Raw genomic sequence first — 42,777 nt, forward strand, 5'->3', positions numbered from 1 at the left:
AACGGTTTTGGTTACAGCTTGGCTAAAGTTAGCTAAAACTTGTTCAATAGCTAACTTTAGCAATATAAATCTCCGGTAAGCTTGCGTTGAAGCTTGCTTAATGTTGTGCCGCAGTTGGGCAAATAATCCTGGCGGCGGTAATGGTTGAGAAATCTTCGCCAAACGTTTTTGAATTATCGCTGCATTTGCTGGACGCGATCGCACATCCGCCTGTACCATCTCATCTAGCAAATCTGCTAATTGTGGGTTGACATTTACCGCAGTTCGCCAGCGCAATTTCCCAGTTTGCTGATCTTCCAACTCTAGCGGGTATTTGCCTGTTAGTAGTTCAATTATCGTTCGACCGAGAGCATAAAAATCGGCACTTGGCCCGACAATACCTCCAGTCACTTGTTCTGGTGGACTGTAGCCAGAAGAAAATAATCGGGTGGAACGAGACTGAGAACGCAGCTTAGAGACGCTAAATTGTTTTGCCCCGCCAAAATCAATTAGTACCACGCGATCGCCCTCTGTTTGCCCTTGAGGTGGGGTTAAAGTTGGCGAAGAAGTACCCAACATTAAATTAGAAGGTTTGATATCCCGGTGAATAATCTGACGTTTGTGTAATTCCTGTAAAATTTGTACAGCTTGGGCAAACCAGTTTAAAACCAAATCCTCTGGACACCCTTGGGGAAACTTTTTTAATATCTCCTCTAAAGTCCGCCCATTGATTTTTTCCATTACCAGACAGGGGAGTTGGTGCGGTTTGGGATTAAACAAGTTGACGTGAAAATACCCATCGGCCTCGACCGTCGGGACACCCGGATGCTGCAAGCCAGATAAAACCGCCGCTTCTTGGGTAAATAATTCCAGTGCCTTTGGTGAATCTTCTACCAACACTTTCAGCACTTTCTCTGTTTGAGTTTTTTCATCCCAAACCGTATATATTTGAGCAAATCCTCCCGACCCCAAGGGCTGAAGTGGAACATAGCGGTCTAACAACTCTAGCGGTGCGCCACAGCTGTTGCAAAATTTGTTTCCCCAAGGCTGAGGATAAGGACGTTGACAATCAGGATTTATGCAGTGAACCGCACTCTGAGTGATGTGGGACACAACCGCTACAATACAAAGGCTGACTTGATTTTAGCGTTTCTTGAGGTTTCCTGATTTTAAAATAGGCAAAAGGAAAACCCTCATAGATTGTATGAGGGCATTCGTTTATATCTATTGTCAGTCCTTAATTACGGAAACTTCTCTTACTCTGTCTGTGCTTGGCAACTTCTTTGCGCTTGCGTTTTTCTAGGGGCGTTTCAAAATGGCGATGCTTTCTCATGTCTGGAAAAATTCCAGCCTTGGAAACTTCTCGCTTAAATCGTCGTAAGGCTGACTCAATGTGTTCATTGTCACCTACAATTACTTGGGTCATTATCTCTCCTACTAAGTTGACTTAATCAATGAATATGCAGACGGTAAGAGTGCAAAAAAAAGACAGACTCCTTGTCTGACTTTAGACTCTAGGTAAATTTTTTTGGTTCCAAGGTTAGTAGCGGGAGCGTCCGCCGCCACCACCGCCGTATCCTCCTCGATTACCACCAAACGAACCTCTATCACCTCTGTCTTCTTTGGGTTTAGCCTTATTCACTTTCAGGTCACGACCCATCCACTCAGCACCGTCGAGGGCTTCAATGGCAGCTGTTTCTTCAGCTTCAGTTCCCATTTCCACAAAAGCAAAGCCTCGCGGACGACCTGTTTCCCGGTCGGTAGGTACTTGAACTCGCTTTACAGTTCCATATTCTGCAAAAATACCACTTAAATCCTCTTGTGTAACGTCATAAGAGAGGTTACCTACATAAATTGACATCGATTCTCTCCAAAATCATCACTGTGTAGAGATTTTAATTTCTCTCAGAAGTCTGTAAATACTAAAAGGAAAATGCCTTTCAATACTAAAATCAAAGACATCACTAAATTAACTCTCCTAATCTTAGGATGACATAGGAGCCAACTCTCTGCATCCAGTAGATAGTTGATAGATAGGTGAACTACTCAGACTTGCCTACGGCTGAAGTTGATCGCTCCCAATTCATCAGGAATAGCCTCAAAAACTCCGTAGTTTTTTTGGTCTGACATTCCCTCCAAGGGCAGAAGTCCTGGTTCCCAAGACCCAAATCTTTCTCTTGCGACATGTACCCGTTAGCTTGGTTTTCGCTTGTGGCATTGATGGTCAAGACAGTACCTATCCTACCAGAAAATCGTGGGGATTCGTCATACATCCAGAATTTGTTTTTGCTGTGCAAAAAATCAATTCCAGATGCAATCCTCAAAGCTTGGCTCCCTATCCCCACCTTATGAGTACATTGAAGGTGGGGACTTCCGCGATACGTTAACCAGTGATGCGATCGCACCTAAGCGATCCGCCCGCCCCCACCCTAAGTACAGCCCATCGTCAAAAAGGGTTGGAAATGGAAGAAGATAAATTTTGTAGGGTGATAAAGGAAATCAGACATGGAGGGGCGCATCTTTAATATCCGAATTGAACGTTGACTGCATTAACCATAAAGCATTACTCCAAAATTTTAATATGAAAGGCAAAGTCAGGCAACAATTCAAAATTCAAATGCTGTTCATCACCTTTGCAAGCCGTTTCTAATTCGGCTTTGACAACTTCGGCAGCCTGATCTTTGCCCTTTAGGGATTTGGGGATTCTCTTCACTAAAGTTCTCTAATTTCCAGTGGTGTTAATTCTGTTAATTCTTTGAGTACGGTAAACCGTATTTGCTCGTTAGTTCCCAAAGATTAATTTAATTGTTAAGTTTAGTTACATAAATAAAAAAAGGCTACAAAGATTGCCAAATGGAAGAAATTATGAGAAGCGGTAGTATTGTTGACGAGCAAGACAAACTGAACAACTTTGCGACGCCGAATAGCTCGTCGTAGACATCGCCTGCGGTAGGCGGATACCCCATCGCCCTATATGATGTCAGTCTAATTACCCATCAGCAAAGCACTCTACTCCCAATCCTTCCCTGCAAGCTCTTAGGGAAATAAAAAATCTTTAATCAGGTTTCTTGAGCGAAGTCAAAAATAAGACTTAATTAACATTGTTTAACATTGCTATGAAAGCTACAGATCAATTGGTGCATTTTTTAGAGGAAGAGTTAGGTATTTCTGGCGGAGCAATTTCTCTGGCCTTACGGCATTGTGAGCAGACCCCCAACTTCCTGGCCATGACCCTCTGGCAGTATGGGCTGGTAACGCTGGATCAGTTAGCCCAAATTTTTGATTGGCTGGAAACAGTATAAGTTGCTGCTTCAACTATTTGGATGGTAAATAGCGGACTTTCTCAGAAAGTCACATTCTCAACAGTTTTCATTTTAAGGATTGGTAACATCTATGGCAATTAAAGAACAGCCTAAATCACCTCGGTTTCGGATCATTGCTAATATATTGCTGGCACTATCAGGGCTATTCCTGCTCTTAAATTTATTTTTGCCTGGTTTATTTGCTTCTGGCCCTGCTGGTGTTCCCTATAGCCTATTTATTCATCAAGTACAAGAAGGGGAAGTCAGCCGCGTTTCCGTTGGTCAAAACCAGATCCTCTACCAACTAAAAACAGAAAATGCCGAGCCGGGACAGGTGTTTACAACTACACCAATCTTTGATTTAGAGTTACCCAAACTGCTAGAACAAAAGGGAGTTGAATTCGCTGCTACACCACCACCTAAGAATACTTGGATTACAACCCTCTTGAGTTGGGTGATTCCACCACTGATTTTTATTGGCATTTGGCAGTTCTTTCTCGCCCGTGGTGCTGGTGGCGGTGGCCCTCAAGGTGTTCTCTCCATTGGTAAAAGCAAAGCTAAGGTTTACGTTGAAGGCGAGTCAGCTAAAATCACCTTTGCAGATGTGGCTGGGGTCGAAGAAGCGAAAACTGAGTTAGTAGAAATTGTGGATTTCCTCAAGACTCCGGGACGGTTTACGCAAATTGGCGCTAGGATTCCCAAAGGTGTGTTGTTGGTTGGTCCTCCAGGTACTGGTAAGACACTTTTAGCAAAAGCTGTAGCCGGGGAAGCAGGAGTTCCATTCTTCAGTATCTCTGGTTCGGAGTTTGTAGAATTATTTGTCGGTGTGGGTTCTTCCAGAGTCCGGGATTTATTTGAGCAAGCCAAAAAACAGGCTCCCTGTATTGTATTTATTGATGAATTGGATGCGATCGGTAAGTCTCGTAGCAGTAACGGTTTCTACGGTGGTAATGATGAGCGAGAACAAACCCTCAACCAGTTATTAACAGAGATGGATGGGTTTGCGGCTGGGGATGCAACGGTGATTGTACTAGCTGCTACCAACCGCCCCGAAATACTAGACCCGGCATTGCTGCGTCCAGGCCGCTTTGACCGCCAAGTGTTGGTAGACCGTCCCGATTTATCTGATCGTGAAGCAATTCTCAAGATTCACGCTCAAAAGGTAAAATTAGGAGATGATGTCAATTTAAAAGCGATCGCAACTCGTACCCCTGGTTTTGCTGGCGCAGATTTGGCAAACTTGGTGAATGAAGCGGCATTATTAGCAGCTCGCAATCTCCGTCAAAGTGTTGCTCAAGAAGACTTTGCCGAAGCAATTGAGCGCGTAGTCGCTGGTTTAGAGAAGAAGAGTCGGGTGATGAACGAGACTGAGAAAAAGATTGTTGCATACCATGAAGTCGGTCACGCAATGGTCGGGGCGCTCACAACCGGAAACGGACGTGTAGAAAAGATTTCGATTATTCCCCGTGGGATGGCAGCTTTGGGCTACACTCTGCAATTACCAACTGAAGACCGCTTTTTGCTAAATGAAACAGAACTGCGGGGTCAGATTGCGACTCTGTTGGGTGGACGTTCCGCCGAAGAGATTGTGTTTAACAGTATTACAACAGGTGCTTCCAACGATTTGCAACGAGCAACTGACTTGGCAGAACGGATGGTAACAGCCTATGGTATGAGCAAAGTCTTAGGGCCATTGGCTTATCAACAAGGACAACAAGCAATGTTCCTGGGTAATGGTGCGACTAATCCCCGGCGGGCAGTGAGTGAAGACACATCGAAAGCCATTGATAGCGAAGTCAAGGAAATCGTGGAAACAGCCCACGAACAAGCCCTAGAGATTCTCAGACAGAATCGAGACTTGCTAGAAGCGATCGCTACTCAACTCTTAGAAACAGAGGTGATTGAAGGCGAGAAACTGCACAGTTTGCTGAGTCAAGTGAAACCTGTAGCTAATTCCTAATTCGTAATTCGTAATTCGTAATTAAGAAAGTCAGGTTTTAACCGCAGAGGTACGCAGAGAATAACTTTGCGTACCTCTACGCTTTCCTCTGCGTTCTTTTGCGTTTTTAATACTCTGGAACTGACGGATCGATTTCTCGACTCCAAGCGGTAATTCCGCCTTTGACATTCGTCCCGACAATCCCGGCTTCCTTGAGGATGGCGAGGGCTTTTGCCGATCGCCCACCCAGCTTACAATGAGCAATTAAACGATGACCGTTTAATATTTCCTTCACCTTAGCAACGCCATTGCCATTTTCAATGTCTGGTAAAGGCACCAACACTGAACCAGGAATCTTGGCAATCTCATACTCATGGGGGTTGCGGACATCCAGCAGTACGAAATCCTTCGCACCGCTATCCAGCAACTCCTTCAAATCCTTAACGGTCATTTCTTGACTTTCCATCTGCTGTTTTGCCTCCTCTGCCTTAGCTTGTGGAATCCCGCAGAATTCTTCATAGTCTATCAGCTTTTCAATCACTGGGGGAATCGGGTTAGGACGCAGTTTCAACTCCCGAAATTTCATATCTAAGGCGTTGTATAACAGCAATCGCCCACTTAGAGTGTTACCTTGTCCCAGAATGATTTTGACAGTTTCGGTTGCTTGGATTAAACCAATAATTCCTGGCAAAATCCCCAAGACACCACCTTCTGCACAAGAGGGAACCATTCCTGGTGGTGGTGGTTCTGGGAAAAGGTCACGATAATTCGGCCCACCTTCGTAGTTAAATACACTAGCTTGCCCTTCAAAGCGTAAAATTGAACCGTAGACGTTGGGCTTATTCAGCAATACGCAGGCGTCGTTAACTAGATATCTAGTGGGGAAGTTATCAGTACCATCTACCACGATATCGTAAGGTTGGAGAATTTGCAGGGCGTTTTCAGAACTCAGGCGGGTTTCGTATAAATCAACCTGACAATAGGGATTAATCTCCTGAATGCGGTTTTTTGCCGATTCAATCTTAGGTTTACCCACCCAGGATGTACCGTGGATTACTTGGCGTTGCAGATTGGAAGTATCGACAACATCGAAATCGACAATCCCGATGCGTCCAATACCCGCCGCCGCCAGATATAAAAGTAGTGGTGAACCTAGTCCACCTGTACCAATACATAATACACTGGCGGCTTTCAGGCGCTTCTGTCCTTCTAGTCCTACTTCTGGCAAAATCAGGTGTCGGGAGTAGCGTTCGTAATCATCTTTGGTCAACTGGATTTCGTCCAGATTGGGATTGAGCATAGCAGTTATAATGCGGGAGAGCGGAATATTAATCCTATCGAAAAACTGTATCTCTTATACAGATAGGGAGTAGGGAGTAGGGAGTACGGAAGACGAATTTTCATCCGTGTGGCGGCGAAAACCGCTATGAGTGACTATCTTAAAACTAAGCCGTTAAATTATATTTTCAATTGTCTCGGCTTGAAACTGATGATGATCATCAAGGCTCCAGCTTTGGAGTTCTCCAGCTTTGCCGTTTTGGACGGAAACTATTATATACGAGTATCCCTGCCAAGCGTATAGGCGATCGCATTCTGAAGGGATAGCAGGATGATCTGGGTGGGAGTGAAAAATGGCGATAATGTTCAGTGAGCGATTGCGTGCTTCCTTTTGTGTTTTTAACATAATTTCGGGTGCGATCGCATATTGGCGTCTTTTACTTTCTGTTGTGCGTTTTCCTGGAAATTCAGCAGCCGCTTCTGTATTCCAGGCATTTTCTGTTGGCATGACTTCTACCACAATTTTGCCCTCACTAGCAAGATAGCCTAAAATTATACCGCAGCACTCGTCTGGGTAAGTGCTTTCGGCATAGGTGCGGATGGTTTGCAAGTGTTCTTCGCTCAGTCGGATCATGTCTGCGTTTGTGACTCTGGCAACTTATAGCGATTCTTGCACAGATATAAGATATTGGCAGGCGATCGCATAATGTAGGTGTAGGTCAAAGAAGAGGCGTAGCCTGCCGCAGGCATCGCAGCGTTCAAAAAGGAAAATATGTATTTTTCCTTCAATACCTTTGCCTACTGCTTTCTTATTGCCTAGAAACTAGAAGAATATGAAGATTACACAAAGCCTAGTTTTTATACTATAAGTATATATCTCTCTGCACATAATGTGAAGAGTATGTAAAGATGCTTATTTTAGCATAGACATTTAAGTAAGATATTGACTATGTAGCCATTCCAGCTTAATTTCTTAATCATCCTTGTTCAGTGATTTCTGCTGAACAAGGATGATTAAAAAAGCCTGAAATGACTGATTATCCTGAATGTACACACTCATTAACTTGTACATTGCTTAAGGCTTAGATAGTCTGAGATAGTTAGATAAGTGTTATGTAAAAGCCTTTTCATCGCGTGAATCTTTGAGAAATATTACTGTTCCTCAAGGGTGACATAAAAGTATGCTGAAAACGTTAAATTTCGATGGGTTATTTGTGCCTTCAAACAGCACTAACAGGAGATTGAGAACTGAAGTTACTAAAAAAATCGATTTAGGTAGGTAAAAGTTATGGCAAATATCATTGGAACCAACGGGAATGATACCCTAGTGGGCAGCGACTTGGACGACACGATTAACGGTAAAACTGGTAACGATATCATCGGAAATTCCTATGGCAACGACACCTTGACTGGTGGAGGTGGCAACGATAAATTTGTTTACGACTTGCTCAATGGCAATGATATCATCACCGATTTTGATGGCATAGGTAAAGGCGTAAATCCCTCGGCAGGAGTCATTGCCGAAGTGGATACCCTAAGTTTCCAAGGTGCAGGCTTCACTGCCCAAAATTTGCTACTCACCCAGAATGGCAACAATCTGGGAATCGACTTTGAAGGGGCGATTAATTCTGGTTATGCAGCTGGGTTTGCTGGTCCCCTGGTCATCCTGCAAAACTTTGCCCTAGAAAACTTGGATAACCTCAGCAAATCTACAGGAGCCACTGTAAACTTGGGCAATATCTTGTTTAATGGGCAGACTAGCATCACAGACAGCTTTGATGTCTTCAATGCCAACTCCACTCAAAGCACAATCTTTAATAAGAATACAGTCACCTTCCTTAACGACCTGAACAATAAGGCGATAACCTGCTCTCTGGAGGCGATGGCAATGATTCTCTCTCTGCCTCTGGTCCCGTCTTCCACTACTACCCCCGCCAGGACTATCGCTCTTTAGTCAATAACACCCTTAACGGAGGTGCAGGTAACGATATCTTGAATGCTAGCGGTTCAACAGGCGATAACCTGCTCTCTGGAGGCGATGGCAATGATTTTCTTGACCTTTCTGGCGGCTACTACTCCTCCTCCTCCTCTTACTCTCGCTCTTTAGGCAATAACACCCTCAACGGAGGTGCAGGTAACGATACCTTGAGTGCTGGCGGTTCAACAGGTGATAACCTGCTATCTGGAGGCGATGGCAATGATTCTATTGACCTTTCTGGCTACGAGTACTCCTACCGTTACTCCTCCAGCAACTACGACTACCGCGACTCTCGCTCAGAGGGCAATAACACCCTCAACGGTGGCGCTGGTGACGATAGCTTGAGTGCTAGCGGTTCAACAGGCGATAATTTGCTCTCTGGAGGCGATGGCAATGATTATCTTGACATCTCTGGCTACAACAACGGCTTCGACTACCGCTCTTTAGGCAATAACACCCTCAACGGTGGCGCTGGTGACGATAGCTTAAGTGCTAGCGGTTCAACAGGCGATAACCTACTCTCTGGGGGTGATGGCAATGATTATATCTCCGCCTCTAGCGCCACTGGTAAGAACACCCTTTATGGTGGTAATGGCAATGATATCCTCACAGGTGGCAACGGTAATGATACCCTGTATGGAGGAACTGGTACTGATACCTTTGTTTTCAATAGTTACCATGAAGGCATTGATCGTCTTTATGATTTCAACGCCACTAATGAATTGATTCAAGTATCAGCTGCTGGTTTTGGTGGCGGGTTATCAATCGGTTCACTTCAGAAAAGTCAGTTTACCCAAGGAACATCTGCAACGACAAGCAATCAACGATTTATCTATGACTTTTCTACAGGTGGACTGTTCTTTGACCAAGATGGCAGTGCGGCTGGGTTTACTCAGGTAAAATTTGCACAACTATCTGCTGGATTGTCATTAACCAAAAACAACTTTATGGTTGTTTAATCATCATTAGCGTTCTTCTATGACTCTAAGCACGGATTGCGAGGTGCTTAAAATAGTACCTTGCATTGGATTTTTCAATACAACTACTGTTAATAGAGAGTAGATGTTAGGGGTTTTGTTCGTCAACTTTCGATATGGGTGCGGTTAGTTTACAAGTGTTGTTGGCTAAGTTACATCATGTATGCGTTCGTAATTTTGATTACCTATAGAGATTCTTATATAGATATTAAGATATTGGCAGGCGTAGGCGTAGCACGCCACAGCCATCGCAGCCTTCAAAAAGGAAAATATGTATTTTGTATCACTCCTTAACAAATTTGCCTGTCAAAGAGTAAATCTCCGATAAATATTACTGTTGCTCAAGGGTGATGTATAAAGGATGCCGAAAACGTAAAATTTCAGTGAATTCTCTGTGCCCTAAAACAGCGCAAACGGCAATTTGAGAACTCAAATTACTGAAAAAATCGATTTAGGTAGATAAAAGTTATGGCAAATATGATTGAAACCAACGGTAATGATATCCTAGTAGGCAGCAACTTACCTGACACAATTAACGGGAAATTCTTAGCTATAAACTCTAAAAATGTGAAGAACACACTAAGAGAATTACTTAGCACGTACATTTATCGGCATATAATGTAAAGACTATGCAAAGATAGTTGTTTAAGTATAGACATCTAAGTAAATATTCAGTATTTAGTTAATATCAGGTTATTCAGATGTTTCCTATTTTTAAGCCTAGTTTTGATATTTAACTAATAATTTTGCATAAGAGGTACTGAAGAACCTGATATCTAAATAGGTGCTACTTGCAAGCTGGTTGCAAGCTGGTTGCAAGCTGGTCAAAAGAGTGGATTTTCGAGAGAAATTACTGTCCCTCAATGGTGACGTAAAAGTATGCCGAAAGCGTCAACTCTTGGCGAGTTTTTATGCTCTAAAACAGCACTAACTCAAAGTTGAGAACTTAAAGTTACTGAAAAAATCAATTTAGAAGGTAAAAGTTATGGTAAATATCATTGGAACCAACGGTAATGACACTCTAGTAGGCAGTAACTTACCAGACAGTATTAACGGTAAAGCAGGTAACGATAGCATCACAGGGAACAAAGGTAACGACACCTTGGCTGGTGGTGGCGGCAAGGATACATTTGTTTACAACTTCGGCGACGGCACTGAGACTATCACCGATTTCGGTGGCATTGGTAAAGGGACAAACCCGACAGCAACAGTGATTACCGAAGTGGATACCATCAAATTCGTTGGTGCTGGTTTCACTGCCCGAAATCTGCTGCTTACGCAGAATAGCAGCAATCTGGAAATCACCTTTGAAGGGGTGGATGATGCCAAAGTTATCCTAAAAAACTTCAAACTAGAAAACTTGGATAACCTGAAAGCTTCTCCAACAATACCAGCGATCGGTAATATTCTGTTTGATGGGCAAAATAGCATCACGGGCAATTTTAATGTCTTTGATGCCAACTCCACTGATCATAATCTGGGCATCAAGAACACCGTGACTTTCCTCAATGACCTTGATAATAACATTACGGGTTTAGACAACTCCGATGATGTCGTTAATGGTCAGGGCGGTAATGACAAAATCGACGGCTTGAGTGGCAACGACTTGCTGCGGGGTGGTACGGGAAATGATACTCTCATTGGTGGTGTGGGTAATGACACCCTCGTTGGTGATACGGGCAATGACTCCCTCGACGGTGGTACTGGTAACGACTGGCTGCGGGGTGATGCGGGGAATAATATCCTCAACGGTGGCGCTGGTAACGATCGCTTGAATGTTGACTCTTCAGCAGGCAATAACCTCCTCTCTGGTGGCGATGGCAATGATTCACTCTCGGCTTTAACTGACTATAACGGTAATGTGGTGTCTGGTAATAACACCCTCAACGGTGGCGCTGGTAACGATAGCTTGAATGCTGACATTTCAATAGGCGATAACCTACTCTCTGGGGGCAATGGCAATGATTCTCTCTCCGTCTCTAATGACTACTACAACCCTGTGCCGTCTGGTAATAACACCCTCAACGGTGGTGCTGGTGACGATTATTTGACTACTTCACTTTCAAGAGGCGATAACTTACTGGATGGTGGCGATGGCAATGACACTCTCTCCGTCAATCTTGCCAATGGTAATAACACCCTCAACGGTGGCGCTGGTGACGATTACTTGAGTGCTAACATTTCAACAGGCAATAATCTCCTCTCTGGAGGCAATGGCAATGATTCTCTCTTTGCCTCTAACTTCGAGGGCTACAGGTTTGATAACTGCTCAGGCAATAACACCCTCGACGGTGGTGCTGGTAATGATTACTTGAATGTTGACTATTCACGAGGTGCTAATCTGCTTTCTGGTGGCGATGGCAATGATTCTCTCTCCGGCTCTAGCTACGGCTACGGCTACGGAGGATCTTTTTATAACACCAGTGGCAATAACACCCTTAACGGTGGCGCTGGTGAAGATAACTTGAATGTTGACTATTCATCAGGCGATAATCTGCTCTCTGGAGACAATGGCAATGATTATCTCTCTGCGTCTGGCTACAAGTACGACGTGTACGCCGACAACGGCCAAGGAGTTTATCGCAGAGACTCAGGCAATAACACCCTCAACGGTGGTGCTGGTGACGATAAGTTGATTGTTGATTATTCAACAGGGAAGAACCTACTCTCTGGGGGTGATGGCAATGATACTCTCTCTGCCTATGGCGCATTAGGCAATAATACCCTTTCTGGTGGCAATGGCAATGACATCCTCACAGGTGGCAACGGTAATGATAGCCTCTATGGAGGAGCTGGGACTGATACCTTTGCTTTCAATAGTTACAAGGAAGGTGTTGATCATCTTTATGACTTCAATGCCACTAATGAACTGATTCAGGTATCGGCTGCTGGTTTTAGTGGCGGGTTATCAACATCTTCACTTCAGAGAAGCCAGTTTACTATCGGAGCATCTGCAACGGCGATCGCTCAACGATTTATTTATGACAATATTACAGGTGGACTGTATTTTGACCAAGATGGCAGTGCAGGTGCATTTACTCAGGTAAAATTTGCACAACTATCTGCTGGATTGTCACTAACCGAAAACAATTTTGTGATTGTTTAATCTTACAGCAGTTTTCATTTAATATGCCTTATGTGAATTAAGCCACAGGATGCTGTTCAAAAGTAAGCAGATCAATACCAAAACGCTGACCCAGAAAAATACGCAGAGTATGACTGCGCCTGGTTTTGCGATCGCTGATGATTATCGAGAGTTTGAACAGCGTCTATAAGAGGTTTTCTGACTACAAAACTGAATATGAAGAGGATATTCTCAACGAACTTGTGACTCGTGACTACAATCGTTTTACTCTCGCTTTAGGCAAGCTCACTGTAAGACTTGCCGAAGTATTAATTTAAAATGGGTGGTTTATTTACGCCGTGTTCTACTAGTACAACACAGCGTAAATCCAGTGACCATCTCAATTAACCAGACAACGGTCTTAACAAGGGGCAAAATCCCCTTGTTAAAGGTATGCAAACTTCCGCCACTCTGTACTAGATAAAATTTAGGAAGATTTTTTCCCATCTGAAACCATTTGCGAGAGAATATAGGCTGCGAAATCTAGTAACTGATCTAGCAAAAAGCCAATGATACCGATGTAGAGGATTACCTGGATTATGTAATCGGTATTGCCAGCTTTATAAGCATCCCAGAGGGTAAAGCCAAGTCCTTTAGGTCCTGTTAACATTTCTGTAGCAATAACTATAAACCAGGCTACCCAAATGCTAACTTTCAAGGCATGAAATATATGAAATATAGCTACTCGAAAGTTATTGTTCTGTCTCTGAAAATGTTGCATACCTATTGCCGTATTAATAATCATTGTCCAGAGAGTTCCCAGAAAAACTACTATAATAGCAGCCGAATCACTCTCTTGAAACGTTATTAGGGCAATAGGTAGCAAAGCTATAGGAGGGATACTATGTGGTATCTGGAATATCAGCCTAAATAGCTGATAAATCATGCTATTAATACCGATTAAATATCCGATAAAACTACCCAATACAACGGCTGGAATGTAACCCACAAACAACCGTTGTAGGCTAGCTAAAATGTCTAAAAACATATTATTTTCTCTGCCTCAGTTCTCATGAAAAACATCTGGGAAATACTGCGGCAATAACACCAAAAAAGTGAATTTAATTCTACTTCTACTTTGATTACTACAAGATTTTTTATATCTTCTCCTCGTTGACGGTTAATCAAAAAAATTAGGTATGATTACGATGTGTTAGAAGTAGTACAAAGAAAAGGTAAAACTTGGCTTTACTAAACTTTATCAGAAAAATAAATCCTGATTAGCAAATTAAATACAATTTCCAGAATTTTTTAGTTGATTAATGATTGTATTAAGTATAAATATCTAAAACTTTTAATACTAAATAAATCGCCTAAATTGTGATTAGCAATACAGATAATAATTGAAGGACACAAGAGGTAGGAGGAGCAAGCAAACTCCAAGGGGATTCGACCCCTCCTGATTTAGAGCCACTGTACGAGAGTTCAGTGAGGGTTTTAAACCACAAATTCGCTAGCGCAGTTTACCGCACTTATGCAAGGCTACTTCGGGAGCATCTCAATTAGTGTAAAAAGCCTTGTAAAACCTCACCCCAACCCACTCCTTGCTAAGGAGAGGGAGCAAGAATCTTGTTTCTCATCTGGTATATTTGCAAAACTGAGATGCTCCCGGCTACTTCAACAAGGTGACACAGTGAGCCTGTCAAACTGCTCTGTCACCACGCGAACGGCAAGCTCAGTACAAGTCAGTTACCACCGTAGGCATCGCGGCAGCTCTTGAAATCTGATTCTTTCCTTGGTTTATTTACCCAGATTCCGCTTCATTTGTTCTAACTCATCTTGGGTTTCCCAGTGACTAAACTTTTCTTCTAAGTCATCAAACCCACCAGAATAACTGCTAGTTTGATTCGACCAGCCATTGGTTTCCAAACGCTGCTGAGTTTGGGTTTTAGCACGGGCTGTCTGTGCTTCGGCTGCTTTGGCTTGCACCTCTTGTCGGCGCTGCTGAATTTTTCGTAGTAGTTCCTGAGATTGGTTAATGCGTTCTTTCAGCCCTTGCATCTGTCCCCAGCGCTGATTTCCTTCGCGCAACAGGGCTGCTTCTCGCTCACCCGCAGCAGTCGCCAAATCCTCTCTGCCAGCGTTTTCGGCTTTTTGAACACGGATATGCCAACGCTGAATTTCTTGAGCGGTGGAGAGAATTTCTTCTTGCGATCGCTTCTCTTGTACTTGTAAATCTGCGATCAGCTTTAATGTGTCTTCCTCTTGCTCACGCAGCTGTTCTAGCAGCGCCTCTAACTCCAAATGGGGATTGTTCCGCAAGAATTCTTCTAAACGATTTTCTAGAAACCGACTCAAATCATCAAATAAGCCCACTGCTAGAACTCCAGAGATCGGGTACGTGACTATTTTATTGTAGTAGTCAGGGGAACTTCTGGGTGTTAGTTAGATTGTAAGTTGGGAAGAATGTATTTAGTGGAACTACGCAAGCAACACTGACTTACAAGATGAGGCTTTAAGAAAGCATGAGTTCTGATTTTAAACCGCCGTCTAAGAGCTTGTCCATACTAGCTTCTGTAGGAGGAGTAGTTACGGCTGCGATCGCGATCGCAATTTTAAATGTTTGGTCTAAGCAACTTTCCCAGGTTTCTATAAAAAAACCGGAAATATCAACATCCCAAACTGCTTCACGGCAGTTGCTACAACCAAAGAAACCCCAACGTCCGATCTCTGGTGCTAAAAAAGCTGAAATAGTTGCCAGCCTTGATGCGAAATCTGTAGTTTTGCCAGGTAAACCCATTCCTAAGAACCAACTAACAGTAGCGATAATTCCCTATATTGCTCCTGGAGTTGGAAAACTGACCCCAGAGGAAACCACAACTGCCCGTCAGGCTTGGTCATACTTCCAACGCAACTGGAACGATAAAACTGGCTTGGTCAATTCCGTTGATGGCTTTGCCTCTGTAAGTATGTGGGATCAGACAGCTGCGATCGCAGCTTTGGTCAGTGCCAGAGAACTCAATATCGTGCCTGCGGCTGAATTTGAAGCCAAAATGAGCAAAATGTTGAAAACGCTGGCATCTATGCCCTTATACAAAGGCGAACTACCTAATAAGGTCTACAATGCAAAAACCCTTGTACCTGTTAATTATGGTCAACTAGAAAAAGGGGAAGAAATTGGTTGGTCAGCCATCGATTTAGGAAGGATGGCAATCTGGCTGAAGATTGTCGGGGCAAAGTATCCACAGTTGCGACTAGAAACAGCAGGAGTTTGGAAACATTGGCAAGTCAAGCGTCTGACCAAAAATGGCCAAATGTACGGTACTGCCGTGATCAAAGGCAAAGAACAGTATAACCAAGAAGGTCGCTTAGGTTATGAGAATTATGCTGCCTATGGTCTGAAGCTTTGGGGGTTGGATGTTAAGCAAGCCTTAGATTATCAGTCTCATGCTGCCTTTGTTGATCTTTACGGACAGGGAATTCCTTACGATCGCCGCGACTATAAAAACTCTGGAGCTAATAACTACGTTCTTAGCGAACCTTATATTTTAGATGGCATCGAAACTGGGTTTCAAGCTTTGCCTAAAGCCTATGCTGATCGGATTTTAGCTGCTCAAGTAGCGCGTTATCAAGCCACAAAACAATTAACCGCCGTTACCGAAGATAACTTAGATCGCCCTCCATACTTTGTTTACAGCAGCTTGTTTGTCAACGGAGAACCTTGGGCAACGATCACAGATACCAGAGAACAGCACAACGATTTACGATTCCTCAGTGCCAAAGCTGCGATCGGCTGGCATGTGCTTTACAACACTGCTTATACCCGCCAGTTATTTGATTTTGTCCAAGGCAACCTCAAGTCAAAAGATGGCTGGTACAACGGCTTTTATGAATCCCTGCGTCAGCCGAATAAAACTCTCACCGCTAACAATAATGGCGTGATTTTAGAAAGCTTGCTGTATAAGCAAGTCGGACAGCCGCTCACCATTTGGGCAAGAGTTAAAAGTCAGAAGTAACCGAAAGGGCTATCACAATACCACAAGTTACAGCTAAGATTCTCAGGCATTGAAAAAACTGGCGTTGCATAATTACTAGAGTTTAGACTAAATGGAAGCAAACAGAAAATAACAGCAACAGATTTACGTAACTAAAAAAATACACCATAAACACATAGAGGAAGCGCCTCAAAAAGAAAAAGTGGTCAGTGATGTTGAACTAACCACTTTTTGGTCAATGCTGAAAAGAGGAAATATCTTGCAGCTTGACCATGATATTAGATAAGCTTAAGCAATTCCGTACAGGAACATACACTATCCTGGGCAAAGAAAACTCTTGATTTTACGTTGTTTCAATACCGGATTGAGCGTGTCCTCTCTTGTGAAAACATCCTAACTATAAAACTTCCAGTTGAGCTAAATGCAATAGTATCAATAGATACTATTGCATTTAGCTTCAAACCTCCCGTTGAAACTTACTCTAATAAAGTCCAAAAATATCCGTCAGGAGCGACAAAAGAGAAACTCTTCTCGCCAAACTCGTTTTCATACACCTGCGTCACCTCCGTAGCTTCGCTACTACTAACACGCTGGTGATAGGACTCAATATGCCTTACTTTCATAGTATATAAACAAACCCCTAAGCAGCCGGGACGAGAGTAACTCAGCTTATTTGGTAAGCTACCTTCAAACCGGAAAACTTCAATGTTCCCCGAACGAATTTTGGGTTGCTCTGTAGTAGAGGGCAGAGGAGCAGTAAAGTAATAATTCAGCATCTGCTCCCCATTTTCTGGTCCTTTTAGCTCAAGGATGCGGCGAGAAGCTTCACCGTATTTACTTTCGCAATTATTCACAGCACGATGCAAACCAAGCACTTGGTCGTAAAAATCTAACTTTTTATGCTCACACTCAACAATCAGTCCAACGTGAACGAACTCCGAACCTTTGAAGTGAGAATCCTGGTTGACAATGCCGGAATTAGGGATAATATAATCATGGCGCTCAAAAAGAACTTGTCGTGTTAACGGTTGGATAAGAAGCATTTCATGCACGCAGGGATTAGCTTGTATAAATGGTTCAAATGACTCAGAACGATTAATTAAATTTCTCTGAGGTGGAACATAATATACAGGCAAACCAGCAGCGATCGCATCTTCAGCATGGTTGGCAATATTAAACACATCCAAAGATAAACTAGTTCCCCAACGGCTACCCACGGCTTTTAAAGGAGTCAGTCCTAATCCTTCGTTAATTGCTTTCTCCCATATCATCAAGCGGAGCAAACTTCTATCTGTAACTTGATTATAAAGGCGAAGCGATCGCAAACCGGAATTGATCCCATATAATTGATTGGCTCCTTTTGCATTCAGAGTACCAGATTCGACTACAGTAAAACCAAACTGTTGCCAATATTGAATAAGGACAGATTCAGACTCTGCTGTTGCTGCAATCACGAGTTCGTATAAACCACTGATAGATGGTATTTCCATTGATGTACTATTGTAAAGAAATTTTACTGAATGATAATATCACTTGTAAATGAAGATTTAACCCGGAAAAAAGCGTCCCCGTAAAAACCGATGCCCCATTGTTAAAAAAATAGTAACACCACCACCTAAAGAACCATCAATTGCTGTTTAATCTTCAAGATTATCCATAATTTCACTAGATCTGTGATTAACTCAACTCTGCTGAGTTGTTTTGCATGGCTTAGTCTAAACTCCAGTAATTAGGAATGTGGATTAAATAAAGTACAAAATTTGGTTTCAAGACTTTTTGCTAAACAAAATCACATATATGGTAATTACCTCATGATAAAAGCCTCTTAACAGAAACTGAAACGTCTGCGAATGCTAATGGTGTAATCATTCCTTCCCCAATAGTATATTTTTCAACATACTTACCATTTTGAGGGTTTCTTAACACAATCATCTGTTTAGCAGATAAACTTAAAACCCAATATTCTTGAATCTCAGCCGTCGCGTAAATCGCAGCTTTGATCTCCAAGTCTTTGTTTAAACTTGTCTTGGCAACTTCCACAATCCAGAATATATCTCTAGGAGCAGGATGGCGATCGCTGTAGGATGATTCTGGAAGTCGAACAATTGCAATATCAGGTTTGGGTTCCGAGTCGAATAGTGTAATCAGCCCATTGAAACGAACATCAGCTCTACCTGATAGCAACTCTTCTAAATATTTTGCACCTCGTTTTGCTGTGGTGTAATGAATTGGAGTTTCTGGACTCATCTCAACAATTTCGCCTGCTAGCAGTTCCACATGACGACCACGCAGAATGCCCGCTTCAACCATACGGTGATAGTCGTCTACAGACCATTTAGCCAGGGTTTTCATAGCAGAATTGCTCACATTATTGTGATAGACCTAGTTCAATTTTATGAGTTCTTGGCTGAGAAGCACCCTAATCAATATAAGATGTTAGTAAGTTGCTAAATTCCTCACTTCATTGTAAAACAAAAGTTACAATCGATATCCTCTCAATGTGCCAAAATGTATGCTCTCAGTTCTTGACGAGTCATTCTGCTAAAGTCGGGTTTCATCTAGCTTTTGATCGGTGGGTTAATTTCAAAATGGATATGATGATCGTGACCAATCATCGCAGTACAAAGCCCCTCTTTAATTAGCTTTTTATCGTTGAAGAAAACCGCCCGCGCTTGTACCAGCTTTTGTTTGCGAATAGACTTGAGAATAGCTCGCGTAGTATCTTGATCATATTCAGAACTCGACCAAAAAATGCCGCCAAAAGTCCCATTATTTTTGGGCAAGAAAACATCGCACATCATGCCAGTCTCATGTCCATGATGGTCGGGAGTATCACCTCCATGAGGAAGGCTAACATCATTAATTGCAAAGAAGGCAGCTTTCGGATGAGTATTGCGATAACTATTTTGATAGTCTTGGGCAATTTCTTTGATAACATCAGCTAACCAGTGTGTCCCATAATCGTGGTTATCTTGGATGTCGGCTAGTTCACCGTTAACCAAACCATTGTCAGGGTCACTATTTGGCATTAATACCCAGCGTGGTGCGTTAGCTGCTTGCAACCATCGATGAGTCGTTTCACCAACATCAACTCGACCATCACCATTAAGTTTAATCGCGTCAAATAGTCCTCTGTCTCTGTCTGCACTGTTAGGATCGCCTACCCATGTGTAGCCTAGTTCATGCAATCGCGCTTTAACTGCCTTAACATCATCAGCTTTATTTACTCCGCCAATTCCAACACTACCACTGAGTTTAATTACCTTCGCTCCTGATAAACTGGATGCTTTGGGTTGTTGAGTCTTCTCATCGTCCTGATGATCGAAAGGAAGAATAACTTTCATCTGGATCTTGAGAGTTTGATCATCGATCGCCATTATCATCCGGCGATCGCCTTTTTGCTTAAAGACGAAATCAAATTTCCACCTACCATCTTCTCTGATTGGTACATTGGGGGCTGGAAATTTATCATCAATCATCACCGACAAAACTTTACCACTATCGGCTGAACGTGCCATACCTTCAATTCTGAAACTTTGCCCTACTTCCACCTCTTGAGGCGCACGAATTAGCTGAAGTTTTTCCACTAATGCGGGAATGACAACTCCCTCTGCATTAGCCAGCATTTTCTGAGCTTCTGGAAGCAAGTTCACAACTTTACTAATATAGTTAGGATCAGTTGAATAGCCTTTAGCTTTGAGAAAGCCAAGGAAGTTTTCTGGCGTATTTGTATGTTCTTCTAAGCCTTTATAAGGAGAACGAGTTAAAAACTTCCAATAACCAATAATAAAAGCCTCAACATCTGGGAATTTACAGAATTCAACTTCTTCTGACTCGGAAGGAACTTTCATTTTCAAAGGCTTGGCAAACCCCTTCATATCAGGATATCGCCATTTTAATCCAGCAAAATTATTAGCATTGACAGCAAGATAACTTTCGCCTCTAGCAGATTCTAGCAACCACTGAGCGAAATTAACTTCTTTTAGAATCTGCCGATTTATCTCAGGAATTTTGTCAGCTTCAATGCCAACCTTGGTAAAGATTCGTGCTAAATCCTGATGAAGATAATTATTAACTAAATCATCTAGTAATGACATCACTTTGCCCTCTGAAAAAGTCTTTGAATAGTAGTTTTAAAATCTGCTGAGATTCCAGACTTATCTAAGAGAATGTTTGAAAAGTCGCAAGATATACTAGAAACCCCTCTCCAAACCTCACCCCATAAACCCGTGCTTTATCTCCCCTCTTCTTAGTAAGGAGAGGGGTTGGGGGTGAGGTTTTGAGATGTAACTTCACTCTTCTTGGGAAACCCTATAGCTTGAGAGATAAACGTTATCTAATTACACTATGTTAATTATTAACCCAAATGCGATCGCTCTGTCCATGATAAAAAGTGAGTATTTACTGTAAATTAATCTAAATTTTGCCTAATTATCCCATAAATCAGTTAAATACCACGAAGTTTAACCAATATAAGCAAAAAACCAAGTTGATGGTAAAGAATCAGAAGACAGTCATGAATTTTCCTACCTAAAGAGGGTTCACAGAAATAATTTTTAATGTTAAAACTAGAATTTATGTTGATTATAGTTGTACGAGAGTCGCTATCTGCAAACCTATATCTTGCTTAAACACGATAACTTTAGCTAAAAAAGCTAGTTTCCTAATTGATGTAATCATCAAACCTTACCAATATGAAACGACCTAACTATTTTCAAAATAATTCTAAAAACTCTTTAATAGAAAAGTATCACCTTTACAAAGGCGAAAAATTGAACTGGCTTCAAGTAACTCTTCGGCTTGAAAGGTCAATTATTTCTCTGATTTTTCCTTGGGTACTTTTTTGTACGGCGTATGGATTTTTAATATCATTTTTCTATCATTTAGGAGTACCAATAGCATTTTCAAATCCCAACGGTATTATTACTAATGCTGTTTTAAGTTTTAATATTGGTTTTACATTACTATTAGTTTTTCGGACGAATACAGCCCATGAGAGATTTTGGGAAGGTCGTCAGCTATGGGGATCTTTAGTTAATACATCTCGGAACTTAACTCGCGGAATTTGGATAATAGTTAAAGAGAAGACACCGCAAGATAGAGTAGAGAAAGAGGCAATACTTCGGTTAGTAACTGCTTTTGCCGTTGCAATGAAGTTACATCTAAGATCAGTACCTTTAGACACTCAGTTAGCATCCTTAATATCTGAAAAACAATATTTACAACTCCAAGATACTAATCATCCCTCACTACAAATTGCTTATTGGATAGGAGATTACTTGCAGTATCAACATGACCATAATTGTCTAAATGTCTATCAACTGACTACTCTACATAACTGCGTAGATGATTTAGTAGATATTTTAGGTGGTTGTGAACGCATTTTAAAAACGCCACTGCCTTTGATATATACTATTAAACTTAGACAACTGTTATTAATTTTTTGTCTAATATTACCTTTGGAAATTGTGAGCTTTTTAAATTGGTGGACTGGTATAGTAATGGCTTTTGTAAGTTTTACATTATTAAGTATTGAACAAATTGGCTCAGAAATCGAAGAACCTTTCGGGTTTGATCCCAATGACTTACCTTTAAATGCGATTTGCAATACAATCTCAAACAATGTTGAAGAATTAATCAGACTTGCTTCTAACAGTGTTCGTTCTTCCTAAATATGTAAACAAGTTTTACTAGAACTTCTCACTCATGCAAACCGATCCCAAACCACGAACACTTTACATTGTCGGCACACCAATTGGCAACCTGGAAGATATGACCTTTCGGGCGGTAAGAATTTTGCAGACTGTTGATATCATTGCTGCGGAAGACACACGTCACACAGGGAAACTGCTACAGCATTTTCAAGTTAAGACACCCCTGGTGAGTTACCACGAACATAATCGTACCAGCCGCATCCCAGAATTATTAGAGCATTTAGTTAACGATAAAGCGATCGCTCTGGTGAGCGATGCTGGGATGCCTGGAATTTCCGATCCTGGATATGAACTGGTGAAAGCCTGTATTAAGGCGGGAATTTCAGTAGTTCCCATTCCTGGCGCTAGTGCAGCAATTACTGCATTGAGTGCAGCTGGACTACCAACGGATCGGTTTGTTTTTGAAGGCTTTCTCCCATCTAAAAGTCAACACAGACAAGAACATTTAGAATCTCTGCAAACAGAATCTCGCACATTGATTTTCTATGAATCGCCCCATCGCTTGCGAGATACTTTGCAAGATTTAGCAGAGGTTTGGGGAAGTGATCGCCAAATTGTGCTAGGACGGGAGTTAACTAAATTGTATGAGGAATTTTGGCGAGGGACAATTGCCGAAGCGATCGCACACTACAGCCAACGAGAACCCCAAGGTGAATATACATTAGTGGTGGCGGGAATTCCAGCCAGTCAGCCCCAACTAACAGAAGAGGAATTGAAAGCCGAATTGAAACAGTTAATTAGTCAGGGAATATCGCGATCGCAAGCTAGCCGTCAGTTAGCAAAATTTACTTCCCTTCCCCGTCGCCAACTCTATCAACTAGCTCTTTCTATAGTCCTCACTCCTGAGTCTTGAACCGCTACTACCTACCGAAGCAGAATTTTCCGCATCTGGAATTTCTCTTCTGGTATATTTCCCTCCGCTGGCCCAAGCAAGGCACAACTGACGGAAACGATCGCCCCGCACCTCAAAATTCGGGTACTGGTCGAAACTCGCACAAGCAGGAGATAGCAACACCACAGGCGCTTGATACTCCTTAGCTAATTCTGCTGCTCTAGGAACTGCTATCTCCATAGTTTCAACAATATGATATGTATAATTTCCTACCTCTTGGAGACGTTTAGCAAATGCGGGTGCAGCAGATCCAATCAATAACACAGCAGCAGCTTTGGTTTGAATTTGTGCTAACCAGCCAGTATCATCACCTGCTTTGGCTTCTCCACCGGCAATTAAAATTGCTGGACTTTTCACAGATGCTAAACCAACTTCGGCAGCATCATAATTGGTAGCTTTGCTGTCGTTAATGAAATCAATACCTTCCCAAGTGCAGATATGCTCCAAACGATGGGCAACGCCAGGAAATTCTCGAATCGCAAGTGCGATCGCATTGCGATTAATTCCCGCTAATCGTGCCGTTGCTACTGCCATCAAGAGATTTTGTTGGTTATGTTCTCCCACCATCCGCAAAGTTGATACTTTCACAATCGGTTCTGGTGCAGAGGTTGCAGTCAATTTTTCCACAACCCAGTCGTCTTCGATGTAAAACCCTTTTTCGCTAATCAGAAAATCTTTTCCTTTCACACTTGTCCAATAAGCATCAGGCCAATTACTTAAACCTTGCTGCCTCAAGTAGGCATCATCGCCATTGAACACTTGCAACTCGGACTGACGTAATAACTTGGCTTTGATGTTGTAATAGTTCTCTAAAGTCTTATGGCGACTAAGATGATCCGGTGTGAAAGTCGTCCAAACACCGATACGGGGTGCAAGAGAACTGCAAGATTCTACTTGATAGCTGCTAACTTCCGCAATCACCCAATCGAGTGAGGAGACGCGATTAATCGCGTCTGTACAGGAGTTATCAAGTTTTTCTCCTGCTCCCCCTGCTCCCTGACATAGGGCAACTTCACAAGCAGCGTAACCTATGTTACCGCAGGCGGGTGCATCTAATTCTGCTGCTTGGAAAATGGCAGCAATTAAAGCTGTGGTAGTTGTTTTGCCATTAGTACCTGTAATTCCTACCCAAGGTACGAATTGCAAATTTCGCCAAGCGAGTTCCATTTCCCCAATGGTTTCAATACCTAATTGGCGTGCCTCAACTAATACCGGAATATCCCAAGGCACGCCAGGACTAACGACTATTAATTGGGGTAAATTAGCACCATTCAATTCTAGGGATTGGCCTAGTTTAACGGTTATTTGCTCGGCTGCGAGTTTTTGTTGTTGTTGTAGGAGGGTTTCGGAGGTGTTGCCATCACTCAGCTCTACCTCCCAACCTTCCCGTTTCAACAATCTCGCCGCAGCAACACCGGACTTTCCCAATCCAATAACAGAAGCTCTAGGCATAGATTGCAGCAGAGTGTTCCTGGTTAAGCAGTCCCTATATTAGCGTTTATTGGCAAAAATTACACAGGTTTTTGTTAACCTACGCTACAGATTTTTGACGATCGCACCAAAATCAGCTAAAACACGGGCATGATTGCGAACTAATCCCAGTAAGTGTAATCGATTCCGCTTGACTTCTGGATCGGAGTCCATAACTAAAACGCTATCTGGGCCATCAAAGAAGTTACTAACTGTCGGAGCAATTTTTGTTAGTGCTGCTACTAATAGTTGATAATTTCGTGTCTGCTGTGCTGTTTGAGTTTGCGGTACTGATTCGATTAAGGCATTATACAAAGCTGCCTCAGAGGGTTTTTGGAATAATTCTTGACGAACTACGGTTGTCGGTTCTAGCTGTTTTGTATCCAAATCACCTTGGGCGGCTAATCGTGTAGAACGGTTAACAGTTTCGTAGATGTTATCTAAGGTACTGTCGTTGCGGATTTGTTGTAAGTATAAGGCGCGATCGCGTACATCCAATAAATCCTTTAACGTCCGTTCTGTGTATTCTGGATCATTTTCTCCCAAAACTGCATTTACCAAGTCGTAATCAATCTGCTTTTCTTCTTGCAGTAAGGTGCGGATACGTTGTAAGAAAAACTCTTGTAATGCTGCGGTTAATGATGCCTGATCTTTTTGATATTTTGCTGCAAAATCTGTGGCTATTTGCCTCAATAAATCATCTAAATTTATCAGTAAATTATCAAACCAAACAATTTTAACTACAGCATTAGCAGCACGTCGTAAGGCAAAAGGATCAGAGGAACCAGAGGGAATTAAACCTAAACCAAAGATACTCACCAACGTATCTAATCTATCTGCCAAACCGACAATTTGACCCGTGAGTGTTTCGGGTAAAATATCACCGGCTCCCGTTGGCAAATAATGTTGATAAATAGCTTTTGCTACTTCGGCATCTTCACCACTAGCTAAGGCATATTTTTCTCCCATAATGCCTTGCAATTCCGGGAATTCATACACCATTTGAGTAACCAAATCTGCTTTACATAATAAAGCAGCACGTTGGATTCTTTGGCTTTGATTTTCCTCTAATTCTAATTGGCGGCTAATTTGGTCAGCAATTTTAACTACTCTATCTACCTTGGCACGTAACGAACCCAACTCTTCTTGAAAAGTGACTTTTTCTAACTGGGGTAAAAAGCTTTCTAAAGGCTTAGTTAAATCAGCTTCGTAGAAAAATCTACCATCAGCTAATCTGGCACGAATTACCCTTTCATTCCCGACAGCAACAATAGCTGATTTATGAGGATCACCGTTAGAAATGGTGATGAAATTGGGCAATAATTCTTGATCAAAACTATCCGGTTTGAATACAGGAAAATAACGCTGATGAGTAACCATGACTTCAGTAATTACCTCAGTTGGTAATTCTAAAAATTCTGGTTCAAATTTACCAACAACTATAGAAGGATATTCTACAAGGTTGGTTACTTCCGCTAACAAATCGCGGTAAATTATCGTATATCCGCCTAAATTCTTTGCTACTGCATTTACTTGCTCTTTGATCAGATTTGCCCGTTCTTCTGGGTCAACGGTGACATAAGCAGACTTAAGGGCGGTAACATAATCAGTAGCTTGGGCAATTGTCACAGGTTCAGGATGCAAGACCCGATGACCTTGGGAAATGCGATCGCTATTAATCGTTTTAGAACCATTCACTAATTCTAGAGGTAGCAATGTCTGATCTAACAAAGCTACCAGCCAGCGAATTGGTCGGGAAAACCTCGCATCCCCATTGCCCCAACGCATCAACCGCTTACCTTCCAAACCCCAAATCCACTGAGGAACAAGTTCTGTCAAAATTTCCGCCACAGGACGACCGGGAATTTTTTTGAGAACAAAGACAAATTCCCCTTTGTCAGTGGGGCGAAGAAATAGCGCATCCATTTCCACACCTTGCTTTTTGGCAAAACCTGCTGCTGCTGCTGTCGGCTGACCATCTTTAAAGGCGGCTTGGGCTGGGGGACCTTTAATTTCTTCTTCTCGGTCTGGTTGCTGAGATGGTAGACCTTTAATTACTACCGCCAGCCGCCGGGGAGTACCGTACACCTGGAGACTTTCGCCCTTGAGGCTGTTTGCTTCCAGGCTTTGGGGAATGCGCTGCTGCCATTGCACTAAAGCATCACTGAGAAAACTTGCAGGTAGTTCTTCTGTACCAACTTCTAATAGAAACCCAGGCATAGGATACTGTTTTCAACTTTGCGTAGCTCAACTTTATCAGTTATTATCAGGCGATCGCTCGTGATTTTTAGTCAGCCTTGCCAGATACATCTTTAATGCATAAAGTCGAGTTTAGGTTTGTTAGATAGATTTGGCATTTTATCCAAAACTTCATAAAAAAGTATTTTTCTTCATTGATTTTTTACAACTACTACCGTAGTTTCATGCAGTATTTACTTATACATTTTTTTATCATAAAGTTAGTCTTGTTTATAGATTGATATCTGCATGATTTCAATCAACTTTGGAGTTATAACAATGAAAAACATTTTCGCCAAAATTGCTACGATCGCAGCAACCAGTACTGCTCTTAGTGTAGCAATCGCTGCTGGTGCTAACAACCCAGCCCAAGCTCTTGATTTAAACTTTAACTGGCTAGGTAATGCCGGTTATTCAGCAGTAGGTTCATTCAGCTACGACGAGGCTACAGCACCGACAATTATTTCCGAAAGTGGTAGTGGAGCGACCAAATTTTTACAATCCTTGAATGTCTCCTTCTTAGACCCATCTAAAAATCTTTTGGGAACTTATGACACCGTTAATGGTGGAGTGTCACAATCTCAGTTCTTCACTTTCAACTTTGATACTTCCACTCAGAAATTGTTTGGCCCCTTTGATATAGCTGGAGGAACGGGTGTAATTGGAGAATATTTCTTGCAGGGAAAGGTTGGCGACTCTTTGGCATTACGTCAGGATGTGAATCAACAGGGAAAAGAAATAACGCTAGATCAAAATTCTGGTTCCATTCAAGTATCCAAAGTCCCTGAACCTGCTTCTATCGTGGGTTTACTGGCATTTGGGATGTTGGGTGTAGGTTCAACTTTGAAGAAAAAGCAAGCCTCTTGCTAGAAAGTAGGGCTTCCTAGTTAGAGGTTGCCAAATTTAGTTTAATGAATTTCTATTCTAGCTCCAATAGTTCAGTGAACTGATGAGTTGATCATTCAACCTTATCGGTTTGCAATCGCTCGAATACTTATTAACACAAGTATTCGAGTGATCACAATGAAAAACATTTTCGCCAAAATCGCCCTTACCATTGCGTAGTTGTAGCCCGCACAACGGCCGCGCTCTGTTACCACCGCAGGCATCGCTGGGCAATAGCCCAGATAAAGCTGTTGATTTCAAGTATAAAAAGGCAATATAACAGCTTCAAATACGAAGCTATACAGGACGCTAGTCTTGAAAAGTTCGTGCTTTTTAACTACTCAAAAAAGTAGGATGCTGACCATTGAATCCAATACTGATGACTTGGTTAAAAATACTTAATGTGCCACTTGACAAGCTGGAATGTAGGTTTGCTACACGAGATTAAATATAATGCTACAATTTTCTAAGTGTAAATTTAAGCATTAAATTCCCTTTTAAATTAGTGAAAGCTTATCAGCTGTATGATAAGAAACTTAAATCAATTACCAATTATCAGTGAACACTAATAATTGGTAATTGATAACTAAATAATTAATAACTAATAACTGTTAAAATCCACCGAGAAAAGTCTTAAACAGTCTTGCTAGCAATTGTGATTTCAAAAAATCATCACCTGCTCACAACCTAAATTAAATAATCAAAGTAGAGTGCCTACTGAAATTAGCAATAAATGCGCTCATTTCATGCTGTCTTCACAAAATTTACAAATAGCTCATGCAGATTTTAATCTATTCCTACAACTATCACCCAGAGCCGATTGGAATTGCTCCCTTAATGACTGAATTGGCAGAAGGATTAGTAAAGCGAGGTCATCAAGTGCGGGTGATTACCGGAATGCCCAACTATCCTCAGCGTGAGATTTACGATGGATATCGGGGTAAATGGTACGTTACTGAACAAAAAAATGGCGTCACCATTCAACGAAGTTACCTGCGGATTCAGTCTAAACCCAACCTCCTGGATCGGCTTTTATTGGAGTTGAGCTTTGTTTTCACCAGCTTACCCCAAGCCTTTAAAGGCAGACGTCCCGATGTGATTATCTTAACAATTCCGCCTCTTTTAGGTACGTTACCAGCAACAATATTTGGTTGGTTATACAACTGCCCAGTAGTTCTGAATGTGCAAGATATTCTCCCAGAAGCTGCCGTGAATATTGGGCTATTGAAAAATAAGTGGATGATCCGAACTCTTGCAGCCCTAGAGAAATTTGCATATCGGACTGCAAACACTATTAGCGTCATCGCCGATGGGTTTCGTGAGAATTTAGTGAATAAGGGAGTACCTGTTAATAAAATCGTTTGTATTCCCAATTGGGTGAATGTAAATTTCATCCGCCCTTTACCGAAAGAGAACAACTCCTGGATATGTAGCCATCAACTGGATGGGAAATTTGTAGTACTTTATTCGGGTAACATTGCTCTAACCCAAGGTTTAGAGACAGTAATAGACGCAGCAGTTTGCTTACGTCATATCAGGAAAATTGTCTTTGTGATCGTTGGCGAATCACTAGCATTGCACAGGTTGCAGGAATATTGTCTATTAAATGGAGCCGATAATGTTTTGCTGCTACCATTGCAGCCGCGAGAAAAAATACCCGAAATGCTAGCAGGATCTGATGTTGGGCTAATTGTGCAAAAGCGCAATGTGATTTCGTTCAATATGCCTTCAAAAATACCACTGCTATTGGCGAGTGGTCGCCCGATTGTGGGTTCAGTCCCCGCCACTGGTACTGCTGCTAAAGCAATCGAACTCAGTGGTGGGGGGATAATTGTTGAGCCAGAATCACCCGATGCAATGGCTGCTGCGGTGCATGATTTATATGTTAATCCCGCTCTAGGGGCGAGGCTAGGTAACAGAGGAAGACAGTTTGCCGAAGAAAACTATTCCTTGGAGCAAGCACTTGATCGGTATGAGTGGCTATTTTCTCATATTGTTGCTAACCGAAAATCAACTGTGGGTATTTTACCGAAATTGAATTCTAAAAAATCAGTTGTCGATGGTTGAAGGGCATGGGGCATAGAACAAAACCCTAATTTAGGATAAATTAAATCACCCATTTGGGTGAGTTAAAAATCAACCGATTGGGTGAACTAAGTGTAGGAAGTCGAGACTGCTCAAAAATAGGACTCTAGAGGATACTGATTGATGATTGCACGTCGTTTTTGGTGAGGATAAGTCGATGAAACTTGCAACCTTGATTAATAAAGCAGTTCTGGTATCCTGTCTATGGATGCAACAGATGGTAGGGGCACAGCAATGGTATGCCTCTACGAGTGGTACGCCAGTTCGCCCAAGTCGGGAAACCCGCCCACGCGACGGGCTGCTGTATCCCATGCAATTGAGAACTGCTATATATCTGAATTAATCAGCGTAGGTGTAGCCCGCCGTTTGCGAAGCGTCTCGTTGGCGTAGCCTCTCGTAGAGAAGAGAAGGCATCGCTCCATAGGGTTTTCTTCCCTAAGATCAGTATTGACTACTACTCAAGAGCGATAAACTCATCTGTAACTTATATCAATATTTTCTTCTATGTGGTTATAATGCAAGCAAGCACTTACATCTGCAAGCGGTTGCTTGCAAACGCTCATGGAAAACTTAGCATCAAGGACGGCACAAACTCGTCCCCGCTTGGGAAAGTCAGGAACTAAGGTGTTTGCAACGCAGGAGGCAGTAGGTTCAGTTGATTCGCCTGCAACAACAAGATGAACCGTGCTTTCTCTCGGAGCTAAGGCACTGGGTTTATACTGAGCGAAAAAGTTTTATAAATTACAATAAAAAAATGTTCGGAGTTAAGTAATGTACAAATTAACCATAAAGTGATAGAGGATATTTGTGCGTTTTAGGTGCTAGACATTGTGAGCGATCGCCCAAATACCCAAAGATATTTGTCACCAACATAGAGAAAAAAAGCTAAAAAACTATTAAAACAATGTTTTTTTAGCGAAAAAAAGTAGATTGCCCAAGTTTAAATCCACAAAACGAGAAAATGATGACCCATTCTGAGTTCCCTGATTCTCGCCTTCCCGTTGAAATAGAACAGCCTGCGGTTACTGATTCTAGTCAAGACTTGCAACCATTGCCAAAGCGATCGCCTAAGCCACCTCAAAAGCGGCGTTGGCCTCTAATCTTAGGAATCGTCCTGTTAGTTGCAGGTGTTGGTTTTGGTTGGCGTTGGTGGCAAACTAGTCATGCTACCAATGCACCATCGGGTGCTGGAGCAGGGGCTAGTCAACCAGCAGTTGCCGTCAAGCTAGCAACTGTGAAAAGTGAAACTGTGCAGGAGAGTTCGCAATTTATTGGCTCCTTAGAGGCACCACAGTCTGTACCAATCAAGCCACAGGTTGGAGGGCGAATTACCCAGATTAACATCAAAGAGGGCAACCGTGTTCAACAAGGGCAAGTTATTATTGCTCTACAAATTGATGATGCCCAAGCCCAGCTACGACAAAAACAAGCAGCACTAGAACAAGCACAGGCAAATCTTGTCGAACTCAAAGCAGGGACTCGAAGAGAAATAGTTTCCCAAGCCAAAGCCCAGCTAGATCAAGCCCAAGCAAAATATCAGGATGCTGTATCTGGATCGCTCCCACAGCAAATTCAGCAGGCTGAAGCTCAAGTTAATTCCGCCCAATCCGATCTAGTGTTAGCACAAGCACGAGCAACGCGATACCAGCAATTAACAAAAGAAGGGGCAACTTCTCAAGATAGCCTAGATGAATACGTCAAAAACAAAGGTAGTGCTGAAGCGGCGCTGGTTGCAGCCCAGAAAAACTTAGAGCAACTCCGCAAAAGCAGAACTGCTAATATCCAGCAGCTAGGTGCTGCCTTAGAACAACAGAAAGAATACTATAGGCAACAGGTGAACGGCAATCGCCCCGAAGATATTGCCCAAGGGCGATCGCAAGTCAGCCAAGCAGCGGCTGAAGTCCAGTCGGCTCAAGTCCAACTGCAATACACAAAAGTCCTAGCTCCTTTCACAGGTATTGTTGGTAATATCCCAGTCAAGCTAGGACAGTATGTAGGACAAGGGGATCAGCTGACCACATTGACCAAAAACGACTCTTTAGACCTGAATATATCCATTCCGCTAAATCAAGCCAGAAAGTTGCGCTTGGGATTACCCGTGCAAATGCTGGATGCCCAAGGCCAACCCACAGCAACGGGTAAGATCAGTTTTATCGCCCCAAATGCCAGTTCAGATTCGCAGACAGTTTTGGTGAAAGCTAACTTTGGCAATTTGAGAAATCGATTGCTTAATCTTCAGTCAGTACAAACCAAAGTGATCTGGAATAAAGGTCCAGGAATCTTAATTCCAGTTACAGCAGTAACTCGCTTGGGTGGGGAGACTTTTGTGTTTGTAGCTGAAGCACCGCCCCAAAAGCCTAAAGCTGAAGCACCGCAGGAAAAGCCTACAGATCAAGCACCAACACAAAACCCTAAAGCTGGAACGCCATCTTTAGTAGCTCAACAAAAGCCCGTGAAATTGGGAGCTATTGAGGGGAATAATTATCAAGTTATCGAAGGACTAAAAGCTGGGGACAAAATTGTTGTTTCCGGTATTCTCAGCCTCACCAATGGCGCTCCCATCACTCCTGCACCTGATGAGGCGGCTAGTCCTAGTCCGAAGTCTTGACGTGCTCAATTTCTATCTACCCATTTTCTAATGATGTTTACTTTAAGGAGGCAGAAGGAATCGTTATAAATAAATTTACTTGTTCTGAAACCCTTTTGGCAGAGGGAAGAATTATTTTCTAAAACCTCCTGCCTCCAGCAATAACTGCCCTCTGCCTTTCTTCGGTCGAATTGATCTAGTAATATTGATTTGTTTGGCTAGTTATAATGCTATGTTGCTGGACTCGGTGTTGGAGACATCGCCGTTTTCTTCCTGTCGGAATCTAGACTATTGTCTACTTTTCTGATCAGGTAATTTGGTCAAAAAAACCAATGTAGTAAGCAAATATTGGCATGAATAGTCCCTATTTTGAATAAATTTACATCTTTAAAAGGGGAAAGCGTGAACAGTTATGAGAATTGCTATTGGCAGTGATGAACGCACCAACCTTACCGACAGGATATTGGAAGAACTTAAGCAGCGTGGGCATAAAGTTATACCCTTTGGTTCCCTAGCTGAGAATGATCCTGAAGTTGATTGGCCTCTCAGCTGTAGTAAAGTTGCTTTGGCAGTGACCACCCAGCAAGCAGATGAGGGCATTGTCTTTTGTTGGACTGGTACCGGCGCATCTATTGCCGCCAACAAAGTCTCTGGGATACGTGCAGCATTGTGCCATGATGCCGAGACTGCACGCGGGTCCCGCATCTGGAATCATGCGAATGTCCTTGTATTAAGTTTACGCGCAACTACAGAAGCGATCGCTAAAGAAATATTAGATGCTTGGTTTAGCACACCCTATTCTGATGATGAGTGGAATCTGCTGCAAATGGAGCGGATTAGACAGCTAGAGCAAAGTGCGACGGTATCAAAAATTTAAACTCAGAACTCCGTTGACTACTCATTAATCAGTCTCATATCATGTCCGCTGAATTGCCCATAATATAGCAACCGCCGTGGCGGTTAAAACGCTAGAGATAAGATATGCTCCATCGGATCCCGTAGACACTCACATTGGTCAAGTTGCTTGCGAATGCGACTTTTGAGCCAAGACCAGCATTGCTCAATCTTGTTGAGAACCGGTGAATTTGGGGGTAAGTACAGCAGTTTACAACCTGCTTGCTGAATCAGTTGCTCAATATGACCGCCTTTATGGAACGTGGCATTATCGATTACTACCACCTGTCCTGGTTCCAGCAGAGGAATTAAGCTCTCCTTCTAACCAAATCTCAAACACAATCCGGTTGCAAGAACCAACGCAGGTAAAAGCAGCTATCAGTTGATGGTTACGCAAGGCCGCAATCATATTCACTCGACCTTGCCGCCGCCCTGACTTGAGCGCGTGAAACCGTTGTCCTTTCTCATTCCAGCCATAACCGTAATCTTCTCGATTGTCCATACCTGCTTCATCGACATAAACAATCGGTTGGGTAGTAGAGCGTACACGAGCGTTGCTTGGTCGCTATCGTCGTCTCAGTAAGGATTACGAATATCATCCGCAAACAAGTGAAACGATGATATATGCCGCTATGACAAATCTTATGTTACGTAGATTAGCCCGCAATCATCGTTGCTCGACTACTTAATATTTATTTTATAAACACCCTCTTAGAGAGTGAAGATGAGTGCAATAATTAACTGTATTTAAATATGTACTCACTGGAAATTACGGTTATGGGTTGGTTACAAAGACTATTTGGACAGGAAAAACCGGAAGATGCTCAAGTTAACCCAAATCCGAGTTTAATTGCTTCAGATTCCACTGCTGGAGAAAGCATTCCTTTGGAACGAGTGGGACTAAATGGGGAATATGACCAAAGTGGGTTAGCAAAAAGAGTTGCCTTAGCTTTTGACGAAGATTCGCGCTTCGATGAGATTGATTCTGTCTATATTGCTCAGTTGTGAAGTACTGTAGTTTTAAAGGGAGAAGTACCAACACAAGAGATATTGGCACAATTGGTGGAGATTGCAACTCTTTTGAATGGCGCAAGTGATGTGGTCAGTGATGAAGTCAGCGTGGGATAAAATTTGTGGAATTAAGTATTGCTCGATGTTTAGTAAAAAATAATTTTGCAATGAACAATCAACTCAAATCTCGTCAATTGAGCATAGTACTGACATTATTCACGGTATTAATGTTAGGCAGTTGTGGAAAGAAACCGGAAGAATCTGCTAGTACTACCACTACCCCTCAAACTCCAACGGCTATTTCTCAGGCGAGTCCTGGGTCTGTTACAGAAGGTAATCCTGGGTCTAATAAACAGGCTAGTCCTGCCCCTGGAAATACAACAACTCCTAGCTCTAACAAGTCAATCTCTGGTGATAATAAAACTGCGGTTTTAGCAGCAGGACAAAAGCTAGGAGTGAAACCACAAAGTGAAACCTCTTGCCCAAGTGATGCACTGGTAAAAGGCAAGATTACTAAGAAGAGAGGCAACATTTATCACATTCCTAAATCCCTTGATTACGAAAAAGTCAAGCCAGATATTTGTTTTAAAGACCCAGCAACAGCACAACAGGCAGGTTTCCGCGCGCCCAAGTGATAAAGCACTATTTGAACTGGAAAGGGAAGATTAACCGCTCTACTGCCTCTGCTTTCTCAAGCGTTGTGGATAGAGCAAAGACTGTACGAATTAATCCAAGAACATATCAGTAACCCCAGAAGAAAGGGTGTGAACGACTTAGCATCAATAGACACACGTAAAAATACATTGTTGCCTGACAGCAAGTATTCTTTTGGGTTTGGTGCGCCAACGGACTTGGCACTACCGATAATTGCATCCTATAGGGCAATACAGTTCAGTTAAGGATAATTGTAGGTTGGGTTGAACATTCGTGTTACCCAACAAACCCTGCAAAATGTTGGGTTTCGTTCCTCAACCCAACCTACGCGTGTTAAGGTTTTTGGCTCTAACCCAAGCGTATTGTCCTATAGGGTATTTTTGGATCAAGACTATAAATGGATTCTGCCGTTTAACGAATTTGCCGAAGATTTTCTGCAACACCTGTGGACGAACTATTTCCGTAAATATTTAGTATCGGAAAAAACAGCAGGAAATACAATAGGCAAGAAAATCAGTCGCAACCAAGAAATTTGGGAAAGTTTGTACATTTCAGCGCAAAGTTATTTGAATCAGCACTTGATGCAAATGGTTAACTCCGGTAAGAAGCGGGAAAAATTAACGCTGACTTCAGGCTAAAACCAGTAAGCTGGAGAGAAATAGTGCGAATTATTCAGGCTTTTCAGTCGAGCAAATGTTTGCTTAGAAAGCGTTTGGGGGTTTCCCAAAAAAGAATCTGCGATCGCTATAAAGCGGGGGCTTGCGCCATCGCTCTCTGTATTCTGTCATATAGCGATCGCTCTGATGGTTCGATTAAACTGGCGATCTAGCGATCATCTTTACCTACAACAAATTATCCTGCTCTCTAATCAGGTCGTCTGCTAGAGCCATATCTTTGATGATGAGAGCGATGCCTTCGGCAACCCGAAGCGGGAACGCTTCTTGCGTGGGTTGGTGAGATTCAGTAGTCAGCAGTTTGATTACCGACTCAATCAATGCGCTTTGTGGTAAGTAACAATGGCCATCTTCGGGGGCTTCACTTAGACAGTGGGTAATCCCCGCACGGTAACGAAATTCTGAGTCCGGGGCAATTCCTATATTCCTCGCAATCTTGTCAGCAGTCAGAAAACCAATCTCGTAGATGTCGGCTGCTAACTGGTAAGGGTTTTTGGTAACGGTAGCGATCGCCTCATCCTTGTTAGGGGGGATCTAAAAGTGCCAAAAGTCACAGCGAAACACTTTTAAAACAACCTCTAAGATGCTGTGCAATTTTACCCCTGGCTATAATCGAAGAAAACCCTTCTAAAACACTAAGTATTACAGCAAATAAATTGTTAAAAGACATCGAAAATATAGGTGGATTACCAGAATATTGGATCGAGTGAATATGCAAAAGTCGTAAAGTGAAAAAGAATGTAGAGACGTTATATGGAAGTGACTTTTAGCATGGGTCGCTCTAACTGGATTGCAAGTACTTATGATGCGATTGGGACTGGTATTGGTGCTTGGCAGACTGGAACTCATATCCGCGAAGGACGATTGGAGTGGAGTGATGTTTACCGTAAAATACTTGACTAATCTTAGTGCGAAACTGTAGCCTCAAACTACCCCGATCGCTGCCTATAAGAACATGGGACAATTGACTGTAACCCTCGCTACCACCTTGTCTTGCGTAGATTTAGTAAAAATTGAGTAAAAAAAAGCAAATTAATTAACTTATGCTTACTAGGACATATGATAATTCACATTTCGATGAAAGCACTAACGGGGTTGTTGTAATGGTCGAGCCATACAGCCAAAAAGAGCAAATACAGCAGGTTGTCTACCGCATTTTAGACGCCAATTTAGACCGCGCTCGTGAGGGCTTGCGAATTATTGAGGAATGGTGTCGGTTTGGATTGAATAATGCCCAGTTCTCCCTTGAATGCAAGCGTCTGCGACAAGAGATAGCCCAGTGGCATACTTCGGAATTACGGGCGGCGCGAGATACACCAGGCGATGCTGGGACTGAGTTAACCCATCCTCAGGAAGAACAACGAGCTAGTATCAAATCAGTGTTGCAAGCTAACTTTTGCCGCATCGAAGAAGCATTGCGGGTGTTGGAAGAATACAGCAAGCTTTACCAGCCTAATATGGCTAAAGCTTGTAAGCAGATGCGCTATCAGGTTTATACCCTAGAAAGTAGTTTAATGGGTCATCAGCGCCATCAATTGTTGTGGCGATCGCGTCTGTATTTTGTTACTTCCCCTAGTGAAACTTTGTTGAACACCGTCGAAGCTGCACTCAAAGGTGGATTAACGCTCCTACAGTACCGCGACAAAACTGCCGATGATTCTTTGCGTCTGGAACAAGCGAGAAAACTCCGGCAGTTATGCCAGATCTACGGCACTTTGTTTATTGTTAACGATCGCGTGGATTTGGCTTTAGCAGTCAATGCAGATGGAGTCCATCTGGGACAACAAGATATGCCTATTGCTGTTGCTCGACAATTACTCGGTTCCCAGCGTCTGATAGGTCTTTCTACCACAAATAAAGAAGAAATGCAAGCAGCAATTGCTGAAGGTGTAGATTACATTGGCGTGGGGCCAGTTTATGAAACTCCCACGAAAGTAGGTAAGGCAGCAACAGGTTTAGAATATGTCAGCTATGCTGCCAAAAATTGCTCAATTCCCTGGTTTGCCATTGGCGGAATAGATGCAAATAATATCAATGATGTGATTGATGCAGGAGCCGAACGTGTAGCGGTGGTGCGATCGCTCATCCAAGCCGAACAGCCTACCCTGGTGACGCAATATTTGCTCTCCCAACTCAATCGCATCAAACCAGAACTTTAAAAGAGTGATTAGTCATTTGTCATTAGTCATTTGTCCAAAGTGATAACCAATGCCCAATTCCCCATTCCCCACATTTATGTCTAATGAGATTACGATTCAGGTCAATGGGGAAACCCATAGCTGCTCGTTTCAAAGTTCTTTACCCGATTTGCTCCAACAGTTAGGTTTTAACCCCCGCTTGGTGGCTGTAGAGTATAACGGCGAAATTTTACACCGCCAGTTTTGGCCGCAAACAAAAGTGCAACCAGGCGATCGCTTAGAAGTGGTAACTATTGTTGGTGGTGGTTAGTTGATGTGAGCCAGCAAGCCCAAATCCTTGTAACACCGAAGGGATAGCCATTGGAAAAAAGATTTGGGTGTACGTCATATGATGTCCGGGCAATTAAGCATAATATTTGGAACCCCACCCCGCCAAAGCTACCCTTTAGCTCCCCTAAGAGCCTGCGGGGAGCAGGGTGGTTTCATACAAGCAGAGAAAAAATAAAACTGAGTTTCAAAGCCTCTCGACCCTTGCCTAACGGCAGGCTGACGCCAACGGGGAGAGGAATGGAAGTGGGGTAAAAAGCCATGTCACAAACCATGAGTGACTGCCATCTCAACACTGACAGCCGTACAGGTACAGTGTGAGCCTTCTTGCTGTTTAAGGTAATTTTTTACCAATCACAAAATTGGGTTTCTTCCCTCTGATTTGTAAAGCGATCGATGAAGGGTTTTACGCTTGGCTAATTCTTTACCTTTGCGGCCGAGTTGCTCACGTAGTTGCTGGTCTTTGCACAATCGATTGAAAGCTTGGAAAACTTCATAACCAGAATTGGGATTAACTAGTATGCCATTTTCCTCGTGCTGAACTATGTCTAGAACACCGCCTAAACGAGAGGTAATTACAGGTTTACCGAAGTAACTTGCTTCTAAATAAACCATACCAAAACCTTCCATAATATTAGGCTTAGTATCCAATAAAGTCAGCATGGCAAATATGTCGCAAGCTGCATAATAACCTGCTAATTCCCGCTCTGGAACATATCCGGCAAAGTGTACGCGCTTATCTACCCGCAAACGATGCGCCAGAGATTTCAGTTCCGACTCACAAGATCCTTGACCGCAAAGTATATAGTGGACATCGATCCCAAAAGTCATCAATAGTGGGATATTATCAATAACTAGGTCGAAACCTTTATGTTTTACTAGCCTTCCTACCGAGAGAATAACTATTGCTCTTTCGGCAATGTTGTATGTCTGACGCACGCGAACACGTAAATCATCAAGGCTATTTGGACTTGCTACATTACCAAATTTTTCTGGTCTGATTACTGGGTTGATGACGTGGGTAGGAGTATCTAATCGCAAAGCAGTTCTGAGATAGTCTTGTGTATAAGAACTGTTACAAACAATACCTTCGGCTCGTTTGAGTGTTAGTTTAAAGAGCGATCGCAACACGGGATTGTGTAAAGTAGAAAGAAGATCATTGCCGTGCAGATAGATAAAAAAGCGAATAGGTAAGAAATAGCTCAATAGCAACAGTGAAGGAAAGTCATAGCCGTGACCCCACTCTATATAACGGTAGTGATAGCGAAAATAGAGTTTGATTGCTAGCACAAATGAGCAGACGATATTGACCCAAGGTTTCAAGATACTTCCTATACAGCCACTACGCCAGAATCTAGGATAATACCAGCGATACACGGGAAACTGTTGACCTTCGTCAAATACTTTATCTCCTGAGCAACTAGCCGCTAGCACAATAACTCGTTCTGGATCTTGGAGACAGCGATCGTAGATATATTCCCCAATTACAGCTTCTTTCGGCAGGAAGATTCGGGATATCACTAGGATATCCGGGTATGCAGCTTTGTCTCTAATTTCGGCTGTTAGTTGAGAAATATGTTCCATAATCAAGTTGATGACTACATTTCAAATAATTTTTAATTTATTTACCTTAAACAGCAAGAAGGCTCACACCGTAATCTCCGATTCGGTGTTGAGATGGCAGTCGCTCATGGGGGAAACCCCCTCTTCCCGCGCTACCTCATGAATTGCGCGTGAGTCGAGTTGTGTAGTTTGATTGTATTTGAGCGTAGCGAAAACAGAGAAAACTTGATTCGACCAGACGAACAAAATATTGAGTGAATCATGGCTTTTTTTGATAAAATTACTTTGGTCGATGACCCACCCGACTGTATGGAACAGACAGGCTAACTTCAAAGTAGTCAGACTTGCCGCAGCAACATCAGAGATCGGGAAAGGAGCATTTCTAGCTGGTATGCCATTGCACTAAATCCGAGGAATGTTGTACGAACAAAAATTAAACTGCCTATGGAAGATGGGCGCCTGCCTGGGTTCTCTCTTGAAGAGATAAAGGTCGAAAGACCAGAGATGCTGTGTAAGACCAAGTTAAACATGGGTTTTATGAGGCGACGGCGGATGAGACGGGAAGCCTACACTGTATGCGAAGCATCAGTGTAGGTACTTCACAATTAGGATTACTTTTAAAGCCATATTTATTATTTTATTTCTTTTAAAACGAATCTGGTAGACAAATTTAAAGGCTATTTTTGAAGATTCGCCACGAAGATTGTTTTTTTATTGTGTTAATTTTATTTTTTCTGCAAATTTCTCACTACTTGAGAATTTCTGTGGATGATAAACAATAAAAGCTAACACTTGTAGCCAAATTGCTCAGTGAACAACTCTTGGGAAAATTACGAAATTTAGCTACGTTTAATAGAATATCCTGAATACCCTGGACTATTGTGCCAAAATGCCAAAAGTTTGGATAAGTATTTGATAGCTATCTGGTGTCTGACTAGTATTACTGATGGGCATCGTGGACACTTGCTAGCCTGTATATATGCGTAAATATAAAGATACTAGATGTAGCAAATGCTGCTCATAATTTAAAAAAATATATCCTCCCACCTTGTGACAAAACAAGTATGATAAAATTTTAAAAAAATTAGTTAAAATAATCACTAAAAATTAAAATCATCTGTATAATTCAAAACTGTAGTCTGAAAGTGCTAGTCCTAAGACGTAGCAACAATTGCTCGTTGGCGTAGCCCGTCGTAGACATCGCAAATTTGTGTGATGATGAACATATCTTAAGGTACGGTTCCCCAGTCGAGAAATCCCCCCTGCGATCGCTGCCTACCCAACATCAGACGCGGTAAATTGAATATGTAGCCTTTAAAAGTAAATGCTACGTGAATGCTACAAACTCGCTTGCTGCTTACGGGTTGGCGTTAGCGACATACCGCAACACTCCTAAGAGCATGGGGAGAAATCATAAAAAATTCTGTTTTTCAAGCGACTGTATGTATTATGCGTAAAAAACTACAACAAAGCATCAAACCTCTGTTAAAAACCTTCTTAGCCCTAGTCCTGGTGTTAGCTTTGGCTCTTGGTCACGCCGATGGAGCATTAGCAGCCCGCAGTGGGGGTAGGATCGGTGGTGGCTCCTTTAGAGCGCCTTCCAGTCGCACCTATGCACCGCGCACCTATGCACCTCCTGGTGGGGGCGGATACTATCCTGGTGGTGGCTTTGGTGGTGGCTTTGGCTTTCCCTTCCTAATTCCCTTCTGGGGTATTGGAGGAGGATTTGGTGGTATATTTACCATCTTAATTTTCTTGGCGATCGCTAATTTCTTATTGCAAACTTTCCGCCGCGTCTCTAGTGGTGAAACGGGTGAAGCAGATTACAGCAGCAACTCTCCTGTTTCGGTAACTCGTTTGCAAGTAGGTTTGTTAGCTCAAGCTCGTGAATTGCAAAGTGAACTCAACCACATTGCTGAAACTGCTGATACTAACACCCCAGAGGGGAGAGCAGAAGTTCTACAAGAAGCCAGCCTAGCTTTACTCCGCCATCCCGAATACTTTGTATATGCAGGTGGTGGGACTCAACAAGCAAGTTTAAATTCAGCTGAAAGTCAATTTAATCGGCTGTCACTGGCAGAACGCAGCAAGTTTAGCGAAGAAACTCTGTCTAATGTCAACAACCAGCTAAAAGCAGCCCTTGCCAAAGATGCTTTACCCTCGGCTGGTGAACTCGATAACCCCACCCGCTTATTTACCGAAGGCCCTGGTGAATACATTATCGTCACTTTGCTGGCGGCGACATTAGGTAAGTTTGAAATCCCCACAGCGATTAACAGTGCTGATGATTTGCGTCAAGCTTTGCGGCAAATTGGTAGTCTTCCTAGCGAAAAACTGCTGGCAATTGAAGTTCTTTGGACTCCGCAAGCTGAAAATGATACCCTGACATCTGATGATGTCTTGGCAAATTATCCTGATTTGAGACTTGTTTAATCTCTAAAAAATTTTTCGCTTTAGGTTCCACTTCGAGGGCAACCACTAAAAAACCGCTTGTCATTCACAAGCGGTTTTTTGGATGATAGCGAAACCCAAGAAGCGATCGCAGACTGGCTCTAATAAGTTTTAAATTCTAGGACAAATGCCGAATGACGCGGCAGGGATTGCCAGCAGCGACAACATTCTCAGGTATATCTTTGACAACTACGCTACCAGCACCAATGGTTGTGTTATCACCAATAGTTACACCTGGACAAATAATTGCATTGCCACCAATCCAGACATTATTACCAATGTTAATTGGGGCAGCTAATTCTCTACCAGAAAGACGAATTTTCGGCTCTGTCGGGTGATAAGCAGTATAAATTTGCACATAAGGAGCGCACAAGACATTTTCACCAATGTGAACTGTATTGCAGTCTAAAATCACGCAGCCATAGTTCATATACAATCTGTCGCCAGCAAAAATATTACTGCCATAGTCACAGTGAAAGGGCGGCACAATTGATACTTTCTGACCTACTTTCCCAAATAATTCTTGCAAAATTTGTTGCCGTTGCTCTTGCTGTTCTTCAGTTGTGGAATTGTAACTTCGCAACAGACGACTAGTACAGCTTGGCGGAAATAAACAGACTATTAGATAGCCAGGACTTTACCCTTGTAAGTCCACTTAAAAGGTTTAGCCATTGTTTTATTA

At 42.5% G+C, this 42,777-nt stretch carries 35 protein-coding genes and 6 pseudogenes (1 of these 41 cut by a window edge); 22 read left to right on the forward strand and 19 right to left on the reverse strand.

All coding sequences use genetic code 11. The features are described from left to right. The 4 genes from V7K36_RS06715 to V7K36_RS06730 form a co-directional block, all read right to left on the reverse strand. Nucleotides 1–1,092, reverse strand: partial view of a serine/threonine protein kinase gene (locus V7K36_RS06715; RefSeq protein ID WP_335114255.1) — the 5' portion only. The gene continues 669 nt to the left of window position 1, outside the view; only the first 1,092 of its 1,761 coding nucleotides appear in the window; it begins with the start codon at nucleotides 1,090–1,092; its stop codon lies off the left edge, out of view. 124 nt (nucleotides 1,093–1,216) lie between these two features. Further along, nucleotides 1,217–1,405: a 30S ribosomal protein S21 gene (rpsU, locus tag V7K36_RS06720; RefSeq protein ID WP_012407716.1), complete on the reverse strand. Its 189-nt coding sequence runs from the start codon at nucleotides 1,403–1,405 to the stop codon at nucleotides 1,217–1,219. Nucleotides 1,406–1,519: 114 nt separating this feature from the next. Then, entirely contained in the window at nucleotides 1,520–1,840 is a 321-nt protein-coding gene (locus tag V7K36_RS06725) for an RNA recognition motif domain-containing protein (RefSeq protein WP_273762368.1), read from the reverse strand. 702 nt (nucleotides 1,841–2,542) lie between these two features. Further along, the gene (locus tag V7K36_RS06730; protein WP_335114257.1) at nucleotides 2,543–2,692 is read right to left on the reverse strand and encodes a hypothetical protein; all 150 of its coding nucleotides are present in this window, start codon (nucleotides 2,690–2,692) and stop codon (nucleotides 2,543–2,545) included. A gap of 403 nt (nucleotides 2,693–3,095) precedes the next feature. Between V7K36_RS06730 and V7K36_RS06735 the strand changes: the two genes are divergently transcribed. Both V7K36_RS06735 and ftsH4 read left to right on the forward strand, forming a co-directional pair. Further along, nucleotides 3,096–3,281, forward strand: coding sequence for a DUF2949 domain-containing protein (locus V7K36_RS06735; protein WP_114080862.1), 186 nt, complete (start codon nucleotides 3,096–3,098; stop codon nucleotides 3,279–3,281). 91 nt (nucleotides 3,282–3,372) lie between these two features. After that, complete coding sequence (ftsH4, locus tag V7K36_RS06740; RefSeq protein ID WP_335114259.1) at nucleotides 3,373–5,241, forward strand: ATP-dependent zinc metalloprotease FtsH4; 1,869 nt, start codon at nucleotides 3,373–3,375, stop codon at nucleotides 5,239–5,241. A gap of 106 nt (nucleotides 5,242–5,347) precedes the next feature. On the opposite strand, the gene moeB is transcribed toward ftsH4, so the two are convergent. The 3 genes from moeB to V7K36_RS06755 form a co-directional block, all read right to left on the reverse strand. After that, entirely contained in the window at nucleotides 5,348–6,520 is a 1,173-nt protein-coding gene (moeB, locus tag V7K36_RS06745) for a molybdopterin-synthase adenylyltransferase MoeB (protein WP_335114261.1), read from the reverse strand. Nucleotides 6,521–6,673: 153 nt separating this feature from the next. Beyond that, nucleotides 6,674–7,132 (reverse strand): M67 family metallopeptidase, encoded by a 459-nt coding sequence (locus V7K36_RS06750; RefSeq protein ID WP_335114263.1) that lies wholly within the window; start codon nucleotides 7,130–7,132, stop codon nucleotides 6,674–6,676. Beyond that, nucleotides 7,129–7,287 carry a hypothetical protein gene (locus V7K36_RS06755; protein WP_335114265.1) on the reverse strand — a complete coding sequence of 53 codons (159 nt, stop codon included), beginning with the start codon at nucleotides 7,285–7,287 and terminating at the stop codon, nucleotides 7,129–7,131. Before V7K36_RS06755 ends, V7K36_RS06750 begins: the two co-directional genes overlap by 4 nt. 499 nt (nucleotides 7,288–7,786) lie before the next feature. Here V7K36_RS06755 and V7K36_RS06760 point away from each other — a divergent pair, with 499 nt between their 5' ends. The 3 genes from V7K36_RS06760 (at nucleotide 7,787) to V7K36_RS06770 (ending at nucleotide 12,559) form a co-directional block, all read left to right on the forward strand. Continuing rightward, entirely contained in the window at nucleotides 7,787–8,452 is a 666-nt protein-coding gene (locus V7K36_RS06760) for a hypothetical protein (protein WP_335114267.1), read from the forward strand. 38 nt (nucleotides 8,453–8,490) lie between these two features. Beyond that, nucleotides 8,491–9,435, forward strand: a complete 945-nt coding sequence (locus V7K36_RS06765) for a calcium-binding protein (protein WP_335114269.1) — start codon at nucleotides 8,491–8,493, stop codon at nucleotides 9,433–9,435. 1,003 nt (nucleotides 9,436–10,438) lie between these two features. Beyond that, entirely contained in the window at nucleotides 10,439–12,559 is a 2,121-nt protein-coding gene (locus V7K36_RS06770; protein ID WP_335114271.1) for a calcium-binding protein, read from the forward strand. Nucleotides 12,560–13,004: 445 nt separating this feature from the next. Here the strand turns inward: V7K36_RS06770 and V7K36_RS06775 are convergent, their stop codons facing one another. Then, nucleotides 13,005–13,565, reverse strand: coding sequence for a nitrate transporter (locus V7K36_RS06775; protein WP_334825258.1), 561 nt, complete (start codon nucleotides 13,563–13,565; stop codon nucleotides 13,005–13,007). A 752-nt stretch (nucleotides 13,566–14,317) separates the two neighbouring features. Beyond that, a complete protein-coding gene (locus V7K36_RS06780; protein ID WP_335114273.1) occupies nucleotides 14,318–14,893 on the reverse strand; it encodes a TIGR04376 family protein in 576 nt (191 codons plus the stop codon). Between the two features lie 149 nt (nucleotides 14,894–15,042). Between V7K36_RS06780 and V7K36_RS06785 the strand changes: the two genes are divergently transcribed. Continuing rightward, a complete protein-coding gene (locus V7K36_RS06785) occupies nucleotides 15,043–16,533 on the forward strand; it encodes a DUF3131 domain-containing protein (RefSeq protein ID WP_335114275.1) in 1,491 nt (496 codons plus the stop codon). A gap of 455 nt (nucleotides 16,534–16,988) precedes the next feature. Here the strand turns inward: V7K36_RS06785 and V7K36_RS06790 are convergent, their stop codons facing one another. The 4 genes from V7K36_RS06790 to V7K36_RS06800 all read right to left on the reverse strand — a co-directional run bounded on the left by V7K36_RS06790 (nucleotide 16,989) and on the right by V7K36_RS06800 (nucleotide 20,609). Then, a complete protein-coding gene (locus V7K36_RS06790; protein ID WP_335114277.1) occupies nucleotides 16,989–18,002 on the reverse strand; it encodes a VOC family protein in 1,014 nt (337 codons plus the stop codon). Nucleotides 18,003–18,321: 319 nt separating this feature from the next. Continuing rightward, complete coding sequence (locus V7K36_RS06795; RefSeq protein WP_335114279.1) at nucleotides 18,322–18,864, reverse strand: Uma2 family endonuclease; 543 nt, start codon at nucleotides 18,862–18,864, stop codon at nucleotides 18,322–18,324. A gap of 143 nt (nucleotides 18,865–19,007) precedes the next feature. Next, nucleotides 19,008–19,070, reverse strand: coding sequence for a DUF6887 family protein (locus V7K36_RS34025; protein ID WP_442948441.1), 63 nt, complete (start codon nucleotides 19,068–19,070; stop codon nucleotides 19,008–19,010). Next, nucleotides 19,071–20,609, reverse strand: a complete 1,539-nt coding sequence (locus V7K36_RS06800; protein WP_335114282.1) for a glucosaminidase domain-containing protein — start codon at nucleotides 20,607–20,609, stop codon at nucleotides 19,071–19,073. 597 nt (nucleotides 20,610–21,206) lie between these two features. Between V7K36_RS06800 and V7K36_RS06805 the strand changes: the two genes are divergently transcribed. Then, complete coding sequence (locus V7K36_RS06805; RefSeq protein WP_335114284.1) at nucleotides 21,207–22,184, forward strand: bestrophin family protein; 978 nt, start codon at nucleotides 21,207–21,209, stop codon at nucleotides 22,182–22,184. Nucleotides 22,185–22,218: 34 nt separating this feature from the next. Further along, entirely contained in the window at nucleotides 22,219–23,079 is an 861-nt protein-coding gene (rsmI, locus tag V7K36_RS06810) for a 16S rRNA (cytidine(1402)-2'-O)-methyltransferase (protein WP_335114286.1), read from the forward strand. On the opposite strand, the gene murD is transcribed toward rsmI, so the two are convergent. Beyond that, nucleotides 23,044–24,570, reverse strand: coding sequence for a UDP-N-acetylmuramoyl-L-alanine--D-glutamate ligase (gene murD, locus V7K36_RS06815; protein ID WP_335114288.1), 1,527 nt, complete (start codon nucleotides 24,568–24,570; stop codon nucleotides 23,044–23,046). The two genes, rsmI and murD, sit on opposite strands and share 36 nt — an antisense overlap. 84 nt (nucleotides 24,571–24,654) lie before the next feature. Next, nucleotides 24,655–26,808 (reverse strand): glycine--tRNA ligase subunit beta, encoded by a 2,154-nt coding sequence (gene glyS, locus V7K36_RS06820; RefSeq protein ID WP_335114290.1) that lies wholly within the window; start codon nucleotides 26,806–26,808, stop codon nucleotides 24,655–24,657. Between the two features lie 297 nt (nucleotides 26,809–27,105). Here glyS and V7K36_RS06825 point away from each other — a divergent pair, with 297 nt between their 5' ends. The 5 genes from V7K36_RS06825 to V7K36_RS06845 all read left to right on the forward strand — a co-directional run bounded on the left by V7K36_RS06825 (nucleotide 27,106) and on the right by V7K36_RS06845 (nucleotide 33,260). Further along, nucleotides 27,106–27,696: a PEP-CTERM sorting domain-containing protein gene (locus V7K36_RS06825; protein ID WP_335114292.1), complete on the forward strand. Its 591-nt coding sequence runs from the start codon at nucleotides 27,106–27,108 to the stop codon at nucleotides 27,694–27,696. Between the two features lie 792 nt (nucleotides 27,697–28,488). Then, nucleotides 28,489–29,778, forward strand: coding sequence for a glycosyltransferase family 4 protein (locus V7K36_RS06830; protein ID WP_335114294.1), 1,290 nt, complete (start codon nucleotides 28,489–28,491; stop codon nucleotides 29,776–29,778). Nucleotides 29,779–29,953: 175 nt separating this feature from the next. Continuing rightward, entirely contained in the window at nucleotides 29,954–30,139 is a 186-nt protein-coding gene (locus V7K36_RS06835; RefSeq protein ID WP_335114296.1) for a hypothetical protein, read from the forward strand. A 618-nt stretch (nucleotides 30,140–30,757) separates the two neighbouring features. After that, nucleotides 30,758–32,404 (forward strand): efflux RND transporter periplasmic adaptor subunit, encoded by a 1,647-nt coding sequence (locus V7K36_RS06840; protein ID WP_335114298.1) that lies wholly within the window; start codon nucleotides 30,758–30,760, stop codon nucleotides 32,402–32,404. 391 nt (nucleotides 32,405–32,795) lie between these two features. Next, nucleotides 32,796–33,260 carry an RpiB/LacA/LacB family sugar-phosphate isomerase gene (locus V7K36_RS06845; protein WP_335114300.1) on the forward strand — a complete coding sequence of 155 codons (465 nt, stop codon included), beginning with the start codon at nucleotides 32,796–32,798 and terminating at the stop codon, nucleotides 33,258–33,260. A gap of 83 nt (nucleotides 33,261–33,343) precedes the next feature. Here the strand turns inward: V7K36_RS06845 and V7K36_RS06850 are convergent. Further along, nucleotides 33,344–33,818: pseudogene (locus tag V7K36_RS06850) on the reverse strand (IS630 family transposase); the annotation flags it as partial. Here V7K36_RS06850 and V7K36_RS06855 point away from each other — a divergent pair. The 5 genes and pseudogenes from V7K36_RS06855 to V7K36_RS06880 form a co-directional block, all read left to right on the forward strand. Beyond that, a pseudogene (locus tag V7K36_RS06855) lies at nucleotides 33,808–33,966 on the forward strand (IS5/IS1182 family transposase); the annotation flags it as partial. The pseudogenes V7K36_RS06850 and V7K36_RS06855 overlap by 11 nt on opposite strands. Nucleotides 33,967–34,054: 88 nt before the next feature. Continuing rightward, a pseudogene (locus tag V7K36_RS06860) lies at nucleotides 34,055–34,405 on the forward strand (phospholipid-binding protein). A 50-nt stretch (nucleotides 34,406–34,455) separates the two neighbouring features. Then, the gene (locus V7K36_RS06865; protein ID WP_335114302.1) at nucleotides 34,456–34,923 is read left to right on the forward strand and encodes a sunset domain-containing protein; all 468 of its coding nucleotides are present in this window, start codon (nucleotides 34,456–34,458) and stop codon (nucleotides 34,921–34,923) included. Between the two features lie 27 nt (nucleotides 34,924–34,950). Then, nucleotides 34,951–35,580, forward strand: a pseudogene (locus V7K36_RS34030) (hypothetical protein); the annotation flags it as partial. A 59-nt stretch (nucleotides 35,581–35,639) separates the two neighbouring features. Beyond that, on the forward strand, nucleotides 35,640–35,771 hold the full coding sequence (locus tag V7K36_RS06880; RefSeq protein WP_335114304.1) for a hypothetical protein: 132 nt from the start codon (nucleotides 35,640–35,642) through the stop codon (nucleotides 35,769–35,771). A 28-nt stretch (nucleotides 35,772–35,799) separates the two neighbouring features. Here V7K36_RS06880 and V7K36_RS06885 read toward each other — a convergent pair. Further along, nucleotides 35,800–36,135 (reverse strand): annotated as a pseudogene (locus tag V7K36_RS06885) (helix-hairpin-helix domain-containing protein); the annotation flags it as partial. Nucleotides 36,136–36,369: 234 nt separating this feature from the next. On the opposite strand from V7K36_RS06885, the gene V7K36_RS06890 reads away from it, so the two are divergent. From V7K36_RS06890 to thiS, 3 genes are all read left to right on the forward strand, one after another. Beyond that, nucleotides 36,370–36,519: a hypothetical protein gene (locus V7K36_RS06890; protein ID WP_335114306.1), complete on the forward strand. Its 150-nt coding sequence runs from the start codon at nucleotides 36,370–36,372 to the stop codon at nucleotides 36,517–36,519. Between the two features lie 200 nt (nucleotides 36,520–36,719). Further along, nucleotides 36,720–37,775, forward strand: a complete 1,056-nt coding sequence (locus V7K36_RS06895) for a thiamine phosphate synthase (protein ID WP_335114307.1) — start codon at nucleotides 36,720–36,722, stop codon at nucleotides 37,773–37,775. Nucleotides 37,776–37,851: 76 nt separating this feature from the next. Next, nucleotides 37,852–38,064: a sulfur carrier protein ThiS gene (gene thiS / locus V7K36_RS06900; RefSeq protein ID WP_334823239.1), complete on the forward strand. Its 213-nt coding sequence runs from the start codon at nucleotides 37,852–37,854 to the stop codon at nucleotides 38,062–38,064. A 371-nt stretch (nucleotides 38,065–38,435) separates the two neighbouring features. On the opposite strand, the gene V7K36_RS06905 is transcribed toward thiS, so the two are convergent. Further along, nucleotides 38,436–39,665, reverse strand: coding sequence for a glycosyltransferase family 4 protein (locus tag V7K36_RS06905; protein WP_335114310.1), 1,230 nt, complete (start codon nucleotides 39,663–39,665; stop codon nucleotides 38,436–38,438). A gap of 1,428 nt (nucleotides 39,666–41,093) precedes the next feature. On the opposite strand from V7K36_RS06905, the gene V7K36_RS06910 reads away from it, so the two are divergent. Then, the gene (locus tag V7K36_RS06910; RefSeq protein WP_335114311.1) at nucleotides 41,094–42,077 is read left to right on the forward strand and encodes a DUF1517 domain-containing protein; all 984 of its coding nucleotides are present in this window, start codon (nucleotides 41,094–41,096) and stop codon (nucleotides 42,075–42,077) included. 136 nt (nucleotides 42,078–42,213) lie between these two features. Here the strand turns inward: V7K36_RS06910 and V7K36_RS06915 are convergent. Then, nucleotides 42,214–42,687: pseudogene (locus V7K36_RS06915) on the reverse strand (sugar O-acetyltransferase); the annotation flags it as partial. Nucleotides 42,688–42,777: the final 90 nt, after the last annotated feature.

The sequence above is a fragment of the Nostoc sp. genome (genome assembly GCF_036919555.1).
Classification (GTDB): domain Bacteria; phylum Cyanobacteriota; class Cyanobacteriia; order Cyanobacteriales; family Nostocaceae; genus Nostoc.

Excerpts from the sequence above, each read along its gene's own strand:
- rpsU (WP_012407716.1), bottom strand. The coding sequence starts at position 1,405 with ATGACCCAAGTAATTGTAGGTGACAATGAACACATTGAGTCAGCCTTA.
- V7K36_RS06725 (WP_273762368.1), bottom strand. The coding sequence starts at position 1,840 with ATGTCAATTTATGTAGGTAACCTCTCTTATGACGTTACACAAGAGGAT.
- V7K36_RS06735 (WP_114080862.1), top strand. The coding sequence starts at position 3,096 with ATGAAAGCTACAGATCAATTGGTGCATTTTTTAGAGGAAGAGTTAGGT.
- ftsH4 (WP_335114259.1), top strand. The coding sequence starts at position 3,373 with ATGGCAATTAAAGAACAGCCTAAATCACCTCGGTTTCGGATCATTGCT.
- moeB (WP_335114261.1), bottom strand. The coding sequence starts at position 6,520 with ATGCTCAATCCCAATCTGGACGAAATCCAGTTGACCAAAGATGATTAC.
- V7K36_RS06750 (WP_335114263.1), bottom strand. The coding sequence starts at position 7,132 with ATGATCCGACTGAGCGAAGAACACTTGCAAACCATCCGCACCTATGCC.
- V7K36_RS06760 (WP_335114267.1), top strand. The coding sequence starts at position 7,787 with ATGGCAAATATCATTGGAACCAACGGGAATGATACCCTAGTGGGCAGC.
- V7K36_RS06770 (WP_335114271.1), top strand. The coding sequence starts at position 10,439 with ATGGTAAATATCATTGGAACCAACGGTAATGACACTCTAGTAGGCAGT.
- V7K36_RS06775 (WP_334825258.1), bottom strand. The coding sequence starts at position 13,565 with ATGTTTTTAGACATTTTAGCTAGCCTACAACGGTTGTTTGTGGGTTAC.
- V7K36_RS06785 (WP_335114275.1), top strand. The coding sequence starts at position 15,043 with ATGAGTTCTGATTTTAAACCGCCGTCTAAGAGCTTGTCCATACTAGCT.
- V7K36_RS06790 (WP_335114277.1), bottom strand. The coding sequence starts at position 18,002 with ATGGAAATACCATCTATCAGTGGTTTATACGAACTCGTGATTGCAGCA.
- V7K36_RS06795 (WP_335114279.1), bottom strand. The coding sequence starts at position 18,864 with ATGAAAACCCTGGCTAAATGGTCTGTAGACGACTATCACCGTATGGTT.
- V7K36_RS06800 (WP_335114282.1), bottom strand. The coding sequence starts at position 20,609 with ATGTCATTACTAGATGATTTAGTTAATAATTATCTTCATCAGGATTTA.
- V7K36_RS06805 (WP_335114284.1), top strand. The coding sequence starts at position 21,207 with ATGAAACGACCTAACTATTTTCAAAATAATTCTAAAAACTCTTTAATA.
- rsmI (WP_335114286.1), top strand. The coding sequence starts at position 22,219 with ATGCAAACCGATCCCAAACCACGAACACTTTACATTGTCGGCACACCA.
- murD (WP_335114288.1), bottom strand. The coding sequence starts at position 24,570 with ATGCCTAGAGCTTCTGTTATTGGATTGGGAAAGTCCGGTGTTGCTGCG.
- glyS (WP_335114290.1), bottom strand. The coding sequence starts at position 26,808 with ATGCCTGGGTTTCTATTAGAAGTTGGTACAGAAGAACTACCTGCAAGT.
- V7K36_RS06825 (WP_335114292.1), top strand. The coding sequence starts at position 27,106 with ATGAAAAACATTTTCGCCAAAATTGCTACGATCGCAGCAACCAGTACT.
- V7K36_RS06830 (WP_335114294.1), top strand. The coding sequence starts at position 28,489 with ATGCAGATTTTAATCTATTCCTACAACTATCACCCAGAGCCGATTGGA.
- V7K36_RS06835 (WP_335114296.1), top strand. The coding sequence starts at position 29,954 with ATGAAACTTGCAACCTTGATTAATAAAGCAGTTCTGGTATCCTGTCTA.
- V7K36_RS06840 (WP_335114298.1), top strand. The coding sequence starts at position 30,758 with ATGATGACCCATTCTGAGTTCCCTGATTCTCGCCTTCCCGTTGAAATA.
- V7K36_RS06845 (WP_335114300.1), top strand. The coding sequence starts at position 32,796 with ATGAGAATTGCTATTGGCAGTGATGAACGCACCAACCTTACCGACAGG.
- V7K36_RS06865 (WP_335114302.1), top strand. The coding sequence starts at position 34,456 with ATGAACAATCAACTCAAATCTCGTCAATTGAGCATAGTACTGACATTA.
- V7K36_RS06890 (WP_335114306.1), top strand. The coding sequence starts at position 36,370 with ATGGAAGTGACTTTTAGCATGGGTCGCTCTAACTGGATTGCAAGTACT.
- V7K36_RS06895 (WP_335114307.1), top strand. The coding sequence starts at position 36,720 with ATGGTCGAGCCATACAGCCAAAAAGAGCAAATACAGCAGGTTGTCTAC.
- thiS (WP_334823239.1), top strand. The coding sequence starts at position 37,852 with ATGTCTAATGAGATTACGATTCAGGTCAATGGGGAAACCCATAGCTGC.
- V7K36_RS06905 (WP_335114310.1), bottom strand. The coding sequence starts at position 39,665 with ATGGAACATATTTCTCAACTAACAGCCGAAATTAGAGACAAAGCTGCA.
- V7K36_RS06910 (WP_335114311.1), top strand. The coding sequence starts at position 41,094 with ATGCGTAAAAAACTACAACAAAGCATCAAACCTCTGTTAAAAACCTTC.